The sequence below is a fragment of the Lysinibacillus sp. NPDC093216 genome (assembly GCF_050280325.1).
GTDB lineage: Bacteria > Bacillota > Bacilli > Bacillales_A > Planococcaceae > Lysinibacillus.
In genome coordinates this window covers 1-57,671 of record NZ_JBNNVB010000031.1, presented here as the reverse complement: position 1 = coordinate 57,671, position 57,671 = coordinate 1, and the positions used below count along the sequence as shown (strand labels likewise).

Here is a 57,671-nt window from a genome sequence, read left to right as displayed (position 1 = left end):
TGCTAGGCATGTATGATACAAAAGGAGCTCTTTACGATGGCAAATTAAATTTATTTAATGTTACCAATTTATACGGTGTGCCAGCCACTGAAGTGCAAAATGTTAAATTTACACGTAATGGTGATTTAAATATAAATGGCAATAAATTAGCTTTATCACAATACAATGCAATTCAAACATCTGCAACAGATTATTCTATTAAAGATAATAATATTGTTTATTTAAATTTCAATTATCCTGTTGATCCTGCACTTGCTCAAAATGTTCAAAATTATAGTATTGATAATGCTCAGATAGAAAGTGCTGTTGTAGAAGGATCCAATTTAAATCGTATTAAGCTCACATTAAAAAAGGATTCAAATTATTTTAATGGCGCACGAAACTTTACGATTAAAGGCTTAAGAGCAGCAAACTCTATGGAATCATTTGACGAGGTGCGAACATCCATTAACCTTAAAGAAAATATTGCACCAAAGGTTGTGAATGTTAATGTCAGCAATTCACAAACATTAGAGCTTGTTTTCAGTGAACCAGTAACAAACGTTAATAATTTGGATTTTAATATTACAGTGAATGGTTCTTCGGTAGCAGCAACTACCTATTCACAAGGTAATGATAGAGTATTAATTACAATACCTCAGAATGGCTATTTATTTGAAAACGGCAGAAGTGTTACGATTCAAACTTCACCGCGTAATGAAATTATGGATTTTAATGGGAATAAATTAGATTTCACTTCCCAAACAATTACAGTACAAAGATAAATAAAAAGGGATTAAGCAAGAATTTCCTATGAAATAATATTTGTCTTTAACTATAAAGAATAGCATGCTGGATATATACTCAGCATGCTATTTTCTTATATCTAATGGGAGATAAACGGTGCTTTATGTACGTATTTTGTATTATCAATATGATCAATGATAAAAGTGGCTATATCTTGATTCGTAATTTTTGTACCAGGCATATCCGTCAGGTTTTCCTTTATCTGATTGGATGTTAAACTATCTTTTACAAACGGTAATCTAATTAGTGTCCATTTGATCTGTTTATTATTTGATAAAAATTTCCATTCTAATTTTTTATCTTGCATCATTTTTGAAAGGAATACTTCAAATATCTTTGCTCCTAAACGATTCATCATGCTTTTTTTGTCCTCTTTAATCGTTAGAGAACCACCTGAAACACCTATATAACGACTAATGTTTAATTCTTTCATCACATTAAAAATATTATTTGTAACTTCGCTATATATAGGTTCCTCTTTAGTTGGTTGACCAAATGTATTAATAACAACTTGACAATCTTTAAGAAGTTCTCGGATGTTTTCTATATCCTGTACCTGCCCTTTTACTATTTCAATAGCATCATTTTTATACTGTAACTTTTCAGGATTTCTAACAAGCATCCGAACATGATATCCTTTTTGTATTGCTTGAGTTGCTATATGCCTTCCTACTTTCCCTGTTCCCCCAATTATCGCTATCTTATAAACATTACCCATTATATCCCTCCTGTTGAATATATTAGTAGATATACGATAAACCTTATCAAAAGGATTCAAATTTTTCTTTTTTTAATAAAGTATGTAATATGGTTTTGTTTTGCGAATCTATAAGCTAAGATGAAAATAGAACAAGCACTAGGGGGATATGAATGAGGAAATTATTGTGGACTAACAACCAACAATATTTGTTACAGAAGAATGTAGAACAAGTAGAACCTTTTCTACGTCATTTTTCATCGGAACAAGTAAATCGTGTTGGTAAATTTCAGCGTACATATGAGAAGTTTGAAAGCACGCCATTGCGTTGTTTAAATGCTTTTGCATCATTCGTTGGGGTACAAAAAATTGTTGTAAAAGATGAATCTTATCGATTTGGCTTAAATGCATTTAAAGTATTAGGTGGCGTGTATGCAATTGGGCAGTACGTTGCCAAAAAGTTAGATAGAAATATTGATGAGCTATCGTTTGAGCAACTTAAATCACCTGAAGTAAAGGAGCAGCTTGGGGATTTAACGTTTATTTCAACGACAGATGGCAATCATGGTCGTGGAGTGGCATGGGCTGCTAGAGAACTAGGTTTGAAAGCCCGTATTTACATGCCAGCTGGTAGTGCAGAGGAACGTCTCCAAAATATTAAAAATGAAGGTGCATATGCTGAAATAAAGACAATGAATTATGATGATACCGTTCGTTATACGTCACAACTAGCAATAGAAAATGGATGGATCGTTATTCAAGATACGATGTGGGAAGGCTATGAGGAAATTCCGTTATGGATTATGCAAGGCTATACAACACTAATAAAAGAAGCCGTTGAGCAGTTGGAAAAAGCACCTACCCATGTATTTTTACAAGCTGGGGTTGGATCTTTTGCAGGGGCAGTTGTAGCTTTCTTACAACAATATTATGAGCAAAAGATTACATTTGTCTTAGTGGAGCCTTTTGTAGCGAATTGCTATTATGAAAGCTTTAAAGCAGGAGATGAACAGTTTGTAACGATTGGTGGAGAGATGCAAACAATTATGGCAGGTCTTGCTTGTGGTGAGCCGAATCCGCTTGCTTGGGGCCTGTTAAAGACTTATACGAAAGTAAGTATTTGCTGTGATGAGGAAGTTGCTGCAACAGGTATGCGCATTCTAGGGAATCCGCTAGCGACAGATGCACGAATTATTGCTGGAGAATCGGGAGCTGCCCCGGTTGGATGTTTTTATGAGTTGATGACGAATAAGCAATATACAGAACTGAAGGAAACATTACAATTAGATGAAGATTCTCGGGTATTGTTTATTAACACTGAAGGTGACACAGATGTAGAAAACTACAGAAATATTGTGTGGCATGGTAAGTATTCCGAAATTTAATGAAAGTAGCAAACTAGTGATAATAAAATGTTCTAGTTTGCTTTTTTCATTTACGACGCGCCTAGTCGGAACGGAAATCAACCCGACGTTATGGTAATGAGCCAATTTTTCTTGATTTTTTTCTTGACCTTAACGTTGCGTAAACATTTACAGTAGCATTAGTGGAGGTGAAAAATGTGGAATATACAATTCAAGAGCTTGCTCAATTATCTGGGGTTAGCACAAGAACACTGCGTTATTATGATGAAATTGGATTACTAAAGCCTGCAAGAACGAATGAGGCGGGCTATCGATTTTACGAACAGTTTGAAGTTGATATGCTCCAGCAAATTTTATTTTATAGAGCATTAGATATGAAGCTAGCAACAATTAAGGAAATTATTCAAGCGCCTGATTTTCAACATACAGAGGCACTGAAAACCCATCGTACTGCTTTACTGAAACGCAAGGAGCAGCTGGAAAAGATATTACAAACAGTAGAAAAAACCATTCAATCTATTGAGGAGGAACAACCAATGGCAAATGAAGAAAAATTTAATGGACTAAAAGAGAAGCTAATCGCGGAAAATGAAAAGCAATATGGTCAAGAAATTCGTGCAAAATATGGTGACAAAACGGTTGATACATCGAATGCAAAGGTAATGAATATGACAGAGGAACAGTATGAAGCAATGCAACAGCTAGAACAGCAATTATTTAATCGTTTAAAAGAAGCGATGGAAATCGGCGATACAAACAATGATGTGGCAATGGAGGTTGCAGAGCTTCATAAGCGCTGGCTTAGTTTTACATGGTCACAATATTCTAAAGAGGCACATGCAGGTATAGCTCAGATGTATATAGCGGATGAACGCTTTTCTGCATATTACGATGAGCGCGTTTCTAAAGGAGCAGCACAATTTTTACATGATGCCATCATCAGTTTCACCTTGGCGTAATTGTAGCTGACACTTTGCTTTCGCTACAGAAAACATTTTGTAGCTGTCGCTGTGCTTTCGCTACAGAAAACAATGCGGCAGGATTTTGAATTGTGCTTAGGTCTGCATGATGCAGGTTAGTTAGCTGTTGTCGCAGGAAGTGACGATTTTTAATTAAACAAAATAAATAACTCCTCTTTATGCTTTAGTGTTTTAGAAATATTAATTTAGGAAAAAATGAAGGCATGAGGAGGAGATTTTTTTGAACCCACAAGTAATGGAAAAATTAAGAAAGCAATTAGAGCAGGAACTACAGGAAATAGAACAGCAACTTGAGGAATCAGAGCGTCCACAAGCTACAGAGCTGTCTAATTATGATAATCATCCAGCTGACAATGCGAGTGACTTAACGGATCAGCTAACGGAAATGGCGATTGATGAGCACAGGGGTGATGATGCTGAGGAAATAAAGGCTGCACTACAAGCGATGGAGGATGGTACGTATGGTAAATGCGCTGTATGTGGTGAAGAGATTCCTATAGGTCGCTTAGAAGCTATGCCGAAAGCATTGACATGTGTTGAACATGCTGAGCACAAAGAAGAAAATTTAAGACCAGTAGAGGAAGATGTGTTGTCTTCTACGCCAAGATCGGATGATTTCATAGAACTTGAGGAATTCGGCTCTTCTGACACTCCTCAAGATAAAAGTTAGTAAGCATTTTCACTCACAGGTATTATAATAGCTGTATGGGGTGAGGATATGGACATAATTGATTTACATTGCGATGCTCTATCGAAATTAACAACTTTAGAAGCGGCAAAATTTGAAGATGATGTACGTTTGCAAGCCAATCGACAGAGATTACAATTAGGGCAGGTTAAGGCACAAGTATTTGCTATTTTTATTAATCCTAAAATTCCGCAAAGCATGCGATTTTTAGAGGCAGTGCGGCAAATTGAAGCCTTCCATACACATGTATTACAAACTGAGGGCATGGTGCATATTACGGATTGGTCGCAATTAGATACTTTAGCTCCGCATGAAATTGGTGCAATTTTAAGCTTAGAGGGCTGTGGTCCAATCGGCGAAGATTTAGCAAAGCTTGCTGCAATATTAGATGCAGGTGTGAAGTTAGTTGGCTTAACGTGGAATGAGGAAAATGCTGTGGCCCACGGTGCTGAACAGGATGCAAACCTTGGTTTAAAACCATTTGGTAAAGAGGTTATAGACTTGCTAAATAAGCGAGATATTATTATCGATGTCTCGCATTTAAATGAACAGAGTTTCTGGGATGTCTTACCACTAGCGAAGCATATCATTGCGAGCCATAGTAATGCACGTGCACTTTGCGATCATCCAAGAAATTTAACGGACGCTCAGGCAAAAGCACTTATCGAGCATGGAGGGCATATTCATGTCGTTTACTATCCGCCTTTTATCCATGACAATACTACGATGGAGGATTTAGTAGCGCATGTGAAGCATCTAGCGAATATAGTAGGGGTAGAGCACCTTGGACTAGGTTCAGATTTCGATGGAATAGATGCTACTGTAAAAGGATTAGCACACGCAGGAGAGGCACAAAATTTGTTAGAGGCGTTACGTGAACATTTTTCAACCGAAGAAATTCGTGGTATTGCAAGTGAGAATTTTAGATGCTATGTAAAAAATGTAGCAGCCCGTTAAGGCTGCTACATTTTTAATAAAAGAAATATTGAATTAATAAACCGATTCCTAAGAGGAAGCCGAAGAATGTATTTGTTTGCGCTGTAAATTTCATCGCAGGCATAACTTCTTTCGCTTCTTTTTTATCGCGGAAAATTTGAGTCGCACGAAGTGGCTTTGGAACGCTTAAGAAAATGATTAGAGCCCAAAAAGTAATACCATCAATGGCTACAAGAGCGATTACCCATAAATACGAAACGATAAAAAAGCCAGATAGCACAGAAATGGCATTATCTCGACCTACTAAAATAGCAAGCGTTCGTCGACCACCCTCTGTATCTCCTACGATATCACGGATATTGTTGGACAGCATGATAGCTCCAACTAAAATCATACTTGGTACTGAAAGCAAAACAGCGTCTAATGTCACAGTAAGCGTTTGAATATAAAAGGCGATTAAGACAATCCCCATTCCCATAACAGCGCCAGATACAATTTCTCCAAATGGTGAATAGGCTATTGGATAAGGTCCGCCAGTGTATAAAAAACCAATAAGCATACAAACAAGCCCGACAGCAGCAAGCCACCAAGAAGTTGAGGCACATATGTAAATGCCAAGCAACATAGCGATTGCATAGAAGCTTAAGGCAATCATCATAATTGTTTTTGGTTGAACACCGTGACGCACAATCGTTCCGCCGATGCCGACAGAATTTTCATTGTCTAATCCTAGTTTGTAATCGTAATATTCATTGAACATATTTGTTGCTGCTTGTATAAGCATACTTGCAATGAGCATAGCAAAAAATAGTCCAAAATCAATTGTTTGTTTTTCAATTGCTAAAGCAATAGCTGTTCCTAAAAATACTGGAACGAATGAAGCGGTTAAAGTGTGAGGACGTGTTAAATGCCACCAAACTTTAATACCCCTATCAGCTTCAATGACTTTGGTCATAAGGTCTTTCTCTCCTTCAAATGTTGTAGACTATTCTTATTTTATACGAAGAATGAGAAAATGGATAGGTTCACAGCTTATTATATACAGTTCAGATCAATTATGCCTTGGCATAATTGCGTCCGGAATCGGCTTTGTGCTTAGGCCTGCGTGATGCAGGTCAGTTAGCCGTTATCGCATGGATGCGATAACGGCTAACATCCTATATTGAACTCCTTTCCGATTACGTGACATCCGCCGGAGGCTTTTAACTTCTTTCAGCGGCTGTTTGGACACCCGCTGAAAAGTAGCTTAAATCCGCATTCATTTCACCACCTATAGAGGAGGGAGTCTTCTGCTGAAAGAAGTTAAAAAAAATGATACAATAGAACATGCATTTATGAACTGAAAACAATAATTAAGATAATAGCAACAGTACGAAGAATAGGCTAGCAAATAAAAAATGACCCCTATTTTAACAGAAAAATATGATGTGGTAAAAGTACAAACGTTCATTTCATGATGCAAAGTTTTGGTCAATTGTGCTAAAGAAAAGCCAAAGCAGTATTTATGACTGAAAGTGTAGAACGAGTACAAAATATACCGTGTGTCATTCATTATGTACATTGCAACAACGGAGGTAATTTTCATGCAACAGAAGTGGTACCAAGCCACAGAGGTAGAAGTGGACTCTTTGGGCCAAAGCCTTCATTTTTATATGGAAACAATTGAAGTTAGTCGCTTATCGGCGCTCGCATTTTATGCAGCGGGCGAGGAGCATTATAAAGGTGAACGATTTTATTGGCAAAATAGAGAAAAAACAATGACATTAGTAGGGCTAGGACATGCCTATACGATTCAAAATAACGCCAAAAATAATCGCTTCGATGCAGTAGAAGCAGAGTGGAAAAATTTAACGAAAAACTGTGTGAAGGGACAAAGCGAGCTACAACCAATTTTGTTTGGTGGATTTACATTCGATCCACAAAATGAAGTAACTGGGGAGTGGACAGACTTTCCAGAGGCTTATTTTGCACTCGCAACATACCAGCTTGTTATCCGAGATGACAAAGCGTTTGTAAGTATTCACCTTATTTCAAAAAATGAGCAGGCAGAGTCCCAACTCGAAGCGCTACGTAAAGAGCGAGATCATTTAATTCATGCTGCTCAAGTAAAAGAAGTGAAAACGTATGCAAAGCCTGAAATCACAAGTTACTTTGAGCCATATAAGGAGCCGTATTTAGCTTCGATTGACCAAGTAACTGCATTGATTAAGCAGAAGAAGGCAGATAAAGTCGTTATTGCACGCTCACTAGCATTGCAATTTAAAGAACAAGTTTCTTCACCACAGGTACTCTCACAAATTATTCATGAGCAGCCAGAAAGCTATTTATTTGGTTTAGAACGTCAAGAATTATTGTTCTTTGGTGCGTCCCCTGAACGTCTTGTAAAAGTAGAAGAGGGCCGAGCCTTTTCATCTTGTGTTGCAGGTTCTATTAAACGTGGTAAGACAGCAGAGGAAGATGAAGCCTATGGACAAAGCTTATTAAATGATTCGAAAAATGGTGGCGAACATCAATATGTTGTCGATATGATTGCGGAAACATTCCGTAAAAATTGTGTAGAGATGACAATACCGGATGGCCCACGCTTACTAAAAATTAGAGATATACAACATTTATATACACCTGTTGAAGGTCAGTTAAATAATGAAGCAACAATATTACAACTGACAAAATCTTTACATCCAACGCCAGCTTTAGGCGGTGTGCCAAGGAAAGAGGCAATGGCAGCTATACGTAAGTATGAGCCTATGAATCGTGGGCTTTACGCTGCTCCAATTGGTTGGGTAGATGCTGATGGCAATGGGGAATTTGCAGTGGCCATTCGTTCGGCTGCTTTACTTAAGGACAAAGCTTATTTATATGCTGGTGGCGGTATTGTAGCAGATTCAGAGCCACAATCTGAATATGAGGAAACATTAGTGAAATTCCGTCCAATGCTTCGTGCGCTAGGAGGACAATTACATGAGTGAACGGAAAATTTTAACGGATTATGTTTATAAAATGGTAGCATCACTAGTGCAAGCTGGTGTTGAGAACGTTGTTGTCAGCCCTGGTTCACGTTCGACACCTTTAGCTTATGCATTTGCTTCAACGAAACAGCTCCAAATGTATCGTCAAGTTGATGAACGATCGGCTGCCTTTTTTGCGCTAGGAATTGCAAAGGCTACAGCAAAACCTGTTGTTCTTTTATGTACATCGGGAACAGCTGCGGCAAACTATTTTCCTGCCATTGTTGAAGCAAGCTATGCTCGTGTACCGTTAATCGTCATTACAGCTGATCGTCCACATGAATTGCGAGAGGTGGGTGCACCACAGGCTATTCATCAGCCGAATTTATATGGTACAAATGTCAAATGGAGCGTGGATTTCCCTTTGGCAGATGGTGCTGCACCAACATTGCCGTTTATTGAGCGTCATATTGCACGTGCGGTAGCGGTGGCGATGAGCGCACCATTTGGACCAGTGCATATTAATGTACCGTTCAGAGAACCGTTGTTGATTGATTTTCGAGAGGAACTTCCAGAAGTGACATTTAAGCATAGCAGTATGGGTCAGTTAGTACCTTCAAAGGAGACTCAACAAGAGCTATCGGAGATTTTACGTGCAAGCAAAAGAGGCTTTATTATTATTGGTGAGCTAGCACTCGGTACAGATTTAACAACTATGTGGGAGTTTATTCGCCAATTAAAATGGCCGGTCATTGTCGAGAGTTTATCTAATATGCGGTCATCTGTACCAGAAGATTGTCTGCCTTATATGATCACGACGTATGATGCCATTATGAAAAGTGAAGATTTTAAAGCATTAGTTGAACCAGATACGGTGCTACGTTTAGGAGCACAGCCTGTTTCTAAATTTATCATGCAATTTATTACTAAATCTCAGCCTAATGCGTATATTGTTGTCGATGAAGATCCGATGTTCCGTGATTCTACAGGTGTGTCTACTCATTTTGTTCATGCAAGTATTGGTGAGTGGCTCACGCAATTAGAAATCTCTGAAACAGCACTTGAGACAGAGTATTTAGCTGAGTGGCAAGATGCTAATGATATTGCACTTGAGTATATTGAACATTATGCTGACGGTGCGATTGATGAGGGAGCAATGGTAAGTCGATTACTAAAAATGATTCCTAATGGCAGTGATATTTTTGTTAGTAGCAGTATGCCAGTGCGTGATATTGATACGTTTTTAATGGCGACACAGAAGGATATTCGAATTGTTGCGAATCGTGGAACGAATGGTATTGATGGTGTCGTATCAACTGCAATGGGCTTTAGTCAAGGAAATAACCGTGAAACCTACTTGCTTATTGGCGATTTAGCCTTTTTACATGATGTCAACGGTCTCATTGCTTCAAGATACCAGGAATGCAATTTGACAATGATCGTTATGAATAATGATGGCGGCGGTATTTTCTCTTATTTACCACAATCTACAGTTGAGGCACATTATGAAGATTTATTTGGTACGCCAACTGCCCTTAAATTCCATGATATTGCCAATATGTACGATATGGATTATATACGAGTAGATGATATTTCAGAGCTATCAGTAAAGTTCACTACGATGAAAAAACGACCAATGCGCTTAATTGAAATTTTCACGAATCGAGAGGAAAATGTGTATGCGCATCGAGCACTATGGAATCGCATTAACGTAGGGTTAAAAGCATGGCAAAGCTAATGATTCGAGGGCTTGAAACATACGTAGAAATCTGGAATGAAGAAGCGGAGCAAACGCTCGTGGCATTGCATGGTTTTACAGGTAGTACGGCTACATGGCGAAATTTAGCGAAGGCTCTACCTCGTGTACGAGTTATTGCCATCGATTTAATTGGGCATGGCCAAACCGTTTTACCTCAACAAATTAGTCGTTTCTCTATGCAAGAACAAATCCAAGATTTAGAGGAAGTTTTTGTCCAGCTACAGCTCAAGAAATTTACGCTGCTTGGGTATTCGATGGGAGGTAGAATTGCATTATCGTATGCAATCTCCTACCCAGAACGCATTGACAAGCTCATTTTAGAAAGTGCTTCTCCAGGCTTACGAACTTCTAAGGAGCGTTCTGAACGTTGTGAGAGAGATAACGCTCTAGCTGAAAAAATAATTAGTAACGGATTGTTATCATTTGTCAATGCATGGGAAAACATTCCTTTGTTTGAATCTCAAAAGTGTTTATCACACAATGTGCAAGAAGCGATTAGGTTCGAACGACTTTCTCAGAAGGAAGAAGGCTTGGCAGGTAGTTTACGAGGCATTGGTACAGGAAGTCAACCATCAAATTGGATGGCATTGGAGAAGCTTGAATTTCCTGTGCTTTTAATGACAGGCTCACTAGATGATAAATTTTGTAAAATTGCACTAGAAATGAAAGCGTTATTAAAAAATGCCAAACATACGACAGTAAATGACGCTGGACATGCAATTCATGTGGAAAATCCCGCTGAGTTTGCTACAATAGTAGAGGAGTATTTAACGTAATATAATTTTTACGTTATCGTCTCGACTTTGAACGAGACGAATTTAATTATTAGGAGGCAATTCAATGACACGTCAATGGACAAGTTTACATACTTATGAAGACATTAAGTATGAGTTCTATAACGGTATCGCAAAAATTACGATTAACCGTCCAGAAGTGCGCAACGCATTCCGACCAAAAACGGTAATGGAAATGATCGATGCTTTTTCACGTGCACGTGATGATAAAAATGTTGGAGCTATCATTTTAACTGGTGAAGGTGAGCATGCCTTCTGTTCAGGTGGAGACCAAAAAGTACGCGGTCATGGCGGCTACGTTGGTGAAGATGAGATCCCACGTCTAAACGTTCTTGATTTACAACGTTTAATCCGTGTTATTCCAAAACCTGTAGTAGCGATGGTTGCAGGTTATGCAATCGGTGGAGGACACGTATTACACGTTGTCTGTGACTTAACAATTGCTGCTGATAACGCTCGCTTTGGACAAACTGGACCAAAAGTTGGTTCATTCGATGCTGGTTATGGCTCAGGCTACCTTGCACGTATTATCGGTCATAAAAAGGCGCGTGAAATTTGGTTCCTTTGCCGTCAATACGATGCACAACAAGCACTTGATATGGGATTAGTTAACACAGTTGTTCCTTATGAGCAATTAGAAGATGAAACTGTACAATGGTGTGAAGAAATGCTACAAATGTCTCCAACTGCTCTACGCTTCTTAAAAGCAGCAATGAATGCAGATACAGACGGTTTAGCTGGTCTTCAACAAATGGCTGGCGACGCTACTCTTCTTTACTACACAACAGATGAAGCTAAAGAAGGTCGTGACGCATTCAAAGAAAAACGTCAACCAGATTTCGGTCAATTCCCAAGATTCCCTTGATTACCTGAAACGTTTAAACGGCTCGTATCTTAATGAGATACGAGCTTTTTGTATATCTAAAGGGCCGAGACGGATAGACTTGCTAGAGCGACGGCACAAGGTGCGTTAGCGGCGGAAAGGCGTGCGTTAGCGGCGGAAAGGCGTGCGTTAGCGGCGGAAGAGGGTGCGTTAGCGACGGAACAGAGTGCATTTAGCGGCGGAACAGAGTGCATTAGCGGCGGAAGAGGGTGCGTTAGTGGCGGAAGAGGGTGCGTTAGCGGCGGAAGAGGGTGCGTTAGCGGCGGAACGGGATGCATTAGCAGCGGAAGAGGGTGCGTTAGCGGCGGAACCCCGTGCATTAGCAGCGGAACCCATGCATAAGCGACGGAACCCATGCATTAGCGTCGGAACCCATGCATTAGCGTCGGAACACCATGCTTTGCAGTGGAACCGCACGCCAAAGCGGCAAAAACCCTATGTCAGAGCACCGAATAGACGGATGATGCGATAAAGCGGTAAGATTAAGGCTGATTGGAGGAATAATGAGATGTATTTAAATTGGATTTTACAGCGAGCGTATTTAACACCTTTACGAAACGGTTTAACATATAATGGGCAGACTTGGACGTTTCAAGAATTAAATGATTTATCGTTGAAACGTGCTCGTCAACTTACAGCACTGGATATAAAACAAGGGGACCGTATTGCAATAATGGGTCCGAGTAAGCCTTCCCTTGTCATTATGATGTACGCGTGTATGCATTTACAATGCGAAATGGTTATGCTAAATCGTAGGCTAACACAGAATGAAATTGCCTATCAGCTAGAGGATTCAGAGGCTATGGCGATATTAATTGCCGATGAGGATATAGAAAAATTACCATCACATACGTCTTATTATTTATTTTCTACTATAGAAAAAAGTACAGAAGCGGCTATTGATATTACGAAAGAATGGTCTTTAAACCAAACAACATCGATTATGTATACATCTGGTACGACTGGTTTTCCAAAGGGCGTTTGTCAAACTGTCGGAAATCATCAGGCAAGTGCAACGGCCTCCGTTTTAAATATTGGTTTACATGCAGAGGATACTTGGTTATGTGCGGTACCACTTTTTCATATTAGTGGATTTTCTATTTTAGTGCGCTCACTATTGTACGGCAATAAAGTGCATTTATATGATCAATTTGATGCAGAAGTCATTTCCCAAAATATAATGGATGGCGAGGTTACACATATGTCGGTAGTCGCTGTCACATTGGAAAGGATTTTACATACCCTTGAACAGAAAAACGCACAAGCCTCACCGAAATTTAAAATGATGCTAGCAGGTGGTGGACCAGTGCCAGAAGATTATTTAAAGAGAGCGCATGCATTAAATTTAGCTGTAGCTCAAACGTATGGTATGACTGAAACCTCGTCACAAACTGCAACATTAGCAAATGAAGATGCGATGCAAAAAATTGGTTCTGCGGGAAAACCATTATTTTTTAATCAAATTCGCATTGCTGAGCCGAATGACAACGGTGAAGGAGAAATTTGCATACGTGGCCCACATGTTACACCAGGGTACATTGGTCGTTTTGCTCAAAAAGATGCAACGATTGATGGTTGGCTCCATACGGGGGATATTGGTTATATAGATGAAGATGGTTATTTATTTGTCATTGATCGTCGGGCTGATTTAATTATTTCAGGTGGCGAAAATATTTATCCTGCTGAAATCGAAAATGTACTACTTACACACCCTGCTGTTAAGGAAGCGGGAGTATGTGGAATCGATGATGATGCGTGGGGGCAAGTACCAATCGCCTTTGTTGTATTAAAAGAAGAAGTACAGGCAGAGCAAATACTAGCATTTTGTCAAAAGAAGCTTGCTAAATATAAAATACCAAAAGAAATTATTGTTACGGACGAGCTCCCTCGAAACGGTGCCAACAAATTACTTCGTAGAAAATTAATGAATTAATAACAAAAAGAAGCCTTCGTTGATAAGATGGCTTCTTTTCGTGTTGGTGAAAAAATTATAAAGTATGGATCTTCGGCAAAACGAGTGGTTGATTTCCGTACCGATTGAGCGCTTTGGTGCTGACGCTTCGCTTTCGCACTGATAAAACATTTGGTGCTAACGTAGCAGCAGGCAATATAAATGGAGGAATTTGCTTGATGCTCTCCAACGCAGAATAGCGAGTAGCGTCAATGGGGTTAGTGATAGGTATTTCTGAATTAAAAGTAAATCCAAGAATGAGTGCAATAATATCTTTCCTTGAATCTGCGTTTGCTCTTTTAGTTTGCTTCTATATTTCTAACTAGCAAGGGCGTTGACCAAGAAAGATTAATGCTCTCTTTTATTGAATTTTGATCAGGTTAACAAAATTTATTTAATCGAAATTGGTTAAATGATACAATAATAACATTACAAGGAAAGGTGTGATAAAGATGAAACACATTAATTTCAACAAGGTGATTGAAAAGTAGAGGGAATCTTCTTTTCAATCAATGAATTTAAAAATTATTGAAAAGAGGAATTGTATGTACAAAGATAACGAATTAATAATCCGTCCAATTGAGGAACAAGACTTATCGAAACTATGGGAGTTAATTTATAAAGAAGATGCACCAGAATGGAAGAAATGGGATGCACCTTACTTTCCGCATAAATCCATTACGTTTGGAAAATTCATGGAAACTGCACCAACATGGGTTGGTAAAGAGAATATGTGGGTTATCACAGTAGATGAAGTCGTATGTGGGATTGTTTCTTATTATTTTGAAGATGAACAAGGTGTCTGGTTGGAATTAGGTATTGTTATACACGAAGGTCAAAATTGGAATAAAGGAATAGGGACTCGTTCTCTAAAACTTTGGCTTAATCATATATTTAATTCATTACCACTTGTCAGAGTAGGTTTAACTACTTGGTCAGGGAATGATAGAATGATTCGAGTTGGAGAGAAGTTAGGTATGCAAATGGAAGCTCGTATCAGAAAAGTACGCTTTTATGAAGACAATTATTATGATTCTATTTGTATGGGCATTTTAAGAGAAGAATGGGAAGCATTAAAACCTGCTTTGGAAATTTAAGTAAACAAGAGTTGGCTTAACAACTGTTGTTTTATTAAATATGATTGTGAAAGTTTGCACTTAAAGTAACGGGGGTTTTACTTGAAGATCATTGAGTTGCATATGCAGCTCTTTTTTTCTTTATTGAACTAACGAAGCAGTTTAGTTCAATAAGCATCACTATTGTATTTAGTTATTTTTCCATATGTTGTATAATTTGGGTAGTAATATTTAACTTTTAGTATTTTTAATAAATTATTTCGGGAGGTAAAACTTGTTATATTTAGCTTTATTAATTGGCATCGTTTCAATTGTAATTACAGATAAGCTTACGCAAGCTTTTAAATTATCAAGCATTTGGGGGATGATTGGTCAAATTTGTGTATCACTTGTAATAATAATGGTCGGCAAACTTGAGGTTAGTGATATTAATCTAGGTAATCACTTTGAATTAGGATATTTGACGATTCCGTTTACGTTATTATGTCTTGTAGGTTTTACAAATGTAATGAATATAGAAAAAGTGCAAAATCCTTCAATATTGCTGTTGCCATTCGTTTCTTTAGTTTGTTTCTCAATGGCTGCTTTCGTCATAGGCCATTCATTTGTTTTAATAACGGGAATTTGTGCCAGTTTAACGATTATGTTTATTCTGCTATACGGCTATTTTTCAGGTAAAGCATTTGTAGGAAGAACTCTTGCTACGTCAATAGGCTTCGTAATAGCAGTACTTTCAATATCCCTTATTAAAATATCTATTATAACAATTTATATTCCGATATTTACTTTAGCGATACCACTCACTTTATATTATTTTATTAAAGATAAATTTACGAGTATACAATTAATTACAGTTAGCACTTTAACAGCTATTTTATTTGGTGTATTAATGTTCATAGTTCCTTTTCATATAATGTGGTATCTCGTTGTTGGGTTAACGATTATTTTGGTCATCACGCAATTTTCACGTAAATATCGCTTTATTTAGAAACTAAAGTTCTTTTTAAACTCCCATGAAAGAATTTAATCATCTTTCATTTTCTGTGGTGTAGCGCTGGTTTTTGCGCTACATGGATGGCGAACGGGTGCTTTACTTCAAGATAAGATGGGATTCCACAGAGGTTTCACCTTGTTCTTATTCAACTAACGGTGCAGGTTAGTTGAATAGCAATTAGGTGTGATTGGAAGAATTGTCGATGATATAAAAAAGACACCGAAGTGTCTTATGTATTTTCAAATTAAGCTTATGGACAACTTGGAATTTGAAGGGTTAATCATAATAGTGAAATTCAAAACCGTCTTCTGGTTCGCCAATTTCATATCCCAATAATTTTGTAGCTCTATTCTTAAATAATGCAATCCATTCATTCCATTCTTCTGATGGTAATTTAGCATAGAATTGTAATCCACTTGATTCAATACTTACTTCTATCAATTTACCATCTGAACCATACCACTGTGGAAAGCCGTTTACAAAGTTGTTCCAGTTAGGCATTTCTCTATATAAACACTCCAACTTATCCCAAACTTCTTGTGGGGCAGAATAATGAATATTCAAATTAATGTTGTATATTTCCATATGTTCTCCTTTTCATATTTAGATTTATAAGTTGTTAATTCTTGATTTTATTCGCTAATTCAACCAAAAGTCGAGCTTCTGAATCTTGTTTTACTGTGGGTCAACTGTGATAAAAACACTTTTTAATCCATCATCCGTATATAAAAACTCCATTTGTAAACACATATCTGCCAATTTTGAATTTGAAGTTAAATCATAATCAACAGCAAATCCACTGTTATCATTGAATTCATAGAAGTTGATTTGTGAATATTCGTATTTTGGGTGGAAATTACATGGAGCGCCAAATTCATCAAATGAATCAAATCTATTTAAGTTTAATGTTTCTTGGACATAATAGAATAACTCACCAATATCATCCACTTCAGATCCATCCACATAATTTAAAATGTTTTCATATTCTTTACTGTGCATTACTTTTAATATATTAGTAATAACAGTTAAAGCATATTGTTTATCTTCACTTTTCATATTGAACCTCCAAATTCTAATTTGTCTTTCTATTCAACTGTATAATATCATACAATTTGTGAGAAAATTCACTTAAACTAACAGGGCATTAATTGAATAAGTATTATAAAAAGCCTGTATCAATGATTACTTTGTAATCAACGATACAGGCTTTCTAATTGTCCTTATATATTTCGTTTCAAAGAAGCCTTCTTTATTCGTTTTAAGAGTAAACTTTTAGGATTAAATTAATCATTCATTAACATAATAAGAAATGACAGGCATAAACTAGTTAATAAAGGAGAAAGACTCATATGAGAAAATATATATATAATGTTGTCATTATATTATTTGTTCTACAAATGAGTCATGTGCAAGTATTCGCAAACTATGAACAAAAGAATATCGCAACGGCCAATACAATAGAAACACTACAACATCTAATTCAAAAACAAGTCATGCAATTATCTACTGAATTTGATATTCGTTATACTGGTAATACGTCGGAAATAAAAGATGAACTATCAGAGCTTATTAAACATGCTATTCAAGATCCATATATTTACGCCAATATTTCTAGTTTTAAATGGAAATATGATGGCTATGCCAATAATATTGTCATTAGTTTTGAGTTTACCTATCATATTTCACAGGAAGAGGAGGCATTTGTAGAACAGACTTTGACGAATATTATTACACCTATGCATGGATTAAGTGAATTGCAGAAAATACAGGCTGCACATGATTTTATCGTTCTAACTGCTGAATATTCGAAGGAAACGAAAGGAAGTCAGTATTCTCCCTACACATTGCTTACTGAGAACAAGGGAGTTTGTCAGGCATATGCTCTAGTGCTTTATCGAATGCTAGAGAAGCTAGGCTTTGAGGTACAATATGTACCAGGAAAAGTAGGGGAACAACTACACGCCTGGGTCTTAGTGAAGCTTGATGATGAATGGTATCATATCGATGTTACATGGGATGATCCATTGCCTGATCGTAAGGGTGAGGTCCGTTATAATTATTTTTTAGTGTCTGATCGCCAATTAGCTCAGGATCACTCTTGGGACTACACGAGTTTCCCAGCCGCTACAAGTGAAGCCTATTTTGATTTGCAAAAAACGGATAAGGTTGAAGTTCTTACAAAACCAATACTGGATGGTCAATTTACCTTTGATAAAGGGCTTTCCATTTTAAGTAAAAATAAACAAACAGTAAAACAATTAATAGAACAGCCTAGATTGCTTTTAAAAGGTAATAAAAGCGATAATTCTGTTCAGGTGTATTTAAATGAATGGGAACCAATTATTTTAGAAAGTATAATAGCCCAAATAAAGGATAATGGAAAGATAAAACAAAACGCTATCCATAAGAAAAAAGGGCTAATTAGTATTTATAGAGCGGGAAAACGAATGCCACAAGAAAAGTACGTCATAATAAAGGAGGTGCCCCATACTATGTTCGGGGCACCTCCTTACTCATTTATTTGTGTTCGTTTAACTTCTTTCAGCGGGTGTCCAAACACCCACTGAAAGAAGTTAAAGCCTCCGGCGGATGTCACGGAATCGGAAAGGAGCTCTTTGTGCAAGCACAAAGCCGATTCCGGACGCAATTATTCCGAGGAATAATTGATTGCAGTATTTAAAGTTTTAATATTTCTCTTCATAAGGGTGAAGTATGTTTCATTATTCTTTACATCATCTGCTGTTAAAACACTTAAATTATGCAAGACGAGAGACTCTGCTCCAACCTCTTTTTGGATAACTTCAGCTAATTTAGAAGAGACATTTTGCTCGAATAAAATGTAGTGAATATGCAATTTATTTGCTTTATCAACAATCGCCGTAAGTTCTTTTTGAGAAGGCTCATTTTGTGAGTTTAAACCGGCTATTGGAACTTGCTTTAAGCCGTATTGTCCTGCGATATAGCCAAATGCTGCATGAGATACGAAGAACGTTTTCTCTTGCGCTTTATCAGCCATAGCTTTAAATTCATTGTCTAAATCTTGTAGTTCTTTTACCAATGCCTCGTAGTTAGCTGTAAATGTAGCTTCTTGTTCTGGCATTTTTTCAACTAGAGTGTTTTTTATGGAAAGTGCTAAGTCTTGACTGATAGTTGGAGATAGCCAAACATGTGGATCTACATTACCGTGATCATGGTCATCATGTCCGTGTCCGTCTTCATCTTCGTGATCATGATGTGCTTCCTCTTCATCATCATGTGAGTGACCTGTACTCATAGCTAATTTTTCATCTGTAACCTGATCTGCAGTTGCTACCATTGTTACATCTTCATTAGCTAGAGTCTTTTTGGCATTTTCAACAAAGCCTTCGAGTCCTAAGCCTATATAGAAAAATATATCGGCATCTGCTAATTTCATCATATCTTTTTGTGTTGGCTCAAATGTGTGCTCATTGGCGCCAGCAGGATAAATAGAAGAAACCTCTACAAAATCGCCACCAATTCGTTGTGCAAAATAACTTAATGGATAGACAGTTGTGTAAATTGTTAATTTATCCTTTGTCTCTGACTGTTTGGATGTAGCTGATTTATTCCCACAGGCAGCAGTGAATAGGGCAAGGACTGTAACTAAAAATAACAAAAATACTTTTTTCATCTTATAGCATACCTCTTTCAAATAGTAATCATTACGATTTATTTTTTAGAACAGTTCCTATAATAACGCACATCTGATAAAAGCACAAGAAAAAAATGACCCTCGAAAATTAATTCTTTTTCGAAGGCCATTTTTCAGGTACTGGATCAAAGCCACCTGGATGGAATGGCTGGCATTTTGATATACGTTTAATCGTTAAATAGAATCCTTTAATGGCACCGTGTTTTTGAAAAGCTTCAAGTCCATAGGAGGAGCATGTAGGATGGAAGCGACAGGATGGCGGTGTCATGGGTGATATAAATTTTCTGTAAAACTTAATGAGCCATATAAAGGGATATTTCATATTTTCTTGTCCTCTTGTTGAGCGTTAATTTGCTTAGGCTTAGCATCGATAGTTTGTGTAAAGAAATTGCCTTTTTTCTTCAACAAGACAATGACAGAAACGCCAAACATAAGCATCATCATTGCGATCATAATGATTATTGGTAATGGTACTCCCATTGTGTTCACTCCAAATTCTATTTTTAATAATATTATAAAAGAATGTCTTAAAAAAATGTACAAATTGAACTAGTCATCATCTTTATGAAAGCTTTGCTGTGGTTTTTCATCGACTGTATGTTTAAAAGCATACGCACGATTGACACTTAAAATAGTCGCAATCGTTACTAATACTACGATGATTGCTGCTACAACTAAGAGTGTGATTAAACTCATGGCATTCACTCCGTTCCTTATTCATACTTCCTATTATAAATTAGATAATCCTACTTAGTTGTGAAGGAAGTTTGACATTCCAGCGAATAAAACAGTCCTTTTACCACCATACTATGGTAAAAGGAGTGTTTTGTGATGGAGCGTCAGCGTGTATATTTTTCACTAGCCAATAGAACGTATTATACAAATCCATATGCAGGACAGTGGAACTTTGAACTCAACGTAGATCGCCAAGCATTAGATGTCTTTGAAAAGATTTTTCAGCAAATGCAAATGTTGGAAATCGCGAATGCGTGGCGTGCGCAATTGCCATATATACAGTATCATCTTGATAGAGAAAATGATGAAATTGATTTGCGCTTAAAAAAAATCTATGCATTAGTTCATGAGTATGGGGATGCGGATACGAAGGCATTTGTTGAACAACTTCCATATTTCAATAAACGTGTCTAAAGGTAGAGGGTCACTGAAAAACATCAGTGACTCTTTTTTATATGAATGAAAGCTAATTTCTCATGGGTCTTAAGAGAAGAGCTCGTGTTTATTAGTAGCCAGTAAAAAAATCCAATTCAGGACGCTATTATTGTTTGCAATCGAATGAACAGAGTATTAGATGTTGTATTACTTCTTGAAAAAAAGACACCTATCGCACCGCTTAATAGAAGTTTATATTAGTGATTTTATCTGTTGATTATAGATACATGAATACTCTATAGTGAAATAAAAGATCATCACCGTAACGCTGATTCGACTCAGTGTATGAAATATAGAAAAAGGAGTTGAAGAGCATGTTTACATTTACAGATTTAAATGGTTTTCAAGTGGATTTAAGTTTTAAAAGAGGCGAATTGGACACTGAGCCTAAGCATGTACTTGTTTTATTAAAACATGAAAATAAATGGTTATGTACGATTCATAAACGACGTGGTGTCGAGGTTCCAGGTGGAAAGCAAGAACCTGGGGAAACATTGGAGCAGGCAGCAATTAGGGAAGTATTCGAGGAGACTGGTGTTCATGTAAAAAACCTTAGATGGTTTGCAGAATACGCCGTTCATGATGACATCTTATTTTGTAAAACGGTCTTTACTGCGCAGTTTGCGGGGCAGGAGGACATTGAATTTGATTTAGAAACTTCAGGGATGACTTGGCTTACGGATGAAGAATTTGCTCATCATCCAAATTTAAGCTTTCATATGAAGGATGCAGGAATGCAGAAAATGCTGGAGGAGTTGAAGCATTATGACCAATGGTAAGATCGTTAGAAAACGTCCTTATCCTTCGCCTAATCCAGCTATTCGTTTAACGGAAATCACGTATATGTCACAGGGTCTATGTGTGAAGGGATTACTAGCGGAGCCTAAGGCAGAAGGTACATATGATGGCTTTTTATATTTACGGGGAGGCATGCAAAGCATTGGCATGGTTAGACCTTCGCGTGTCGCACAGTTTGCAGCTCAAGGCTTTATCGTTTTTGCTCCATATTACCGTGGCAATCGAGGTGGAGAAGGACGAGATGAGTTTGCAGGAGCGGATCGTTATGATGCTGTATACGCAGTAGACGTGCTAAAACAGTTTTGTAATGATAATATTCATGTCTTTGGTTTTTCACGTGGTGGTATTATGGCGCTTTGGACTGCTATCTTACGTAGAGATATTACATCTGTTGTGACATGGGCAGGAGTATCTGATGCAACAGCTACATATTGGGAGCGGACAGATATGCGCAGGATGATGAAGCGGGTTATTGGAGGGACGCCTAATCGTGTACCAGATGCTTATGATGCTCGAACACCACTTTTCGAGATAGAGCACATTACGGCTCCAGTACTTATTATTCATGGCTATCGTGATGAAAATGTAGATATTGAACATGCGAGACAATTAGAATTTTATTTAAAGGATGCTAATAAAAGATATGATACATGGTATGATCTTCGTTATGCTCATCAGTATCCACCGGCCAAAAATAGAGAAACAGTACATGCACTTTGCGAGTGGATGAAACGTCAATAAAACATTATGTTTTGAGAGGAGAGTATTGTTTGAAATACATAATAAGTAAAAGACGCAAGATTATTGTAGGATTAGTATTTAAGATAATCGCTTCTACTTTTGTTTATTATAAGTTTTTAACACCTTCAGCAGATGTTCAACAATACAAGGAATATTACGCTTCGAAAACAAAGCAAAAAGCATTAAATCAAGGTCAGATAAAGGTCACGTTTTTAGGAACATCATCTTTATTATTTGATGATGGCAACACACAATTATTGATTGATGGTTTTATTTCTAGACCGCCCTTATTAAAAATATTGCCTTTCAGTACTGTAAAAACTGATGCAGATGCTGTAAATAAAGCCTTAGAAAAAATAGGAATTGATAATAATAAGCTTCAGGGATTATTTATTGCTCACACACATTATGATCATGCGTTAGATTTAGCTTATATCGCTAAACAAACTGGTACACATGTATATGGTTCAGAATCAGCAATTAATATAGGACTTGGTAATGGTATAAATATGAAACAGATGTCTGTATATGAAGTAAATAAGGCTATGCAGTTTGGTGATTTTAGTATCACTGTCCTTCGATCAAAACATTCACCAACCTTTGACGAAGGAGAAAAAATTAAAGAACCACTTAAACAACCAGCAAAAGCTCTAGATTATCATGAAGATTCTTCATACGATTTCGTAATTACGCATCATAATAAAACGTTCTTTGTTAAGCCAAGTGCTAACTATATAGATGGGGCATTAGATGACATTCGAGCTGATGTATTATTTTTAGGAATTGGAGTATTAGGGGCTCAGGATCAAGATTTTCAAAACATGTATTATGAGCAAACCGTGCGGAAAGTACAACCTAAACTTATTATTCCAATACATTGGGACAATTTCAACAAACCTTTAACAGATACTCTGGAAGCATTGCCTAAATTTGCAGATAACACCAAAAAAGGATTTGATTTTATCATTCAGAGGACAAAAGCAGATAAAATTGATTTACAAATACTTCAAGGTTTCCAAAGCATTTATTTCTAAAAGTTGCAGGGGAATGGATACAAATTTCACATTTAGAGAGTTTACTCCGTTTTGATTAACACTTTTTCAAAAAGGAGTTTTTTTATTCGAAGACTGTTCAGGTAGACTGAAGAATCGCTCGGGCCAGGTGAAAACTGCTCAGGTAGACAAAAAACGTTCAGGTGCTTTATGGCTGGCACCTGAACGGTAGAAAAAAAGACATTTAGTCTATATATTTTGCTAAAAAGTTATTAATAGTTTTCCAATAAGCGTCTCCAGCAACGCTTTCTGCACCGCTATGTCCGGCACCTTCAACTATAAATTTCTCCTTCGGTACATTGGCAGCCTCATATACTTCATCTAGCATATCAGATGGAACAAATGTATCATTACTTCCGTGAATGAATAGCATCGGTGTTTTCGATTTCGCTACTTGCTTGACGCTATTAGCTTCACCAAGCGTATAGTCAGCTTTTAACTTCGTTACAATTGAAGAAAACTGCATAATGGGAAATTCAGGTAAATTAAAGATTGCTTGCAATTGATAGGAGAATTCATCCCAAACTGAGGAATAACCACAATCCTCAATAATAGCCTTAACATTGCCAGGTAGATCCTCTCCTGAGGCCATCATCACTGTAGCACCTCCCATGGAAACACCATACAAAACAATTTCAGCGTTTTTATCAGAACTGATAACATTATTAATCCAAGAGACTACATCAAGTCGATCATGCCAACCCATACCGATATAGTCACCCTCACTTTTTCCATGAGCCCTTGCATCAGGTACGATAACATTGTAGCCTGTATCATAAAAATGCTTAGCATACTTTGTCATTTGTGAGCCATCAGATGAATATCCATGGAAAACAATTGCCCATTTATTTGTGTTGTTTGTATTTTTAAGTGTATAGGCATGTAATTTTAAATCATCGAAAGACTGTATATAAGAGTCCTTGTAATTTTCTTTAAACCACTTTTCGCTCTCTTCTTTTTCTTTAATATCCTTAGGACTGACAACAATAGAATTTTGTGGAGCATTAAACACATCTGATTTATCAGTATTAGGATTTAAGGCGAAGTTATAAAAATAATTCCCTGCAAAAAATCCAGCTACAACAAACAATACTAATAGCAGACTGACAATGGTAATAATCACTTTATATTTTCTTTTCATATATATCCCCCTAAAACTACTATTATGAATTATACACAAAGTTACTAATATGAAAAATAGAATTCTATAAAATAGGGGAGATAAAAAAGGGAACGACTCTAATCGTTCCCTTTGCATGTTGTTAAAATACATGAAATTAAGGTGTCTTAAAGTATGGCTCTTCGGCAAAACGAGGGAGTTGATTTCCGTTCCGACTGAGCGCTTTTCCGCTGACGCTTCGCTTTCGCACAGAAATAAAACATTTGCCGCTGACGCTTCGCTTTCGCGCAGAGCAGAGCTTCCTGGGGGCGTCCGATGAGCCGCTGCTCGCTCCAGGGTCTCGGGCCAACACGAGGTTGGTCACGAAGGCGTTATCACAGGACGTGATGATTTTAGCCTTCGTTCCTCTAATACTGATTCCCAAGGAGTCGCCCAGTCTCCACTCCAATCAATCACTCCACTCGGCATGTATCTTCTGGCGTGCCACTTTAATTTATGGTGATAAAACGATACTGTTCTGTGTGCGAGTAACCTAGAATGGAAATCACCCTCATTTAAAGGGCTAGTATATTCACAAATATTTTCTCTTTCAACACAAAAAAGGGAACGACTGAAATCGTTCCCTTTGCTTAATGAATTATTTTAATGGACCGCCAAGTTTAGTGATAGCTTCAGAAACATTTGAGAATTTCTTGAAGTTTTCGTTGAATAAACCAGCAAGTTCAGAAGCTTTTTTATCATAAGCAGCTTTATCTGCCCATGCATCACGAGGATTAAGCACTTCAGTTGGTACACCTTCAATAGAAGTTGGAATGTTTAAACCGAATACTGAATCTTGAATTGTTTCAACATTAGCTAATTTGCCGTCAATTGCAGCACGTACCATTGTACGAGTGTAAGAAAGCTTCATACGGCTACCAGTTCCGTATTCGCCACCAGTCCAACCAGTGTTCACTAAGTATACTTGTGCACCGTGCTCGTCAATTTTTTGACCTAACATTTCAGCATAAACTGTTGCTGGAAGTGGAAGGAATGGAGAACCGAAGCAAGTTGAGAATACTGGTTCTGGCTCCGTTACACCACGTTCTGTACCAGCAAGTTTAGATGTGAAACCGCTTAGGAAGTGGTACATTGCTTGCTCTTTTGTTAATTTACTGATTGGAGGTAATACACCAAATGCATCAGCTGTTAAGAAGATGATTGTTTTTGGGTGACCTGCAACAGATGGATCAACAATATTTTCAATGTATTGAATTGGATAAGCTACACGCGTATTTTCTGTTAATGAACCATCATCATAGTCACAAACTCGAGTTTCTGGATCAACAGCTACGTTTTCTAGTACAGAACCGAAGCGGATTGCGTTGTAGATTTCTGGTTCTTTTTCAGAAGAAAGGTTAATTGTTTTTGCATAGCAACCGCCCTCAATGTTGAATACACCGTTATCAGACCAACCATGTTCATCGTCACCGATAAGCTTACGATCAGGATCAGCTGATAAAGTTGTTTTACCAGTACCAGATAAACCGAAGAATAATGCAACATCACCAGCTTCACCAACGTTTGCTGAGCAATGCATTGAAAGGATGCCTTGTTGTGGTAACAAGTAGTTCATAATACCAAAAATAGATTTTTTGATTTCACCAGCGTATTCAGTACCACCGATTAGGATAATTTTCTTTTCAAGTGATACAATGATGAATGTTTCAGAAGCAGTGCCATCAATAGCAGGATCTGCTTTAAAGTTAGGAGCTGAAATAACTGTGAAGTCAGCAACATGAGAAGCTAATTCTTCTTTAGTTGGACGGATAAATAATTGATGGGCGAAAAGATTGTGCCAAGCATATTCATTGATTACTTGGATGCTTAATTGCGAATCTTTGTCAGCACCAGCAAAGCCTTTGAATACGAATAATTCGTCACGTTCTTTTAAATATTTTACTACTTTTACATATAAGTTATCGAACACTTCAGAAGAAATTGGTCGGTTAACTTTGCCCCAGTCAATTTTATCCTTTGTGCTATCTTCTTCTACCGTATATTTATCTTTAGGTGAACGACCAGTGTATTTGCCAGTTTCTGCACGAACTGCGCCATCTACTGTTAACATAGCTTCACCACGAGAAGTAGCCTTTTCAGCTAATTGTGGTACTGAAAGTTGAACATTAATGTTACCGCCGCTTAATAATTCCTTCAGTTCGTTTGCAATTTCTACTGAATTCATCGATTAAATACCATCCTTTTTTATAGTATTCCCTAGAGTTTGAGGGAGATTTTCTTAATTTCAAAAATAGTATAACACAATTGCTTAAATAATCTATACTAATTCAGAAATTATTTTTCAGATTTTATTACTTTTCAAGAAAACGACAAAAAGTAAATTGATTTGTTTTGATAATGCTTTTTACCCTATTTATAATAAGTGATCACACATTCACTTTCGACACAGCAAAAATTGTGTTTGGAAGCTTTGGGCTAACATGGGGTTCGCACAGGATGTGAAGTTTTAGCTTGCTTTTTATTAGTTGGAGCTTGTCTTCGACTGAAAAGGGGCTACAATCATATTCATCCACCACATGTTCTGTAGCTAACGCTTTGCTTTTGCTACAAAATGTGCTGTAAAGGGTTACACATATGTTAACACATGATGTAAGGTGGAGAGTAGGGATTATTTTGTTTTAAATTACAGTATAATCCAAATTTGTTTCTATATAAATCCCATACTTTCTTTATAAGAATACAATCAATTATGTCTTGGCATAATTGTAACTGTCGCTTTACTTTCGCTACAGATAAACAATGCGTCCGGAATCTGCTTTGTGCTTGGGCCTGACAATGTTTTTTGCGCGAAAGTGTAGCGTCAGCAAAGGGTTTTAGTCTGTGCGAAAGCGAAGCGACAGCAACAGCAACAGCACGATGTTGGACACCCGCTGAAAGAAGTTAAAAATATTTGACAATGTTCGACCTTTTACGTATTATGAGATATTGAACGGATACTCTTATCCCGAGCTGGTGGAGGGTCAGGCCCTGTGAAACCCGGCAACCTGCATGAACTATTTCACGACATGCGCTGGTGCCAATCTGATGCAAGGGGAAACTCCCTTGAACGATAAGAGTGAAAGGTTACGAAGTCATTATTCCTTTCCTCATGTTAAGTAAGCGTGAGAAAAGGATTTTTTTATTGTTAAAAACGAATTAAAGGTAAGTATACAGTCCTTTCCTTATTATAATGACGGATCTTTCAAAAATCCTCGTGTTAAAAGCAGCAGCTGTTTATTTGTGCGGAAGCGTAGTGACAGCAACAACTGTTTTACTGTGCGAAAGTGCAATGACAGCAACAAATGTTTACTGTGCGAAAGTGCAACGACAGCAACAACGGCTTGAGAGTTCAATCCTTAGGGGCGAACTTGACATGGGTAATGAGTACCGTATTAATTCGCAAATATTATTTGTAAAAGTAATAGGAGGAAAATCAAATGACAAACCGTCGACTGTTTACATCAGAAAGTGTAACAGAAGGACATCCAGACAAAATTTGTGACCAAATCTCGGATGCCATTTTAGATGCTATTTTAGCAGAAGATCCAAACGCGCGTGTAGCGTGTGAAACAACAGTAACAACAGGCTTAGCATTAGTAGCAGGAGAAATTACTACTTCTACTTATGTAGATATTAAAGGTATCGTTCGTGATACTGTAGCAGAAATCGGTTATACACGTGGGAAATACGGCTTTGATGCTGAAAACCTAGCAGTTCTTGTTGCTATTGGCGAGCAATCACCTGATATTGCTCAAGGTGTTGACCAAGCATTAGAGGCGCGTGAAGGCTCTATGACAGACGCTGACATTGAAGCAATTGGCGCAGGTGACCAAGGTTTAATGTTCGGTTATGCATGTAACGAAACGCCAGAGCTTATGCCATTACCAATTAGTTTAGCGCATAAATTAGCTCGTCGTTTAACGGAAGTACGTAAATCTGGTGAACTAGCATATTTACGTCCAGATGGAAAAACGCAAGTAACGGTTGAATATGATGAAAACAATGTACCAGTACGCGTTGATACGATTGTAATTTCAACACAGCATGATGAAGAAGCTACACTTGAGCAAATTCAAGCAGACTTAAAAGAATTCGTTATTGCTCCAGTTGTTCCAAGTGAATTACTAGATGCCGATACTAAATATTTCATCAACCCAACTGGCCGATTCGTAATTGGTGGTCCTAAAGGGGATGCTGGTCTAACTGGACGTAAAATCATCGTTGATACATACGGTGGCTATGCACGTCATGGTGGAGGTGCTTTCTCAGGTAAGGACGCAACTAAGGTAGACCGTTCAGCGGCATATGCAGCACGCTATGTGGCAAAAAATATCGTAGCAGCTGGTTTAGCTGATCGAGCTGAAGTACAACTAGCTTATGCGATTGGTGTTGCTCAACCTGTATCTATTGCAGTTGATACATTTGGAACAGGAAAAGTTACGGAAAGTGAAATTGTAAAATGGGTACGCGAGCTATTCGATCTACGCCCAGCGGGGATTATTAAAATGCTAAACCTTCGTCGTCCTATTTATAAGCAAACTGCCGCATATGGCCACTTCGGTCGTACAGATTTAAATGTACCTTGGGAACAAACAGACAAAGCTGACGCATTAAAAGAAAAAGCAGGTTTATAAACTATTCAGCTAAAGCAATGAAGTAGCTGGGGAAATATTTTAAAATACTATTACAGAAAGGGGCTTAACATTAATTTAGCCCCTTTCGCTGTTTTTTAACGAAAAAAATAAGCTCCTATATTGCTCGGTTGCCCAAGCAATCGTGGAGCTGCTTTACATTAATTTTTTGGTTGAAGAGATTTATAGTATTGACCCTTTTCTACATATTCACGTATGATGCGTTCCATATCTTCTTTATCTTCATCGTTTAATTCTCTTACAACCTTTGCAGGACGGCCTAGTGCTAAACTATTTGGAGGAATGACTTTGCCTGGAGGTACTAGACTACCCGCCCCAATGAATGCACCCTCTCCAATCTCCGCTCCGTCTAATACTATAGAGCCCATACCTATTAAGGCTTTTTTTCGAATCGTACAACTATGTAAAGTTACTTGATGTCCAACTGTTACTTCATCTTCAATAATTAGTGGATATTTGGGGCTTTGATGTAAGCAACAGAGGTCTTGAATACTAACTCTTTTTCCTATAATTGTTGGTGATACATCTCCTCGAATAACTGTGTTAAACCAAATTGTTGTTTCAGCACCTATTGTAACGTCGCCGGTAACGGTTGCATAATCAGCAATAAAAACAGAAGGGTCAATATTGGGTTTTTTACCTTTAAATGGATAGATCATGAGGATCGCCTCTTTTCTTTCTTTGATGTAATATTATCGTATCAAATACGCAACTTGATGGAAATATAAAATTAAAATGATCAAGATATTACGATATAATCATTGTGTAATTATTTTTTTAGGAGGACTATGTGAAATGTGGAAATGGGAAGCTGATGGACAAGCAAAGGCTGTGGTTGCTATTCTTCATGGTGCATATGAAAATCACCGTTGGTATGCATGGCTTATAGAAAAACTTAGATTGGAAGGCTTCCACATAGTCATGGGGGATTTACCTAATCATGGAGTAAATGTAGGATATTCAAGTGTTCACGATGAGGATTTTAAAGAATACAACAAATATACAAGGCATTTAATCGAGAATGCTTTTTCGTATAATTTACCTGTCTTTTTAATAGGACATGGACTTGGTGCGACTCTATTACTACATACCATGCAAAAAAGAAAATATGAATGTGCAGGAATTATTTTAACTTCACCTTGGCTTCATTTAAATCTATTGCCAGGTAAACTATCAAATGCTTTAACTAGTTTAAGTGCCCTGACTGCCAATGTGAAGCTGACCCATGAAATTACATTAGAATCACTAACGCGCAGTATAGAAGGTAGAGATGAGATGAAGGATGAGGTTCCTTTTTCATCCGTTGTTTCAGTGAAATGGTATCGCGAGCTACAACAAATGATGCGCAATTTAGTGTTATTGCCGAAGGCTGAATTCCCTAATATGCCTATGTTAGTTATGACAGCTGAAAAAGATAATATTACTGAAACCAAACAAACACGGAATTGGCTTTATCAGATGGAATTTACAGAGTTTCAATTCAAAGAATGGGCAAACTGTTATCATAATCTATTTCATGAAGTAGAGCGTGACGAGATTTTTGTTTATATACGTGATTTTATTAATAATGCTCTTCGAAGAATTGGCTATATAATTGAATAGTGAATTACCTCTCCAATTAACTAGAAAATTACTAACTTTTTGTTACTTGAATATAATGTTGTAATTTTCAGAAAAGTGTAATACTATAATGACTTAAAGTAATATTTTTTCACATTGGAGGGGTAAAATGGAAACAATCGTTGGGAAAATTAATGAGATTTTATGGGGACCGTGGTTTATTTATGGCATTTTGTTAATTGGGCTCTTTTTTTCAATTATCACACGGTTCCTACAAGTAAGACACATTAAAGATATGTTTGTTTTAATGTTTAAAGGCGAAAAATCGGATAAGGGGATTTCATCTTTCCAAGCGATGTCTATCGCATTGTCTGGTCGAGTAGGTACAGGTAACATTGCCGGTACAGCTACAGCAATCGGGATGGGGGGACCTGGTGCTGTTTTTTGGATGTGGGCAATCGCATTTATCGGTGCGGCAACTGCTTACGTTGAGTCGACATTGGCTCAAATTTATAAAGAAGAGAAAGATACAGAATATCGTGGTGGGCCAGCTTTTTACATAGAAAAAGGAATGGGGCAAAAGTGGTTTGCAGTTATATTTGCTGTTGCCGCATTAGCTGCCATGTTAATTTTGATGCCGGGTGTTCAATCGAATGCAATTGCTACAGCTGTTGAAAACGCTTTCGATATTAAGACTTGGATTACAGGACTTATTATTGTCGTATTATTAGGTACTATTATTATCGGTGGTATTAAATGGATTGCCAATGCTGCGCAGATCATTGTACCGTTTATGGCATTAGCATATATTCTGATGGCCATCATCATTATTGCAATGAATATTAAAGAAGTACCAGCTGTATTTTCATTAATTTTTTCTAGCGCATTTGGTGCACAAGAAATCTTTGGTGGTATTATTGGCTCCGCTATTGCATGGGGGGTTAAACGTGGTATTTATTCAAATGAGGCAGGTCAGGGGACAGGGGCGCATCCAGCAGCAGCTGCAGAGGTATCGCATCCTGCTAAACAAGGTATCGTTCAAGCAGCTTCTGTGTATATTGATACTTTATTAATCTGTACAGCTACAGCATTTATGATTTTATTTACTGGTATGTATAATGTACACGATGAAAAAGCGGGTACTGATTCATTTGTTTATGTTGGCGATTTCAATAAAGGCGGATTAACTGGAGAAGAACAAATCACATTTGCGAAAAGTATTAAAGAAGGCGCAGCATACACACAATATGCAGTAGACTCTTCACTACCAGGTTTTGGTGGACCATTCGTAGCGATTGCCTTATTCTTCTTTGCTTTTACGACAATTATGGCATACTACTACATAGCCGAAACAAATGTGGCTTATTTATTCTCAGGAGCTACAGAGAAAGTCGTCATATGGCTGGCTAAATTTGCAATTTTAATTTCTGCGTTTTACGGTACAGTCCGCACATCCGATCTTGCTTGGGCGATGGGGGATGTTGGATTAGGTCTAATGGTTTGGATTAACGTTTTAGCGATTTTAATTATTATGAAGCCTGCTATAGTAGCATTAAAGGACTATGAGAAACAGAAAAAAGAAGGAAAAGATCCTGTTTTTGATCCTCGTAAACTAGGAATTAAAGGTGCAGATTTCTGGATAGATTATAATGAAAAACGTAAAAATAAATAGACAATAAAGAGAAAGCTATCTAATAGAATTTAACATTCTATTAGATAGCTTTTTTGTTTTATAAAAAATTTCTATTGACGGCAATAGAAAAAGAAGGTATATTTTGTCTTAAGGAAATTATCTTTCCTTTGAGAAACTTTTTTTGGGGGGAGGTGAAAAATTGACTGTGTTCCATTTACCGAAACTATCATATGATTATGATCAGTTGGAGCCCTATATTGATGCTAGAACGTTAGAGATTCATCATTCTAAGCATCACGCTACGTATGTAAATAATTTAAATGCGGCCTTAGAAGGTCAAAAGGATTTACAAAATCAGTCGTTGGAAGATTTATTAAGCAATCTTGATGTGCTACCAGCAGATATTCAAACAGCTGTACAAAATAATGGTGGAGGACACTATTGCCATAGTTTATTTTGGGATTTGATGAGTCCCAATGGCGGTGGTGAGGCAAATGCTGATATTGGAAAGGCGATTGATTATTATTTTAAAACGTTTGATAATTTTCAGGATCAGCTATCTAATGCAGCGATTACCCGCTTTGGAAGTGGGTATGGATGGCTAGTGCTGGATGGCGAACAATTAACCATTATGAGTACAGCTAACCAAGAAACGCCTTTAAAAGAGGGGAAAATTCCTCTACTCATTATTGATGTATGGGAGCATGCGTATTATTTGAAATATCAAAATCGTCGACCTGAATTTGTTACGAATTGGTGGAATACTATCGATTGGGATAAAGTCAATCAGCGATATGTGGATGCAATGAAACGACAAACACTTTTAAAATCTAACTAAGTTAATTAAGGTAATTTGACATGAAAGTAAAAATTAAGTACTCCTCCCTATCCCCCGCGCCATCGGGGGATATTTTCTTTTCTAAAATCAATTATGCTTCGGCATAATTGTAGCTGACGCTTTGCTTTCGCTACAGAAAAAAATTGCTGAAAGAAGTTAAAAAAGCATGATTCCAATGCTTTATCGGAATCATGCCTCATATTGAAACGTTCTAACTAACTTAACGAGTAATCTTTCATTTTCTCCAAAGCAATCACAAAGGGAGGATCATTTTGTTGATTTAGAAACTCGTATTTTAATACATGTACATATTTTTGGGGAAGTCGACTGACATAATCTATTACAGCATCTCGTTCTTCCTTACCACCCGGATGACCATGATAAATGACAAGGACAATAAGACCACCGATTTTTAGCATCTTTAGCAAATCTCCAATTGCTTGTATCGTAGTATTTGGCTGTGTAATGATGTCGTGATTACTACCAGGCAAATAACCGAGATTAAAGATTGCAGCAGCTACAGGCTTGTGGACATAGTTGGCTACTTCTTCATGCCCTCTATTTAAAACAAGTGCACGATGCTCTAAGCCATTGTCTAAAAGGCGGTGGAGAGTTGCATCAACAGCGCTCTTTTGAACATCAAAGGCGTATACTTGACCTTCATCGCCGACAAGTTGTGCTAAAAATAATGTGTCGTGGCCGTTTCCTGCTGTGGCGTCTACTACAGTATCGCCCTCTTCAACTGTATCTTTTATCAGCTGTTGTGCATATTGTAAAACGCGTTGTAGCTTCATTTGGCAACCTCAGCTTGATAAAATTTCCCTTGCCAGCTTCCACGGCGTTCTAGCTCTGCATCAATACCATTTAATACTTCCCATTTATTAACACTCCACATTGGGCCAATCATTAAATCAATTGGTCCATCACCTGTAATACGGTGAATAACCATATCTGGTGGTAGAATTTCAAGTTGATCTGCCACTAGTTTTGTGTAAATGTCCTGATCTAAAAATTCTAACATGCCCTTTTCATATTGCTTAACCATTGGAGTACCTTTTAAAAGGTGTAGTAAATGAATTTTAATGCCTTGTACGTCAAGCTTTGCGACTTCACGAGCAGTTTCCATCATCATGTCATAGTCTTCAAGAGGAAGGCCATTAATAATGTGAGAGCATACACGAATACCATGCTTTCGTAGCTTTTCAACACCTTCCACATATGTTGCATAGTCGTGGGCACGGTTGATAAGATTTGCAGTTTTTTCATGCACAGTTTGAAGCCCAAGTTCAATCCACAAATAAGTACGCTCGTTTAATTCAGCTAAATATTCGACTACATCATCTGGTAGACAGTCTGGGCGTGTTGCAATGGATAATCCAACAACACCCTCTTGAGCCAATGCTGCTTCAAATTTTTCCTTTAATACAGGAAGTGGTGCATGTGTATTTGTATATGCTTGGAAGTAAGCCATATATTTGCCGTCCTTCCATTTTTGATGCATTTTGTCACGTATTTCAGCAAATTGCACCTCGATAGGATCAACTTTGTTGCCCGCAAAATCACCTGAACCTGCTGCACTACAAAACGTACAACCTCCGAAGGCAACCGTACCATCACGATTTGGGCAGTCAAAGCCCGCGTCTAGTGCTACTTTAAAAACTTTATGACCAAATTGCTCACGTAAATAGCGATTCCATGTATAATACCTTTTTCCATCTGAAGGAAAAGGAAAGTTTGTTTCTGTCATTTATTTCACTCCTCTAACACTATATTTTATCACGTGCTAGTGCTTCCGTCATGAGGGAAGAATTTAATATTATGTGAATGACCTGAGCGATTGATGAGGGAAGCCAAACGAAAAGTACATCGACAGGAGTAAATCATGAGGATGGCCGAAAAAACTACACAGTAAATATTCTAAATCCTATGTGAAAAGAGTAAATTTATTTTTCTTGTACTTTTGTATTTTTCAACATAAACTAACTATTTAGAGTAGCGAAGTAATGGAGGATATTTTATGCCAAAAAGCGTTTGGTTTTTAATTATCGGAATGCTTGTGAACACGACGGGCAATTCATTTTTATGGCCTTTAAATGCCATTTATATGCACGATTATTTAGGGAAGTCCCTTGCGATGGCTGGCTTTGTGTTGATGCTGAATTCTGCTGCTGGCGTAATAGGAAATCTCTTAGGTGGTTATTTATTTGATAGAATAGGTGGCTATAAATCAACAATGCTAGGCATTCTGTTAACGATTGCCTCATTAATAGCTTTAACGATTTGGCACGGCTGGCCACATTATGTGTGGATTTTAACGATACTCGGCTTTAGTGGAGGTATTGTATTCCCAGGAATGTTTGCTTTAGCTGGAACTGCGTGGCCTGAGGGTGGACGAAAGGCCTTTAACGCAATTTATTTAGCTCAAAATTTAGGAGTAGCAATTGGTCCTGCACTTGCCGGCGTTGTTGCTGATTATAAATTTGACTACGTCTTTAAGGTCAACTTAGCTATGTATATTTTGTTCTTTTTTATAGCGTTTTTTACTTTTAAACGATTAGAAGCGGGGAGCATTGCACCGATGAATGTCGTGGGTGAAAGTAAGCGAATTATAAATAAAGCGCCGTTTTATGCATTATTAATTATAAGTTCTTCCTCTGTACTATGCTGGCTCGCTTATTCACAATGGAGTGCGACTATTTCTTCCTATACGCAAGATCTAGGATTAGGATTGAAACAGTACAGCTTACTTTGGACTATTAATGGTCTGCTTATCGTTTTAGGGCAACCGCTAATTGCGCCGCTAGTGAAACGTTGGGAAAATAAATTAAAGCGTCAATTAGTATTAGGCGTTATCCTTATCGCAATATCCTTTGGAATCATTGCATTTGCAAGTGATTTTAAAATGTTTGGAGCAGCAATGGTAGTGCTAACTTTTGGTGAAATGTTTTATACGCCTGCTTTACCTACCATCGCCAATCAGCTTGCACCAAAAGGGCGTCAGGGCTTTTATCAAGGGATTATTAATAGTGCGGCAACAACTGGTCGTATGATTGGCCCTCTATTTGGTGGTATTATGGTCGATCAGTTTGGCATGATTGTACTCGTATTAATCCTAGTAATTATAGTATTGTTTGCGATTATTCCATGCCTTATCTATGATTATCCTTTACGAAAGAATAAAACAGTGATAGATTAATAGGTTAAATTTAACAAAGAATTTCCGAAAACGAGCAAAAACTGTGTGGGAAACACGTTTTTTGCTCGTTTTTTAATGTTTGATATTGAAAGTTTGCTTATAGTAGCGTACAATCAATCATACATATTCAAATATTTGAATATATGAAAATGAAGTTCCGTGGAGGGATTTATGTGGAAGAGAGCTTGCAGCAATTTAAGGCAGATTTTTTTAAAGCTTTAGCACATCCATTACGAATTAGAATATTGGAATTACTAGTAGACGGTAAGAAAAATGTCAATGAAATTCAAAGCTGCTTAGAAAAAGAGGGCTCAGCTGTTTCTCAGCAATTAAGTGTATTACGAGGCAAAAATATTGTACATGGGACGAAAGAGGGGAAAAAAGTTTACTATTCTTTAAGCGATCCGATGATTGGAGAATTACTAGGTGTAACAAAAGATATTTTCAACAATCACTTGATAAATACAATTTCAAGATTAGAAGAAATGACTATTAACGAAAATAATGAAGAAGATATGTAAATTTTGTAGACTGTGTTCTTATGAAACATTTACCTTGCTTATTATTTTGAAGGGAAGATTTATAGATGAAGTCACTGTTTACAGGACGATATGAAGGATATTCTGTTCATCATTTGAAGAAAGATTTAATCTCAGGGACTATTGTCGGGATTGTAGCAATACCACTGGCAATGTCCTTTGCCATTGCGTCAGGTGTTAAGCCTGAGTATGGAATATATACAGCTTTTATTGCTGGAATACTAATTTCTCTTTTGGGTGGTTCGAAGTTTCAAATCGGAGGACCTACAGGTGCGTTTGTGCCAATTCTGCTAGGGGTAGTCATTTCATATGGCTATGAAAACTTACTTATCGCTGGATTAATGGCAGGGGTTATTTTGTGCTTAATGGGGATATTTAAACTTGGCTCATTAATAAAATTTATCCCACGTCCCGTGACAATAGGTTTTACAGCAGGAATTGCAGTTATTATTTTTACAGGCCAAATTGCTAATTTCTTAGGTTTGACTAATATTAAAAGACATGAGTATTTTATTGACAATGTAAAAGAAATTGTTATGCATATTGGTACAACAAACTTTTATAGTGTTTTAACGGCAATCATTAGTCTGATCATTATTTTAATAACACCGAAAGTTTTACCCAAAGTTCCAGGGGCGTTAGCAGGCATTGTTGTTTCTACATTAGTTGCAACGTTCTTTTTTTCTGGACAAGTTGCCACAATCGCAACGGCCTATGGTCAAATTCCAAATACATTACCGAATTTTGCGATTCCAGATATCACATGGGAGCGAATTCAGCTACTTATTGGACCAGCCTTTGTGATTGCTATGCTAGGCGGAATTGAATCACTTCTATCTGCAGTAGTAGCGGATGGAATGACAAATACAAAACATAATAGTAATCGCGAACTTGTTGGTCAAGGAATTGCTAATATCGTCACTCCTTTCTTTGGGGGGATCCCTGCGACAGGGGCTATTGCGCGTACTGCGACAAATATTAAAACAGGTGCAGTATCACCAATATCAGGTATTATTCACGGTGTATTTGTATTAGTTACTTTATTATTACTAGCGCCCTTTGCTTCACATATTCCGTTAGCAAGTATGGCTCCAGTTTTAATGGTCGTGGCTTGGAATATGAGTGAGCAAAAGCATTTTGCGCATATCGTTAAATTAAAATCAGGAGATTCCCTCGTTTTAATGATTACGTTTTTACTGACTGTTTTTACAAGCTTAACATTAGCTGTAGAGGTTGGACTTGTGTTAGCAGTCGTATTATTTGCGAAGCGTATGAGCGAAAAGCTTGTAGTAACAAAAGTATTACCGGATCATTCGAAAGAGAGTGGGAAGGTACAATCACATGTTGTCCACCAGAAACGTGACTGTCCACAAATTAGTATTTATACAATTGAGGGTCCTCTTTTCTTTGGCGCAGCTCAAACTTTTGAGGAGGCAATTGTAAGTTCCATTCAACAACAACAAAAAGTTTTGATATTACGCATGAGCAAAGTGCCCTTTTTGGATACGACAGGTGAGACATATTTTGGTAATGTCATCCGGAATTTTAAAGCTCAGGGTGGCACTATTTTAGTTACAGGTGTGCAAGATGAATTGAAATTAGCGCTACAAAAAAATGGTTTATATGCTGAAATTGGTGAAGAGAATTTCTATCAGCGTACAGGAGAAGCGATTAATAAGTCTTTAAGTTATTTAGATACAAATAAATGTATTGGATGTAAGCACTTTGCTTTCCGTGAATGTCAGGAATTATCCCGCGTTAACGGGCAGTAGTTATCTGAAGAAAAACTGCCCGTAAACGCCCGATTGGTGAAGACTAATAAGCAGTGGGGATGGAGAAAATCCCCACTGCTTAAAGTTTCACTTTATCCCGCGTTAACGGGCAGTAGTTATCTGAAGAAAAACTGCCCGTAACGCCCGATTGGTGAAGACTAATAAGCAGTGGGGATGGAGAAAATCCCCACTGCTTAAAGTTTCACTTTATCCCAACCTAACGGGCAGTAGTTTATTCTCACCGAAAGTGAAGCAACAGGTAAAGTCTCTCACCTCGGAATTCTACGAAAATGTAGAAGTTAGATGGGGGATGAACTGTATGAGAGATTATGATAATCATCTCTACAACAAAAAAGGCCGAGTGTCTTTAGACAAATCGTTCATTTTGTCCTTTCGAGATAAAGCGCTTTCATTTTGCTATAATTAATAAGAATATGCTTTCAAATAATAGAAATCATATCATAGTAGAAATCTTCTATGAATAATTATAGAAGTATGAATATGAATAGGCTGCGAAGAATGTAACCAAGCTTACAGGGGAGGAATAAAAATGAAGAAAATTATGAATCAACCTGAAACACTCGTTATGGAAATGTGCAATGGGATGGTTATGGCTCATCCGGAACTTGAGTTGTTAAAAAAATATAAAATAATTAAGAAAAAAGAAATGAATGAAAATAAGGTAACTTTAATTAGCGGTGGCGGTAGTGGGCATGAACCGGCACATGCGGGGTTAGTAGGGAAAGGAATGCTGGATGCTGCAGTATGCGGTGACGTCTTTGCTTCTCCTTCGCAAATACAGGTATATCAAGCAATTAAAGCAACAGCTAGCAAAAAAGGTACACTGCTTATTATTAAAAATTACAGCGGAGATATTATGAACTTTAAAAATGGTGCCCACTTAGCTACTGAGGATGGCATTCAAGTAGAGTACGTCCGCGTAAATGATGATATTGCAGTAGAGGATAGTCTTTATACAGTAGGAAGACGCGGCGTTGCTGGGGTTGTGTTAGTGCATAAAATCGCTGGTGCTGCAGCAGAAGAAGGTTTGGATTTGATGCAAGTCAAAGCTGCTGCGGAAAAAGCAGCGGCAAATGTTCGAACAATTGGTCTAGCACTAACTTCCTGTACGGTTCCAGCTAGTGGATCACCGACTTTCAAATTGGATGAAGATGAGATGGAATATGGCGTCGGTATTCATGGAGAGCCAGGGAGAAAACGTGAAAAAGTTATGGCCGCAGATGAATTAGCTTTTCGTATGACAAATGACCTTGTGAAAGATTTAAGATTAGATAAAGATGCTGAAATTGCTGTTCTAGTAAATGGTTTTGGCGGTACACCGCTTCAAGAACTTTATCTGTTTAACAATGCAGTGACTAGAGAGTTGAGTAAAAGAAATATACGAATCAATAGAACGTTTGTCGGCAATTACATGACAAGTATTGATATGGCTGGGATTTCTCTAACAGTAATGAAACTAGATAATGAGCTGAAAACATTACTATCGAAAGAATGTAATACACCTGCATTTAAGGTAGAGGGACCGGTTGATAATGTAGAGTACGTAGATATTAATGACAACTTGGAAGAGAAACAAGTTGTCTTTGAGACGGAAACAGTGGAAGAACACGCTATTATCAAGAGTGAGGTAATCACATTAAATAATATAATTTATCTCGTAGATAAAATGAGTGAAATTATTATCAAGAACGAAGTACCTTTCTGCGAATTAGATACACATGCAGGAGATGGCGATTTCGGAATGAGCGTCGCAAAAGGATTTAAGCAATTAAAACGAGAATGGAGCTCGATTCTAGGTCAGGAACATTTAAATATTGGGACTTTCCTTGATGCGAGTTCTATGGTAATTATGGAGCATTGCGGAGGAGCTTCTGGACCCATTTGGGGAGGGGCTTTCCGAGCTGCGGGTAAAGCTGTAGAAGGAAAAATGGAATTAACGGTCGGAGAGTTTGCTGAAATGTTACAAGTTGCGCTTAAAGGCATACAGTCTATCGGTGAGCGCTCTTTCGGAAGAGGGGCAGAGGTAGGCGATAAAACGCTTGTAGATGCGCTTGTACCTTGTGTAAATGTTTGGACAGAAAGCGCTGCAGCTGGTGCGGATTTTAAAACTGCCTTTGAAAAAGGGGCAGAGGCAGCTGTTAAAGGAGCAGAATATACAAAAGAAATTGTTGCTCGAATGGGTCGCGCTGGTACAGTTGGTGAAAGAAGTCTAGGTTATCCGGATGCTGGTGCTTATGCGCTAGGGGTTATTTTTACGGAGCTTTCTCGTAGTTTAAAATAGATACAGTCTAACAAATAGGGTTTGAATTGTTCAATAATGGGTAGTATGTAAACAAAGTCTTGTGCTTTTCAGTACTTTCCATTAGAATAAATGCAATACATGTAAGACAATGATGAGGAATAGTAAATTTGTGTTTCTTTTTAGAGAGCTAGCGGTTGGTGGGAGCTAGTAGGAAAGCAAATTGAACTCGCCTTCTGAGTCTGCCCGAGTGAAACAGCTCGTGCCGTTCCTTCCGCGTTAAGGAAGCTAAAGCCGAGTGTGATCACTAATGTGGGTGGTACCGCGGGAGATACGAATTCTCTCGTCCCTTTCTGACAAAGAAAGGGGCGAGTTTTTTTATTTTTTAAATATTTTGTCAATTCTTCAAGAAAAGTATGACGCATTCAAAGGAGGAAAAATAATGAGTTTTAATCATCAACAAATTGAAAAAAAGTGGCAGCAATATTGGGCAGATAACAAAATTTTCAAAACTGAAAATGAAACTGAAAAACCAAAATTTTATGCATTAGATATGTTCCCGTACCCATCTGGTGCAGGTCTTCATGTAGGACATCCAGAGGGCTACACAGCGACAGACATCCTTTCACGCTTCAAGCGCATGCAAGGCTATAACGTCCTACATCCTATGGGCTGGGACGCATTCGGTTTACCAGCAGAACAATACGCACTTGATACAGGAAATGACCCAGCAGAATTTACAGCGAAAAATATTGCGACATTCAAGCGTCAAATCCAAGAGCTAGGCTTTAGCTATGATTGGGATCGTGAAATTAACACAACAGATCCAGAATATTATAAGTGGACACAATGGATCTTTATCCAACTTTATAAAAAAGGTTTGGCTTATATAGATGAAGTAGCTGTAAACTGGTGTCCGGCACTAGGAACAGTACTTGCAAACGAAGAAGTAATTGATGGAAAATCAGAGCGTGGTGGTCACCCTGTAGAACGTCGTCCGATGAAACAATGGATGCTTAAAATTACTGCCTTTGCTGATCGTTTAATCGACGACTTAGAGGAAGTTGATTGGCCAGAGTCTATTAAGGATATGCAGCGTAACTGGATTGGTCGTTCGGAAGGTGCAGAAGTAACATTTAGTATAGATGGAACAGATGAAAACTTCACAGTGTTTACAACTCGTCCTGATACGTTATTTGGTGCTACATACTGTGTTCTTGCACCTGAGCATCAATTAGTGGAGCAAATTACAACTGCTGAACAACGTCAAGCTGTTGAAGCTTATTTAGATAAAGTAAAAATGAAATCTGATCTAGAGCGTACAGATCTAGCGAAAGAAAAAACAGGCGTATTCACAGGTGCCTATGCAGTGAATCCAATTAACGGTAAGAAAATGCCGATTTGGATTGCAGACTACGTGTTAGTATCATATGGTACAGGTGCAATCATGGCGGTTCCGGCACATGATGAGCGTGACTATGAATTTGCAACAGAATTTGGTTTAGAAATTATTCCTGTTCTTGAAGGTGGAGACATTAGTAAAGAAGCATTTACAGGAGATGGTAAGCACATTAACTCTGACTTCCTTGATGGCTTAAACAAAGAGGACGGTATTGCTAAGGCAATTCAATGGCTTGAGGAAAAAGGAGTAGGGGAGAAGAAAATCTCTTACCGTCTTCGCGACTGGTTATTCTCTCGTCAACGTTACTGGGGAGAGCCAATTCCTATGATTCATTGGGAAGATGGTACAACGACGCCAGTACCGGAATCAGAATTACCATTAGTGCTACCAAAAACAGATAATATTCGTCCTTCAGGTACGGGTGAATCTCCGTTAGCGAACATTGCTGAATGGGTAAATGTTGTTGATCCTGAAACAGGCAAAAAAGGTCGTCGCGAAACGAACACGATGCCACAGTGGGCAGGTTCTAGCTGGTACTTCATACGTTATATTGACCCAACTAATAAAGAAGCAGTTGCGGACCCTGAGTTACTGAAACGCTGGTTACCAGTTGATATTTATATCGGTGGGGCAGAGCATGCCGTATTACACTTACTATACGCTCGCTTCTGGCACAAAGTATTATACGATTTAGGTGTTGTACACACGAAAGAGCCATTCCACAAATTATTTAACCAAGGGATGATTCTTGGTGAAGGTAATGAAAAAATGTCTAAATCAAAAGGCAATGTCGTTAACCCTGATGAAATCATTTCTTCACACGGTGCGGATACTTTACGTCTATATGAAATGTTCATGGGTCCACTAGAAGCATCTGTTGCATGGTCAACAAATGGCTTGGACGGGGCACGTCGCTTCTTAGATCGTATTTGGCGTCTATTTGTCAATGAAGATGGTACAATCGCTGCGAAAATTCAAGCTTCTGATGACAAAACACTTGAAAAATCATATCATCAAACTGTGAAAAAAGTGACAGAGGATTACGAAGGTATTCGCTTCAATACAGCTATTTCACAAATGATGGTATTCATCAATGATTGCTACAAAGCCGATGTTATTCCAACAGCTTACGCTGAAGGTTTTGTGAAGATGCTAGCTCCAATGGTTCCACACGTTGCTGAAGAGTTATGGCAGATTTTAGGTCATGCCGAAACACTTTCATATGCGCAATGGCCAACATATGATGAGTCTAAACTTGTTGATGATGAAGTGGAAGTCGCTGTTCAAGTTGCCGGCAAAGTACGTGCAAAAATCATCGTAGCAAAAGATGCTTCAAAAGAGGAAATCGAAAAAGTAGCACTTGCAGATGGTAAAGTACAAGAGTATATGGAAGGCAAAAACTTAGTGAAGATTATTGTCATTCCAGGCAAGCTTGTTAACATCGTCGTTAAATAAATGAGGGAAACAACTTTAATATGCTTCTATAAAAGTTAAGATTACTTGTTACAGAACAGGTGAGTCTTAATGGAAGCACTTTTGATGGTTGGATCATTTCATTAATATATGATAAAAGGCAGAATCAAATTTTGATTCTGTCTTTTTACATTTTATCGAACGTCCCCAGCCGGAACGAGAACGGGAATTAACCACACGTTTTAGTGCTGAAACATTTGTATCTTTTAATATTAGCCCCGTTTACTATGAAAAAATTGTTTTCTACTGAAACCAACTGAGATTTCGATACGACTATAGTGTGAATGGGAATAGGAGGTGTTTGTTTGAGTGAGCATTTAGCAAATATTATGAATGAACATGGTGAATATTGTCTTCGAGTAGCTTATTTATATGTTAAAGACTGGGCAATTGCTGAAGAAATCGTTCAAGATGTATTTTTTGCTTATTACCAGCAACAAGAGCGCTTTGAACAACGATCCTCACTAAAAACATATTTAGTAAAAATAACAGTACATAAAAGCCATGACTATTTACGGAGCTGGAAAAATAAGCGTCATATTTTATTTGAAAAATTGCACATAGGAGCCAGTAAGCGGACGCCTGAAACAAATTTGCTTGAGGAGGATGAGCGGAGAATTTTAACAGCATCTTTGTTTGAGCTTCCAATCACCTATCGAGAAGTAATTATTCTTTATTATTATCAAGAATTAAAGGTTCGAGAGATAGCAGAGGTTCTTGCATGTACAGAAAATACAGTGAAGACAAGACTTCGCAGAGCTAGGCAAATATTGCAGGAAAAACTGGACTCGAGTCATTGGGAGGTGCTAGAAGATGACATCTTTTAAGGATAAACTGGATAAAGAGCTTGGAGAAGCCCCGCGTTTTTCACAACAATTGCAGGAGCGAATTTTGCAAAATGTTTCTCAGCAAAATAAACAACCTAGTAGATGGCGATATCCGACGATTATCATTGGAGCTGTCGTGACGATCCTCTTTTTAATTGTAGTTGGGCCATGGAAACAAGTAGACATAGCTAAACATGCTAGCATTGTTGAACTAGCCCAACATGAAAATATTGAACAATTTACCATTGCGCAGAATTGGCAGGAAGATACCTTTAAGGCAGGAAGAACTGGCTGGATTTTTGGACAACAAGCTTATAAAACAGATCCGGAAACAACGCTCATTGCCGATGTACTAAAGAAGGCGGTTATATCGAAGAAGGACACAGATTATTATGCATTTAGTGATGTATGGGTGGAGTTTGATAATGGGCAGGCTGTGCAGCTAAAAATGTTCTTAAACGATGAACAGCTAGCTTTTAGCGATCGACATACAAATATCTTTTACAAGGTGAAAGACGACGTTACTGCATCAGCATTTATTGCCCTTATGCAAAAAGATGGGAAGGATTTTAGTTTCGGTGAGATGTTTACTTTTTTACTCATTGTTCTCTTTTTAGAGTGGCTTTTAGAAAAAGCAATTCGAAAAAAGTTTAACATTCCAAAGGAGCCGAAATATATAAATACAGGCCATCAACGTTCAACGTATATTGCTATGTTTATAAAAGGGGCGATTTTTATTGTATTTAATATATATGGATGGTTTTTATATACAGCTGGAGTATGCGCATTTCTAGCAGTCTTCACTGTAGATTCTATTGTGATTGACTATTATTATGGGCGTGAGGAAAAAAGGCATTATATATCGATTGGTTCATTTCTTGCACTATTGCCAATAATTATTGTATTTTTTATTTATTTTCTATAAAAGAGGAAACGAACGAAAAGAGATGCTCGAATTATTTTAGAGCATCTCTTTTTGATACATATAATCGTCTAAAATTGACGGACTTTAATTGAATAATAGCAACCAAAGTGATAATTGAGGTATAAAAACAACAAATAATAAAATTAAAATCATATAAAGAACTCGCTATTTTTTACATAAAGGATCCTATTTCGAAATTTTATTCCGATTACAATATTGGTAAAACATTACTGTTTTTACTTGTGTGCCATAGCAAAGGTTTTTGTTATAACTGATTGGTTTAGTTGCTTTTAAGTTTAAAAAGCATTACTTGCCATAGTCTAATAATGTGCAGGATTCATTTTTAAGTGAAAAAATATATATTTGAATAATAAAAATGAATGGGTAGTGATGATTCATTTTGAAATATACAAAATGTGTATTGGGTTTATTTAATTGGATATCCAATTAAAGTTAAACGAATCATTTAATAGTGTTTTTTAGCATCCTTTTACGAGAAAGAAATTCGTTTATTTAAGCTTTAAAATTCTCTTTTATTCTAAAAATTTCTACATATTGATTATCTTTTTGTGTCCTATTAAAGAAATGTGCAGGATTAATGAGAGTTAGAAAAAATGCAATATACATAGATTGCATGTGAAAATATGCACAAAATTAATTATATCAAAATAATTTATGTGCAACTTGATAATAGAGTAGAAAAATAATTTTAGCTAAAAAATGTTGTAGTTTTCGTTCAATAAACATCTATTTACTTAGAGGCTGTAAGGTTTTCGTTATAAAATTACTAGGGTGAAAAATAAAATACTTTTTAGAGAAATAATATTTTTTGAAAAAACATCTTGCATTTGAATAATTCTAAGTGTTAAATTGTTTTCAGGGACGTTCATAAAACTTTCACAGGTAGCAAAAGAGGGGAGAAGAGAGAAATTATGAATAAAAATAGATGGTTAATTGCATTATCCGCAATCGCTATTCATCTTTCGATCGGTGGAGCATATGCATACAGTGTATACAAGCTACCGATTGTCACAGAAATGGGATGGAGTGAAACAAACGTAACGGTTGCCTTCACAATAATGATGGGGCTTGCTGGTTTTTCAGCAGCATTATTTGGTAACTTAGTAGAAAAAATGGGGCCACGTAAATCTGCAATGATAGCAGCTGTTCTATTTGGGGCAGGACAAGCTGGTGCGGGTGTAGCAATTTCAATGGATTCCGTAACATTGTACTGGTTAACATATGGTTTACTAAGTGGATTGGGTATGGGTATTGGTTATATTGCACCTGTATCGACATTAGTAAAATGGTTCCCGGATCGCCGCGGTTTAGCAACAGGTATGGCTGTACTTGGATTTGGTTCAGGGGCACTTATTACAGCGCCGGTCGCAGCTAACTTAATGGAGGCTGTAGGTATTTCTACAACGTACTTTATTTTAGGGGCAAGTTATTTCACGTTAATGATTTTAGGGGCTTCATATATAGCACCGCCTAAACCTGGTTATATGCCAGCGAATATGAAGGCTGCTGCAGATAATGGTAAAGACGTAGTGAAAAAAGATTTAGCTGTCATGTCAGCACGTGAAGCTGTAAAAACTAAGCATTTCTGGATGCTTTGGTCGATGCATTTAGTAAACGTAACAGCAGGTATTATGATGATTTCTGTTGCATCTCCAATGGCTCAAGAAATTGTAGGATTATCAGTTGCGGGAGCCGCAGCAATGGTAGGAATAATGGGATTATTTAATGGTGGTGGTCGTTTAGTATGGGCTGCTGTGTCTGACTATATTGGTCGTTCGAACGTCTTTGTAATTTTCTTTATCGCACAGCTAGTTACATTTATCGTCTTACCGCATACAACAAACGTTATTATTTTCCAAGCACTTATTTTCTTAGTTGTTAGTTGCTATGGTGGAGGTTTCTCGAATCTACCTGCATTTGCAAGTGATTTATTCGGTACGAAACAACTTGGAGTTATTCATGGTTATTTATTAACGACTTGGTCATTAGGTGGTATTTTTGGACCGCTTTTAGTGAGCACAATTAAAAACTCTTATGGAAGTTATATTCCAGTATTCTATGTGTTTACAGGATTAATAGCTGCTTCATTAATTATTTCATTAACATTACGTGCAGATGTACGTAAACGAACAGCATTAAAAGAAGCTTCTCAAAAGGTTGGAGACGTCTCCGCTACACAATAAATTATACTTTCAATTCGCACTTGAAGGTATCGGCCATATGAGTGTCATTTCGCACATGACGCTTGTATGGTCATTTTTTGTAGCTGTTGTTATATAACACTTGATTAATCTCTGTTTAATGTATAACAGTCGGTGTCTGATGTCAATATCATTACGGGAAATAAAGTGATTTCGCTACCAAAAGAGAAATTTTGTAACGGAAAGCGATTGAGGGGTTCATTTTCAAGAGGGCGATCAAACTGTTTTTTTGTCACCCCTTATGTTCCTCAATAAAGCTTGTTTAATTATATTAAGGGATAGAGGAGTCATCTAATAAAAAAGTAAACAGTATTAATTGAATCTTTTTAAAAGTTGAAACGTATATAAAATAAACAAGGAGGCTATGTGAAATGGGGAAGTTTTCTTTAAATGAATTTGTTAATAAAACACAGCAAGACGACAATGAAAATGAATATTTCGAGTTAGAAACTGAACGTGTATTGGAGGTCAACCTAAATGGCGAGGTTTGGTCGAAAATGGGCGCGATGATTTCTTACATAGGAGATATTAAGTTTGAGCGTGAGCGTGTGTTGGAACATGGCCTCGGTAAAATGTTTAAAAAAGCATTAACCGGCGAAGGTACACAACTTATGAAAGCGAAAGGTAAGGGGCGACTTTATTTAGCCGATCAAGGGAAAAAAATAACGGTCTTCGATTTAAAGGACGAAAGTATTTGTGTAAACGGCAATGATTTACTTGCCTTTGAGCCAAGTATTGATTGGGATATTCATTTAATGCGTAAAATGGCAGGCGTGATGTCAGGTGGGTTGTTTAATGTAACCTTACAAGGAAGAGGGAAGGTAGCTATCACAACTCATTTCGAACCGTTAACATTGTTAGTGAAGCCTGGTGAAACGGTCTATACAGATCCTCATGCCACAGTAGCATGGTCAGGTAATCTGGCACCAGAGTTTAAAACAGATATTAGCTTCCGAACATTTATCGGTCGTGGTAGTGGCGAATCCATTCAAATGGCGTTTTCAGGTGAAGGATTTGTCATCATTCAACCATTTGAGGAAGTATATATGTCTAAAGATAGCTAAAAAAGCGTGTCCATTTCGGGACACGCTTTTTATTATGATGAGAAGTAACTTGAATCGCTGATAAGCTGCTGAAAATCGCTGATAGAAGTCTGAGATACAGGGTATATTAAAGTGCTGCATTCATCCCTGCAATACGTCCTGTAACGAGTGCAGATGTTATATTATAGCCTCCTGTGTAGCCATGAATATCAAGGATTTCTCCGCAGAAAAATAAACCAGCTTTTTTCTTTGAAGCCATTGTCTTCGGTTCAATCTCTTTAATAGAGACGCCACCTCCAGTGACGAATGCTTTTTCAAGGGATTGCGTACCACTAACTGTCATTGTGAAGTTGACGAGTAGTTTAGCTAAATTGCGGATTTTTTCCTGTGATAATTCAGTACCTGTCAGTTGTACATCGATGTCTGCACGTTCACATAAAAATAGAAGCCAGCTTTCAGGTGCAATTCCTTTCCAAACATTTTTCACCGCTTTTTTTGGATCTTCTTTAATGAGTCTGTTTAAATATTGCAGACACGTTTCTTCATTATAATCTACAAGTGTTTGAATACGCATTGTCACAGGCTCGTAACCTGTTTTCATTAATTCTTTCACTACAAATTGACTACAGCGTAAAACAGCAGGACCGCTTAATCCGAAATGAGTAAAGAGCATGTCCATTTGATGTGTGACGAGCACCTTGCCCTTTTTGTTTAGAACAGAGACAGCGACATCTCTTAGGGCAAGCCCCTGTAACTCACGAGCTTGAATAAAATCCTCTTTTGATAGAACAGGAACCTCAGTAGGGAAAAGAGTTGTAATTGTATGGCCAGCACGCTCTGCCCATGGATAACCATCTCCTGTTGAGCCTGTTTGTGGAACAGCTTTTCCGCCAACTGCAACGACTATTGCCTCACTACGAATTTCTGTGCCATCTGTAAGGCGTACCCCAAGAATTTTTTCCTCATCCATTAGAAGTTTATTAACAGGTGTGTTTAAGCGCACTTCAACATGTAGCCTCTGAAGCTGGCGAATAAGTGCATCTACAACATCTTGCGCGCGATTAGATACAGGGAACATACGCCCATGATCTTCCTCTTTTAATGCCACGCCAAGTCCTTCAAAAAATGTGATAATATCTTCGTTATTGTAAACCGTGAATGGGCTGTAAAGAAAACGACCGTTCCCGGGTATGTGCTTAACTATTTCTTCAACAGGTAAACGATTTGTGACATTACAGCGACCACCGCCTGAAATGGCCAATTTTTTGCCAAGCTTCGTCCCTTTTTCTAGTAATAATACTTTCTTTTTATGCTCTCCAGCAGCGATAGCAGCCATTAAACCGGATGGGCCACCACCGATAACGATAACATCGTACATATATTTAAACTCACTTTCTTTTCAAATTAGGAATCTTTCCTATTATACATGAAGTCTATATAGAGGGGCTTCTTTCACATTGAAAATAAAACAAAAGTATTTTATAATTCCTTATCTTCTACTTTAAGTAGCTTGTCACCATAACGTTGGGAATGACATGTGATAAAACTTTTGCTATGTATATCAGTTGATTGGAGTGGAGACTGGGCGACTCCTTGGGGATCAGCAATAGAGGAACGAAGGCTAAAACCATCACATCCTGTGATAACGCCTTCGTGACCAACATCGTGTTGGCCTAAGCGGCTCATCGGACGCCCCAAGGAAGCTTTGCTCTGCGCGAAAGCGAAGCGGCAGCTACAAAGCGCCCAGTCGGAACGGAAATCAACTCCACATTATGGTGAGGAGCTTAAGCGTGTAAAGTTTTGAAGGAAAATTGAGGTATTTTCGAGAGATAAAGTGCTCGTGGTGAACGAATAATCAGTGTAGAATAACCTCACTGATGAAAGTTTTGCTTTATCTATATTGTCTGTATGAAATGAATGTCTTTTCATGCTATTATGGTAAAGGTTAAGCACTAAATTATGAGGTGAAAAATAGAATGTGCGGATTTATAGGCTATATTAATGGAACAAATGTGATCGATCATCATCAAACGATCGAAAATATGATGAATACAATTATTCACCGTGGACCAGACAGCGGTGGGATTCACAGTGATGATAAAGTAACGTTAGGATTCCGTCGATTAAGTATTATCGACTTATCAGACGTGGCAAATCAGCCGTTGTACAGTGCAGATGGTAATATCGTTCTCGTATTTAATGGAGAGATTTTCAACTTCCAAGAGCTACGTGCTGATTTGGTTGAAAAAGGTCACAACTTTAAAACACACTCCGATAGTGAAGTTATTATTTATGGTTATGTTGAATACGGAGTAGAATTTGTCAAAAAGCTTCGCGGGATGTTCGCATTCTGTATTTGGGATAAAAAGAATGATTTACAATTCATCGCTCGTGATGGCTTCGGTATTAAGCCACTGTATTATACAGAAAACACAACAGATGGTACGTTTATTTTCGGTTCAGAAATTAAATCATTTTTACCACACCCAGCATTTATTAAAGAATTAAATAAAAATGCGCTACGTCCGTATCTGACGTTCCAATATTCTTCAATGGACGAAACGTTCTTTAAAGGTGTGTACAAATTACAACCAGCACACTATATGCTTATTCAAAATGGACAAAAGCAAATTGTGCAGTATTGGGATAAAAAATTCCATGCAAAAGAAGCTCCAATTGAAAAATATGTAGAAGACATTCGTACGACTGTAAGTGAATCAGTAGACGCGCATCAAATAAGTGATGTAAAGGTTGGTTCTTTCTTATCAGGTGGTATTGATTCAAGTTATATTACTTCATTATTACGCCCTGATAAATCCTTCTCTGTTGGTTTCTCTGACTACGAGGATATGTTTAATGAAACAAATTTAGCAAAAGATTTATCGGATACATTAAATATTCAAAATGAACGTAAATATATTTCGGCAGATGAGTGTTTTGAAGCATTACCAAAAATTCAGTGGCATATGGACGAGCCACAATCAAACCCATCTTCTGTACCACTTTATTTCCTTTCTGAGTTAGCATCGAAGGATGTAACAGTAGTACTTTCAGGTGAAGGTGCGGATGAAATTTTTGGTGGCTACTCATGGTACCAAAACTCTGGTAAAATGCAAAAATATGAGAAAATCCCATTTGGTATTCGTAAAGCGTTACGTGGTATAGCAGAGGCGTTACCTAAAAATCAATATTCGAACTTTCTCGTTAAAGGTGGTCAAACAGTAGAAGAACGCTTCATTGGGGAAGCGGTTGTATGGGACGAAGAAGATGCATTAAATGTCTTGAAACCAGACTATAAAAATGGTCCATCTGTTAAATCGATTACAAAACGTATTTACGATGAGGTTCCAGGTGATGATGATGTTACTAAAATGCAGTATCTTGATTTAAATCTTTGGATGCCAGGTGATATTTTATTAAAAGCAGATAAAATGAGTATGGCTCATTCTATTGAATTACGTGTACCATTTTTAGATAAAGAAGTGATGGAATTAGCGAAAAACATTCCATCAAAATATCGCGTAAATGACATTGATACGAAATATGTTCTTCGTCAAGCTGCACATCAGGAATTACCTGAAGAATGGGCAAAACGGCCAAAGCTTGGCTTCCCAGTGCCAATTCGCCACTGGCTGCGTGAAGAAAAGTATTATAAGATGGTAAAAGAAATGTTTACAACTGACTTTGCCAATGAATTCTTTGATACAAAACAATTAGTAGGCTACCTAGATGAGCACTATGAAGAAAAAGCAAATCGTGGACGTTATATTTGGACAGCCTATGTGTTCTTAGTATGGTATAAACAATTTTTCGTAGATATGTAATAGAGAAGTAGCATTAATCGGTGGGGATTTTCTTAATCTCCACCGATTATTTTGAGCCTTCTACTTTCTATGGGAAGGGCACAACCACTATTTTTTTTATAGAGCTTCTAGAACTTTTTAATGTATTTGTGCGTCTGTATACCTATAAATATGTTAAGATTACAATTGGTTTACTTATTTAATATTTTGCGATGATGTGCTTTCTAGTTGTTTTGCTGAATTTTTTATTGGCGTAGTATTAAGATTTGAACAGTAAAGAACGTTTGAAACAACCCTGTAAAAGTGCTCGGGTAGCGGAAGAAACCGCTTGGGTACCCAGTGAAACTTCTCAGGTAGCAGAAAGAACTGCTCTAGAAGCAGGTTAAACCTCTAATGCTTTGAAAAAAGACTGCTCTGCATGTAGCAAATATTTTATAAGTGTTACGGTAATGAAAATATTGATTTTACGATGAATGGATGGGTACGATGTCCAATTTAATGAAAGGTACCGCGATATTAACAATGGGAATGTTTTTATCGAAGGTGCTCGGATTAATTTATATTTTTCCTTTTTATGCGATTGTGGGTGAGGAAAATGTTGCCCTCTATCAATATGCATATATTCCCTATTCGATAATGCTAGCAGTAGCCATCTCAGGTGCGCCAATTGCTGTATCCAAGTTTGTTTCTAAATACAATGCAATGGGTGATTATCAATCAGGCCGCAAACTTATGAAATCAGGCATACTTATAATGATGTGTACGGGGTTTGCGGCGTTTATTTTTCTTTTTGTGCTAGCTACGCCAATAGCGGGGCTTGTTATTAAAAGTGATGATCAGGCATTTACGGTAGAGCAAATTGCTTCAGTTATTCGCTGGGTTAGTTTTGCGTTAATTGTCGTGCCATTTATGAGCCTCTGGCGTGGATTTTTCCAAGGCTATGACAAAATGGAGCCTACAGCGGTTTCTCAGTTAGTGGAGCAAATTGTTCGTATTGTTGTGTTATTGGGTGGTTCTTTCTTAGTTGTGGTAGTTTTCAAAGGGAAACCAGAAACAGCTGTTTCCTTTGCAGTATTTGCTGCATTTATTGGGGCAATTGGTGGGTTGCTAGTACTTTATTATTATTGGAAGAAGTATCAACCTGAATTTGATTTACTGCGCAGTCAAAGTGTGACGTCTACACAGCTACCAATGTCCAACATATATAAAGAAGTAATTACGTATTCAATTCCAATGGTATTTGTAGGCGTAGCCAATCCGTTGTTCCAATTAGTAGATATGCTGACATTTAATGGAGCTATGATATCTATAGGCTTAGCGGAAGTAACGGATAAGTATTTATCAATGATCAACTTTACAACACAAAAGGTTGTCATTATCCCAGTAATGTTAGCTACAGGTTTTTCGTCGGCACTAGTACCGACGATTACAAAGTACTTTACGCAAGGTGAATATTTATCGCTTCGACATGCAATGGATAAAACATATCAAATATTAATTTTTATTACATTGCCTGCGGTAGTTGGAATTTCATTGTTATCGAATGAAATTTACTTTATGCTCTATACTGAAAGCGAGATGGGTGCTATGATTTTAGCCCATTATGCACCTGTTGCTATTTTATTTGCATTATTCCAAGTGACAGCAGCTCTTTTACAGGGCATCGACTTCCAAAAGTGGATTGTCTTAAGCTTGTTAACTGGAATTTTAGTCAAGCTAGCGATTAACATTCCGTTAATTCGTTGGATGGAGGCAGATGGCGCACTCCTTGCTACAGCTATTGGCTATAGTGTTTCAATTATTATTAATATGCTTGTGTTACGAAAAACTCTGAACTATAAATCAGAAATGGTTATTCGTCGTGTCACGCTCATTTCTCTTTTGACAGCGGCAATGGCGGTAAGTGTATTACTCGTTCATAAACTTTTAGTGTTATTAATGGGACCGGTAAGTGGTAAATTCTCTGCATTAGTTTATTCTGTTATTTGTGCTGGAGTAGGTGTAGCAGTATATGGCTATTTGTCTTTACGCCTAGGCTTAGCACAAAAGCTTCTCGGTGAACGATTGACAAGAATTACAAACAAACTGGGATTTAAATAGGAGGTACTAATGCGTTTAGATAAATTACTGTCGAATATGGGTTACGGGTCACGCAAGGAAGTTAAGCAGCTTCTAAAGCAAAAAGCGGTGACAGTAGATGGCGCATATGCGAAGGATGCAGCATTACATGTTGATCCTGACAAGCAGGATGTCTCCGTTTTTGGTGAACGTGTGAACTATACAGAATTTGTATACTTTATGATGAATAAACCTCCTGGTGTTATTTCTGCAACTGAGGATTTACGAGATGAAACTGTCATCGATTTGTTAGATCCTTTACATCAACATTTCCAGCCTTTCCCTGTAGGTCGCTTAGATAAAGATACAGAGGGATTATTGTTGATAACAAATGATGGCATATTAGCCCATAATTTATTGTCTCCTAAAAAACATGTGCCGAAGGTTTACTATGCACAAATAGAAGGAATTGTGACTGAGGAAGACTGCGAGAAATTTGCTCAAGGTGTTGAGCTAGACGATGGTTATGTAACAAAACCAGGAGAGCTTATCATATTAAAATCTGCTCAGCAATCAGAAATTGAGTTAACGATTCAAGAAGGTAAGTTTCATCAGGTGAAGCGTATGTTTGAGTCTGTTGGTAAACGTGTAACGTATTTAAAACGCCTATCGATGGGCAGCCTAAAGCTAGATGACAGTCTAGAATTAGGCGAATATCGAGAATTAACGGCTGAAGAACTAGCTTACTTACAAATTAGGGATTAAAGAATTCCTCGATGCTAACATAGATTAGTATCGAGGCATTTTTTATATACATACTTATACCAGTAACTGTATAATTGATATAACTTTTGTGTGAAAAGCTATTTAGTCTATGGTACTAATAAATCTCTAAATGTTTCAGAAAATATGATGGTGAAAATAAGTAGAGGACAAGTTAATGAAAAACCTAAGAATTAAATTATTAATATCTTTAATTGCCTTTGCATTAATACTAGTGGGTGTGATTTTTTACGTTAATAGGCAAATACTTACTGAGGATATGAAAAAACAAGAAGTCATGAATAGAACATTAATTGAAAACCATATTCTTAAAGATATGCAGGCTGTAGATAATGCACATTTTTATTTTGATCAAAATCTCTCTGACAAAATGGAAGAAGTACTACGAAAACTAATTACTTATTATAAAGAAAACCCACATATAGCGAAGTGGGATTTACAGAAAATAAAAAGCGAAAATGGAATGGATGTGTACATACTCGACCAATCAAATACCGTAATTTATACAACTTTTGAAAAAGATAAAGGTTTAGCTTTTTCTCAATGTTGCCACCGTTTTTCTACTTTACTAGACAAACGTCGAGCAAGCGGAGAATTCTACACTGATGGTATTGATATTTCAACAACTACTGGGGGATATCGAAAATTTGGCTATTTAGCAACACCTGACAAGAAATATTTATTCGAGGTAGGTATAGACTTACTTGATGATCCTGTATTCCAAACTTTTAACTTCGGAAAGACTGCTGACTATCTAATAGATAAATATGCAGATTTGTTAGAAGTACAAACGATAAATGCGGGTGGGGTTTTCTTTGATGATTCTAAATCTCATGAAATAACTGTAAAAGATCAATCGAAAATGTTTCAAGAGCATTTTGAGCTAGCCAAAAAAACGATGAAGCCAACGGAATATCAAAAGGGGTTTAATAATGGTTATATTGAAAAGTACCGTTTTATACCATACGAAGCTGAAGCGGTTCGGGGAGAATCCTCGAAAAGAGTTGTATATGTGAAATATGGTAATTTCACAGAAATGAGAGCACTAACTAAAAATACAAAGCAGTTTCGAGTATTGCTTTGTATTGCCTTAGTAACTTCTTTCATCATGCTATTAGTCATCAACAAACTCCTTTCCAAAACGATTCATCTTGCAACATATGATCCTTTAACAAATGTTTATAATCGTGCTACCTATATTAGTAAAATGGATAAATTATTAAGACATAGGAAGACGAATCAACCGGGTTTATTGCTGTTAGATTTAGATAATTTTAAACAAGTAAATGATCGGTTTGGACATGTTGAAGGTGATAAAATTCTGATTGAAACAGCGAGAACTTTAAAACAAGAAGTGGGGAAGAATGGCTTTGTTGTAAGATTTGGTGGAGATGAATTTGCAATTGTTTTATATGATACGAAGGATGAATGTATGGGAAGATTAGCAAATTCTATTTTGGAGAAAATTCATCACTTGAAGTATGAGGATAAAGTTTCTATTGATAGATGGTCTGTACTTTCAGTCAGTATGGGCGGTGCTATTTGCATTCATCCAGATGAGTCAGAAAGAAGCTTATTTGAGCGTGCAGATAAGGCGTTGTATCAATCGAAAAATGCTGGGAAAGACCAATACACCAGTTATGAAGAAGCTCCTGCTAATGAAGAAAGCTAAAGCCACTTCCAATTTTTAAGGATAAAATTATATGCTCGCTCCATTCTTATTAGAGAGTCCAAGCAAGAAGTTAAAGCCTCCGAACGCAATTTGCCGAGGCATAATTGATATGCTTGAGATTCGCTGATAGAAATGGAGCGATTTTTTGTCAGAAGTTAAAATCCGTAAAAGCTTTATTACTTACATTATTTTGGCTCATCACCAAAAGTTGTGGATGACATTTGTTAAAACATATGCCATGTATTTAAGTTGATTGAAGTGAAGACTTGGCGACTACTTGGGGATCAGCATCAGACCCTTGAGCGAGGACATAGGGGAACGAAGGCTTAAAACCATCACGTCCTGTGATAACGCCTTCGTGACCAACATCGGTGCTGTTGCCGCTGCCGCTACGTTAGCACTACGATTTCGCGCAAAAAACATCTGTTGGCCCAAGCGGCTCATCGGACGCCCCCAGAGGAAGCTTTGCTCTGCGCGAAAGCGAAGCGACAGCAACAAATGTTTTATCTGTGCGAAAGCGAAGCGACAGCAACAAATGTTTTATCTGTGCGAAAGCGAAGCGAC

The 57,671-nt window shown here is 37.5% G+C and carries 50 protein-coding genes, 1 riboswitch and 1 other annotated feature (1 of these 52 running past the window's edge); of the genes, 35 read left to right on the top strand and 15 right to left on the bottom strand.

What is annotated here, in order from left to right; translation table 11 throughout:
* A protein-coding gene (locus ACQKOG_RS23450) for an S-layer homology domain-containing protein (protein ID WP_402868273.1) crosses the window boundary here: on the top strand, positions 1–764 show its end. The gene continues 2,014 nt to the left of window position 1, outside the view; only the last 764 of its 2,778 coding nucleotides appear in the window; its start codon lies beyond the left edge, outside the window; it ends in the stop codon at positions 762–764.
* Positions 765–865: 101 nt separating this feature from the next.
* Here ACQKOG_RS23450 and ACQKOG_RS23445 read toward each other — a convergent pair whose 3' ends face one another.
* The gene (locus tag ACQKOG_RS23445) at positions 866–1,504 is read right to left on the bottom strand and encodes an NAD(P)H-binding protein (RefSeq protein WP_370082033.1); all 639 of its coding nucleotides are present in this window, start codon (positions 1,502–1,504) and stop codon (positions 866–868) included.
* A gap of 152 nt (positions 1,505–1,656) precedes the next feature.
* Between ACQKOG_RS23445 and dpaL the strand changes: the two genes are divergently transcribed.
* From dpaL to ACQKOG_RS23425, 4 genes are all read left to right on the top strand, one after another.
* Entirely contained in the window at positions 1,657–2,868 is a 1,212-nt protein-coding gene (gene dpaL / locus ACQKOG_RS23440; RefSeq protein WP_427448368.1) for a diaminopropionate ammonia-lyase, read from the top strand.
* Between the two features lie 176 nt (positions 2,869–3,044).
* Positions 3,045–3,806 (top strand): MerR family transcriptional regulator, encoded by a 762-nt coding sequence (locus tag ACQKOG_RS23435; protein ID WP_402868278.1) that lies wholly within the window; start codon positions 3,045–3,047, stop codon positions 3,804–3,806.
* 241 nt (positions 3,807–4,047) lie between these two features.
* Positions 4,048–4,497 (top strand): TraR/DksA C4-type zinc finger protein, encoded by a 450-nt coding sequence (locus ACQKOG_RS23430; RefSeq protein ID WP_427448367.1) that lies wholly within the window; start codon positions 4,048–4,050, stop codon positions 4,495–4,497.
* Positions 4,498–4,545: 48 nt separating this feature from the next.
* A complete protein-coding gene (locus tag ACQKOG_RS23425) occupies positions 4,546–5,472 on the top strand; it encodes a dipeptidase (RefSeq protein ID WP_427448366.1) in 927 nt (308 codons plus the stop codon).
* Between the two features lie 13 nt (positions 5,473–5,485).
* Here ACQKOG_RS23425 and ACQKOG_RS23420 read toward each other — a convergent pair whose 3' ends face one another.
* On the bottom strand, positions 5,486–6,406 hold the full coding sequence (locus ACQKOG_RS23420) for a 1,4-dihydroxy-2-naphthoate polyprenyltransferase (RefSeq protein ID WP_370082023.1): 921 nt from the start codon (positions 6,404–6,406) through the stop codon (positions 5,486–5,488).
* A gap of 628 nt (positions 6,407–7,034) precedes the next feature.
* On the opposite strand from ACQKOG_RS23420, the gene ACQKOG_RS23415 reads away from it, so the two are divergent.
* The 8 genes from ACQKOG_RS23415 (at position 7,035) to ACQKOG_RS23380 (ending at position 15,850) form a co-directional block, all read left to right on the top strand.
* The gene (locus tag ACQKOG_RS23415) at positions 7,035–8,420 is read left to right on the top strand and encodes an isochorismate synthase (protein WP_370082021.1); all 1,386 of its coding nucleotides are present in this window, start codon (positions 7,035–7,037) and stop codon (positions 8,418–8,420) included.
* The gene (menD, locus tag ACQKOG_RS23410) at positions 8,413–10,137 is read left to right on the top strand and encodes a 2-succinyl-5-enolpyruvyl-6-hydroxy-3-cyclohexene-1-carboxylic-acid synthase (protein WP_415732771.1); all 1,725 of its coding nucleotides are present in this window, start codon (positions 8,413–8,415) and stop codon (positions 10,135–10,137) included. Before ACQKOG_RS23415 ends, menD begins: the two co-directional genes overlap by 8 nt.
* Complete coding sequence (menH, locus tag ACQKOG_RS23405) at positions 10,125–10,934, top strand: 2-succinyl-6-hydroxy-2,4-cyclohexadiene-1-carboxylate synthase (RefSeq protein WP_427448365.1); 810 nt, start codon at positions 10,125–10,127, stop codon at positions 10,932–10,934. The genes menD and menH overlap by 13 nt, the downstream gene beginning before the upstream one ends.
* 64 nt (positions 10,935–10,998) lie before the next feature.
* Entirely contained in the window at positions 10,999–11,817 is an 819-nt protein-coding gene (menB, locus tag ACQKOG_RS23400; protein WP_049667407.1) for a 1,4-dihydroxy-2-naphthoyl-CoA synthase, read from the top strand.
* Between the two features lie 526 nt (positions 11,818–12,343).
* Complete coding sequence (locus tag ACQKOG_RS23395; RefSeq protein ID WP_427448364.1) at positions 12,344–13,768, top strand: o-succinylbenzoate--CoA ligase; 1,425 nt, start codon at positions 12,344–12,346, stop codon at positions 13,766–13,768.
* Positions 13,769–13,998: 230 nt separating this feature from the next.
* On the top strand, positions 13,999–14,112 hold the full coding sequence (locus ACQKOG_RS23390; RefSeq protein ID WP_402868287.1) for a DUF3953 domain-containing protein: 114 nt from the start codon (positions 13,999–14,001) through the stop codon (positions 14,110–14,112).
* A 219-nt stretch (positions 14,113–14,331) separates the two neighbouring features.
* Entirely contained in the window at positions 14,332–14,883 is a 552-nt protein-coding gene (locus tag ACQKOG_RS23385; RefSeq protein WP_427448363.1) for a GNAT family N-acetyltransferase, read from the top strand.
* Between the two features lie 253 nt (positions 14,884–15,136).
* The gene (locus tag ACQKOG_RS23380; RefSeq protein WP_427448362.1) at positions 15,137–15,850 is read left to right on the top strand and encodes a UDP-N-acetylmuramyl pentapeptide phosphotransferase; all 714 of its coding nucleotides are present in this window, start codon (positions 15,137–15,139) and stop codon (positions 15,848–15,850) included.
* A 282-nt stretch (positions 15,851–16,132) separates the two neighbouring features.
* On the opposite strand, the gene ACQKOG_RS23375 is transcribed toward ACQKOG_RS23380, so the two are convergent.
* Together ACQKOG_RS23375 and ACQKOG_RS23370 are read right to left on the bottom strand one after the other, a co-directional pair.
* Positions 16,133–16,441: a hypothetical protein gene (locus ACQKOG_RS23375; protein WP_370082007.1), complete on the bottom strand. Its 309-nt coding sequence runs from the start codon at positions 16,439–16,441 to the stop codon at positions 16,133–16,135.
* Positions 16,442–16,531: 90 nt separating this feature from the next.
* Positions 16,532–16,912, bottom strand: a complete 381-nt coding sequence (locus ACQKOG_RS23370; RefSeq protein WP_427448361.1) for a DUF7668 domain-containing protein — start codon at positions 16,910–16,912, stop codon at positions 16,532–16,534.
* 293 nt (positions 16,913–17,205) lie between these two features.
* Here ACQKOG_RS23370 and ACQKOG_RS23365 point away from each other — a divergent pair, with 293 nt between their 5' ends.
* On the top strand, positions 17,206–18,423 hold the full coding sequence (locus ACQKOG_RS23365; protein ID WP_370082003.1) for a transglutaminase domain-containing protein: 1,218 nt from the start codon (positions 17,206–17,208) through the stop codon (positions 18,421–18,423).
* A gap of 80 nt (positions 18,424–18,503) precedes the next feature.
* Here ACQKOG_RS23365 and ACQKOG_RS23360 read toward each other — a convergent pair whose 3' ends face one another.
* From ACQKOG_RS23360 to ytzI, 4 genes are all read right to left on the bottom strand, one after another.
* On the bottom strand, positions 18,504–19,508 hold the full coding sequence (locus ACQKOG_RS23360) for a metal ABC transporter solute-binding protein, Zn/Mn family (protein ID WP_402868297.1): 1,005 nt from the start codon (positions 19,506–19,508) through the stop codon (positions 18,504–18,506).
* Positions 19,509–19,617: 109 nt separating this feature from the next.
* Positions 19,618–19,851, bottom strand: a complete 234-nt coding sequence (gene yidD / locus ACQKOG_RS23355; RefSeq protein WP_053485074.1) for a membrane protein insertion efficiency factor YidD — start codon at positions 19,849–19,851, stop codon at positions 19,618–19,620.
* Positions 19,848–20,009 (bottom strand): hypothetical protein, encoded by a 162-nt coding sequence (locus ACQKOG_RS23350; RefSeq protein WP_370081999.1) that lies wholly within the window; start codon positions 20,007–20,009, stop codon positions 19,848–19,850. The genes yidD and ACQKOG_RS23350 overlap by 4 nt, the downstream gene beginning before the upstream one ends.
* Positions 20,010–20,078: 69 nt before the next feature.
* Positions 20,079–20,225 carry a YtzI protein gene (gene ytzI, locus ACQKOG_RS23345; protein WP_370081997.1) on the bottom strand — a complete coding sequence of 49 codons (147 nt, stop codon included), beginning with the start codon at positions 20,223–20,225 and terminating at the stop codon, positions 20,079–20,081.
* 135 nt (positions 20,226–20,360) lie between these two features.
* Here ytzI and ACQKOG_RS23340 point away from each other — a divergent pair, with 135 nt between their 5' ends.
* The 4 genes from ACQKOG_RS23340 (at position 20,361) to ACQKOG_RS23325 (ending at position 23,272) form a co-directional block, all read left to right on the top strand.
* Positions 20,361–20,678 carry a transposase gene (locus ACQKOG_RS23340; protein ID WP_370081996.1) on the top strand — a complete coding sequence of 106 codons (318 nt, stop codon included), beginning with the start codon at positions 20,361–20,363 and terminating at the stop codon, positions 20,676–20,678.
* 335 nt (positions 20,679–21,013) lie between these two features.
* Positions 21,014–21,478, top strand: coding sequence for an NUDIX domain-containing protein (locus ACQKOG_RS23335; RefSeq protein WP_370081994.1), 465 nt, complete (start codon positions 21,014–21,016; stop codon positions 21,476–21,478).
* Complete coding sequence (locus ACQKOG_RS23330) at positions 21,462–22,238, top strand: alpha/beta hydrolase family protein (RefSeq protein WP_370082037.1); 777 nt, start codon at positions 21,462–21,464, stop codon at positions 22,236–22,238. The genes ACQKOG_RS23335 and ACQKOG_RS23330 overlap by 17 nt, the downstream gene beginning before the upstream one ends.
* Before the next feature lie 29 nt (positions 22,239–22,267).
* On the top strand, positions 22,268–23,272 hold the full coding sequence (locus ACQKOG_RS23325; protein ID WP_427448360.1) for an MBL fold metallo-hydrolase: 1,005 nt from the start codon (positions 22,268–22,270) through the stop codon (positions 23,270–23,272).
* A 202-nt stretch (positions 23,273–23,474) separates the two neighbouring features.
* Here the strand turns inward: ACQKOG_RS23325 and ACQKOG_RS23320 are convergent, their stop codons facing one another.
* Positions 23,475–24,431: an alpha/beta hydrolase gene (locus tag ACQKOG_RS23320; protein WP_370081990.1), complete on the bottom strand. Its 957-nt coding sequence runs from the start codon at positions 24,429–24,431 to the stop codon at positions 23,475–23,477.
* A gap of 616 nt (positions 24,432–25,047) precedes the next feature.
* Positions 25,048–26,634 carry a phosphoenolpyruvate carboxykinase (ATP) gene (pckA, locus tag ACQKOG_RS23315; RefSeq protein WP_427448359.1) on the bottom strand — a complete coding sequence of 529 codons (1,587 nt, stop codon included), beginning with the start codon at positions 26,632–26,634 and terminating at the stop codon, positions 25,048–25,050.
* A gap of 772 nt (positions 26,635–27,406) precedes the next feature.
* A riboswitch (SAM riboswitch) is annotated at positions 27,407–27,526 on the top strand.
* A gap of 360 nt (positions 27,527–27,886) precedes the next feature.
* Between pckA and metK the strand changes: the two genes are divergently transcribed.
* The gene (gene metK, locus ACQKOG_RS23310; protein ID WP_132364592.1) at positions 27,887–29,083 is read left to right on the top strand and encodes a methionine adenosyltransferase; all 1,197 of its coding nucleotides are present in this window, start codon (positions 27,887–27,889) and stop codon (positions 29,081–29,083) included.
* 158 nt (positions 29,084–29,241) lie between these two features.
* On the opposite strand, the gene ACQKOG_RS23305 is transcribed toward metK, so the two are convergent.
* Complete coding sequence (locus tag ACQKOG_RS23305; RefSeq protein ID WP_142510678.1) at positions 29,242–29,760, bottom strand: gamma carbonic anhydrase family protein; 519 nt, start codon at positions 29,758–29,760, stop codon at positions 29,242–29,244.
* A gap of 136 nt (positions 29,761–29,896) precedes the next feature.
* On the opposite strand from ACQKOG_RS23305, the gene ACQKOG_RS23300 reads away from it, so the two are divergent.
* From ACQKOG_RS23300 to ACQKOG_RS23290, 3 genes are all read left to right on the top strand, one after another.
* Positions 29,897–30,703, top strand: a complete 807-nt coding sequence (locus tag ACQKOG_RS23300; RefSeq protein ID WP_370081984.1) for an alpha/beta hydrolase — start codon at positions 29,897–29,899, stop codon at positions 30,701–30,703.
* A 127-nt stretch (positions 30,704–30,830) separates the two neighbouring features.
* A complete protein-coding gene (locus ACQKOG_RS23295; protein ID WP_370081982.1) occupies positions 30,831–32,333 on the top strand; it encodes an alanine/glycine:cation symporter family protein in 1,503 nt (500 codons plus the stop codon).
* Between the two features lie 160 nt (positions 32,334–32,493).
* Positions 32,494–33,132 carry a superoxide dismutase gene (locus ACQKOG_RS23290; RefSeq protein ID WP_370081980.1) on the top strand — a complete coding sequence of 213 codons (639 nt, stop codon included), beginning with the start codon at positions 32,494–32,496 and terminating at the stop codon, positions 33,130–33,132.
* 215 nt (positions 33,133–33,347) lie between these two features.
* Here the strand turns inward: ACQKOG_RS23290 and ACQKOG_RS23285 are convergent, their stop codons facing one another.
* Together ACQKOG_RS23285 and ACQKOG_RS23280 are read right to left on the bottom strand one after the other, a co-directional pair.
* A complete protein-coding gene (locus tag ACQKOG_RS23285) occupies positions 33,348–33,926 on the bottom strand; it encodes a class I SAM-dependent methyltransferase (RefSeq protein ID WP_427448358.1) in 579 nt (192 codons plus the stop codon).
* A complete protein-coding gene (locus tag ACQKOG_RS23280; protein WP_370081976.1) occupies positions 33,923–34,879 on the bottom strand; it encodes a TIGR01212 family radical SAM protein in 957 nt (318 codons plus the stop codon). Before ACQKOG_RS23280 ends, ACQKOG_RS23285 begins: the two co-directional genes overlap by 4 nt.
* 270 nt (positions 34,880–35,149) lie before the next feature.
* Between ACQKOG_RS23280 and ACQKOG_RS23275 the strand changes: the two genes are divergently transcribed.
* The 9 genes from ACQKOG_RS23275 (at position 35,150) to ACQKOG_RS23235 (ending at position 48,812) form a co-directional block, all read left to right on the top strand.
* Complete coding sequence (locus ACQKOG_RS23275) at positions 35,150–36,328, top strand: MDR family MFS transporter (protein ID WP_370081974.1); 1,179 nt, start codon at positions 35,150–35,152, stop codon at positions 36,326–36,328.
* Between the two features lie 173 nt (positions 36,329–36,501).
* On the top strand, positions 36,502–36,849 hold the full coding sequence (locus tag ACQKOG_RS23270; RefSeq protein WP_370081972.1) for an ArsR/SmtB family transcription factor: 348 nt from the start codon (positions 36,502–36,504) through the stop codon (positions 36,847–36,849).
* 65 nt (positions 36,850–36,914) lie between these two features.
* Positions 36,915–38,639: a SulP family inorganic anion transporter gene (locus tag ACQKOG_RS23265; RefSeq protein WP_427448357.1), complete on the top strand. Its 1,725-nt coding sequence runs from the start codon at positions 36,915–36,917 to the stop codon at positions 38,637–38,639.
* 550 nt (positions 38,640–39,189) lie between these two features.
* Positions 39,190–40,941, top strand: coding sequence for a dihydroxyacetone kinase subunit DhaK (dhaK, locus tag ACQKOG_RS23260; RefSeq protein WP_370081968.1), 1,752 nt, complete (start codon positions 39,190–39,192; stop codon positions 40,939–40,941).
* Positions 40,942–41,041: 100 nt separating this feature from the next.
* Positions 41,042–41,253, top strand: a binding site (T-box leader).
* 88 nt (positions 41,254–41,341) lie between these two features.
* Positions 41,342–43,756: a leucine--tRNA ligase gene (gene leuS / locus ACQKOG_RS23255; protein WP_427448356.1), complete on the top strand. Its 2,415-nt coding sequence runs from the start codon at positions 41,342–41,344 to the stop codon at positions 43,754–43,756.
* Positions 43,757–44,079: 323 nt separating this feature from the next.
* Positions 44,080–44,601, top strand: a complete 522-nt coding sequence (locus tag ACQKOG_RS23250; RefSeq protein ID WP_370081964.1) for a sigma-70 family RNA polymerase sigma factor — start codon at positions 44,080–44,082, stop codon at positions 44,599–44,601.
* Complete coding sequence (locus tag ACQKOG_RS23245) at positions 44,588–45,526, top strand: DUF4181 domain-containing protein (RefSeq protein WP_427448355.1); 939 nt, start codon at positions 44,588–44,590, stop codon at positions 45,524–45,526. Before ACQKOG_RS23250 ends, ACQKOG_RS23245 begins: the two co-directional genes overlap by 14 nt.
* A gap of 932 nt (positions 45,527–46,458) precedes the next feature.
* Entirely contained in the window at positions 46,459–47,730 is a 1,272-nt protein-coding gene (locus ACQKOG_RS23240; protein ID WP_370081960.1) for an L-lactate MFS transporter, read from the top strand.
* Positions 47,731–48,119: 389 nt separating this feature from the next.
* Positions 48,120–48,812 (top strand): AIM24 family protein, encoded by a 693-nt coding sequence (locus tag ACQKOG_RS23235; protein ID WP_370081958.1) that lies wholly within the window; start codon positions 48,120–48,122, stop codon positions 48,810–48,812.
* A 106-nt stretch (positions 48,813–48,918) separates the two neighbouring features.
* Here the strand turns inward: ACQKOG_RS23235 and ACQKOG_RS23230 are convergent, their stop codons facing one another.
* Together ACQKOG_RS23230 and ACQKOG_RS23225 are read right to left on the bottom strand one after the other, a co-directional pair.
* The gene (locus ACQKOG_RS23230) at positions 48,919–50,169 is read right to left on the bottom strand and encodes an NAD(P)/FAD-dependent oxidoreductase (RefSeq protein ID WP_370081956.1); all 1,251 of its coding nucleotides are present in this window, start codon (positions 50,167–50,169) and stop codon (positions 48,919–48,921) included.
* A 101-nt stretch (positions 50,170–50,270) separates the two neighbouring features.
* On the bottom strand, positions 50,271–50,477 hold the full coding sequence (locus ACQKOG_RS23225; RefSeq protein WP_370081954.1) for a hypothetical protein: 207 nt from the start codon (positions 50,475–50,477) through the stop codon (positions 50,271–50,273).
* A gap of 290 nt (positions 50,478–50,767) precedes the next feature.
* Between ACQKOG_RS23225 and asnB the strand changes: the two genes are divergently transcribed.
* The 4 genes from asnB to ACQKOG_RS23205 all read left to right on the top strand — a co-directional run bounded on the left by asnB (position 50,768) and on the right by ACQKOG_RS23205 (position 57,107).
* Positions 50,768–52,615, top strand: a complete 1,848-nt coding sequence (asnB, locus tag ACQKOG_RS23220; protein WP_370081952.1) for an asparagine synthase (glutamine-hydrolyzing) — start codon at positions 50,768–50,770, stop codon at positions 52,613–52,615.
* A gap of 465 nt (positions 52,616–53,080) precedes the next feature.
* Positions 53,081–54,694, top strand: coding sequence for a putative polysaccharide biosynthesis protein (locus tag ACQKOG_RS23215; RefSeq protein WP_370081950.1), 1,614 nt, complete (start codon positions 53,081–53,083; stop codon positions 54,692–54,694).
* A gap of 9 nt (positions 54,695–54,703) precedes the next feature.
* Positions 54,704–55,417, top strand: coding sequence for a pseudouridine synthase (locus ACQKOG_RS23210; RefSeq protein WP_415732906.1), 714 nt, complete (start codon positions 54,704–54,706; stop codon positions 55,415–55,417).
* A 175-nt stretch (positions 55,418–55,592) separates the two neighbouring features.
* Complete coding sequence (locus tag ACQKOG_RS23205; RefSeq protein WP_370081946.1) at positions 55,593–57,107, top strand: GGDEF domain-containing protein; 1,515 nt, start codon at positions 55,593–55,595, stop codon at positions 57,105–57,107.
* Positions 57,108–57,671 lie beyond the last annotated feature (564 nt).

Excerpts from the sequence above, each read along its gene's own strand:
- ACQKOG_RS23415 (WP_370082021.1), top strand. The coding sequence starts at position 7,035 with ATGCAACAGAAGTGGTACCAAGCCACAGAGGTAGAAGTGGACTCTTTG.
- menD (WP_415732771.1), top strand. The coding sequence starts at position 8,413 with ATGAGTGAACGGAAAATTTTAACGGATTATGTTTATAAAATGGTAGCA.
- ACQKOG_RS23350 (WP_370081999.1), bottom strand. The coding sequence starts at position 20,009 with ATGGGAGTACCATTACCAATAATCATTATGATCGCAATGATGATGCTT.
- ACQKOG_RS23225 (WP_370081954.1), bottom strand. The coding sequence starts at position 50,477 with ATGAGCCGCTTAGGCCAACACGATGTTGGTCACGAAGGCGTTATCACA.
- ACQKOG_RS23365 (WP_370082003.1), top strand. The coding sequence starts at position 17,206 with ATGAGAAAATATATATATAATGTTGTCATTATATTATTTGTTCTACAA.
- ACQKOG_RS23210 (WP_415732906.1), top strand. The coding sequence starts at position 54,704 with ATGCGTTTAGATAAATTACTGTCGAATATGGGTTACGGGTCACGCAAG.
- ACQKOG_RS23275 (WP_370081974.1), top strand. The coding sequence starts at position 35,150 with ATGCCAAAAAGCGTTTGGTTTTTAATTATCGGAATGCTTGTGAACACG.
- ACQKOG_RS23390 (WP_402868287.1), top strand. The coding sequence starts at position 13,999 with ATGGGGTTAGTGATAGGTATTTCTGAATTAAAAGTAAATCCAAGAATG.
- ACQKOG_RS23205 (WP_370081946.1), top strand. The coding sequence starts at position 55,593 with ATGAAAAACCTAAGAATTAAATTATTAATATCTTTAATTGCCTTTGCA.
- dhaK (WP_370081968.1), top strand. The coding sequence starts at position 39,190 with ATGAAGAAAATTATGAATCAACCTGAAACACTCGTTATGGAAATGTGC.
- ACQKOG_RS23340 (WP_370081996.1), top strand. The coding sequence starts at position 20,361 with ATGGAGCGTCAGCGTGTATATTTTTCACTAGCCAATAGAACGTATTAT.
- ACQKOG_RS23295 (WP_370081982.1), top strand. The coding sequence starts at position 30,831 with ATGGAAACAATCGTTGGGAAAATTAATGAGATTTTATGGGGACCGTGG.
- ACQKOG_RS23280 (WP_370081976.1), bottom strand. The coding sequence starts at position 34,879 with ATGACAGAAACAAACTTTCCTTTTCCTTCAGATGGAAAAAGGTATTAT.
- ACQKOG_RS23285 (WP_427448358.1), bottom strand. The coding sequence starts at position 33,926 with ATGAAGCTACAACGCGTTTTACAATATGCACAACAGCTGATAAAAGAT.
- ACQKOG_RS23425 (WP_427448366.1), top strand. The coding sequence starts at position 4,546 with ATGGACATAATTGATTTACATTGCGATGCTCTATCGAAATTAACAACT.
- leuS (WP_427448356.1), top strand. The coding sequence starts at position 41,342 with ATGAGTTTTAATCATCAACAAATTGAAAAAAAGTGGCAGCAATATTGG.
- ACQKOG_RS23385 (WP_427448363.1), top strand. The coding sequence starts at position 14,332 with ATGTACAAAGATAACGAATTAATAATCCGTCCAATTGAGGAACAAGAC.
- yidD (WP_053485074.1), bottom strand. The coding sequence starts at position 19,851 with ATGAAATATCCCTTTATATGGCTCATTAAGTTTTACAGAAAATTTATA.
- ACQKOG_RS23240 (WP_370081960.1), top strand. The coding sequence starts at position 46,459 with ATGAATAAAAATAGATGGTTAATTGCATTATCCGCAATCGCTATTCAT.
- metK (WP_132364592.1), top strand. The coding sequence starts at position 27,887 with ATGACAAACCGTCGACTGTTTACATCAGAAAGTGTAACAGAAGGACAT.
- ACQKOG_RS23445 (WP_370082033.1), bottom strand. The coding sequence starts at position 1,504 with ATGGGTAATGTTTATAAGATAGCGATAATTGGGGGAACAGGGAAAGTA.
- ACQKOG_RS23245 (WP_427448355.1), top strand. The coding sequence starts at position 44,588 with ATGACATCTTTTAAGGATAAACTGGATAAAGAGCTTGGAGAAGCCCCG.
- ACQKOG_RS23395 (WP_427448364.1), top strand. The coding sequence starts at position 12,344 with ATGTATTTAAATTGGATTTTACAGCGAGCGTATTTAACACCTTTACGA.
- ACQKOG_RS23300 (WP_370081984.1), top strand. The coding sequence starts at position 29,897 with ATGTGGAAATGGGAAGCTGATGGACAAGCAAAGGCTGTGGTTGCTATT.
- menB (WP_049667407.1), top strand. The coding sequence starts at position 10,999 with ATGACACGTCAATGGACAAGTTTACATACTTATGAAGACATTAAGTAT.
- ACQKOG_RS23360 (WP_402868297.1), bottom strand. The coding sequence starts at position 19,508 with ATGAAAAAAGTATTTTTGTTATTTTTAGTTACAGTCCTTGCCCTATTC.
- pckA (WP_427448359.1), bottom strand. The coding sequence starts at position 26,634 with ATGAATTCAGTAGAAATTGCAAACGAACTGAAGGAATTATTAAGCGGC.
- ACQKOG_RS23375 (WP_370082007.1), bottom strand. The coding sequence starts at position 16,441 with ATGGAAATATACAACATTAATTTGAATATTCATTATTCTGCCCCACAA.
- ACQKOG_RS23235 (WP_370081958.1), top strand. The coding sequence starts at position 48,120 with ATGGGGAAGTTTTCTTTAAATGAATTTGTTAATAAAACACAGCAAGAC.
- ACQKOG_RS23230 (WP_370081956.1), bottom strand. The coding sequence starts at position 50,169 with ATGTACGATGTTATCGTTATCGGTGGTGGCCCATCCGGTTTAATGGCT.
- ytzI (WP_370081997.1), bottom strand. The coding sequence starts at position 20,225 with ATGAGTTTAATCACACTCTTAGTTGTAGCAGCAATCATCGTAGTATTA.
- ACQKOG_RS23370 (WP_427448361.1), bottom strand. The coding sequence starts at position 16,912 with ATGAAAAGTGAAGATAAACAATATGCTTTAACTGTTATTACTAATATA.
- dpaL (WP_427448368.1), top strand. The coding sequence starts at position 1,657 with ATGAGGAAATTATTGTGGACTAACAACCAACAATATTTGTTACAGAAG.
- ACQKOG_RS23305 (WP_142510678.1), bottom strand. The coding sequence starts at position 29,760 with ATGATCTATCCATTTAAAGGTAAAAAACCCAATATTGACCCTTCTGTT.
- menH (WP_427448365.1), top strand. The coding sequence starts at position 10,125 with ATGGCAAAGCTAATGATTCGAGGGCTTGAAACATACGTAGAAATCTGG.
- ACQKOG_RS23215 (WP_370081950.1), top strand. The coding sequence starts at position 53,081 with ATGTCCAATTTAATGAAAGGTACCGCGATATTAACAATGGGAATGTTT.
- asnB (WP_370081952.1), top strand. The coding sequence starts at position 50,768 with ATGTGCGGATTTATAGGCTATATTAATGGAACAAATGTGATCGATCAT.
- ACQKOG_RS23265 (WP_427448357.1), top strand. The coding sequence starts at position 36,915 with ATGAAGTCACTGTTTACAGGACGATATGAAGGATATTCTGTTCATCAT.
- ACQKOG_RS23420 (WP_370082023.1), bottom strand. The coding sequence starts at position 6,406 with ATGACCAAAGTCATTGAAGCTGATAGGGGTATTAAAGTTTGGTGGCAT.
- ACQKOG_RS23335 (WP_370081994.1), top strand. The coding sequence starts at position 21,014 with ATGTTTACATTTACAGATTTAAATGGTTTTCAAGTGGATTTAAGTTTT.
- ACQKOG_RS23320 (WP_370081990.1), bottom strand. The coding sequence starts at position 24,431 with ATGAAAAGAAAATATAAAGTGATTATTACCATTGTCAGTCTGCTATTA.